56 protein-coding genes (1 of these 56 running past the window's edge) are annotated in these 55961 nt (G+C 63.7%); 38 read left to right on the forward strand and 18 right to left on the reverse strand.

Annotated features, from left to right (window positions below; genetic code table 11):
* Positions 1–574 precede the first annotated feature (574 nt).
* The 4 genes from G486_RS0106050 to queF all read left to right on the forward strand — a co-directional run bounded on the left by G486_RS0106050 (position 575) and on the right by queF (position 6448).
* Positions 575–3622, forward strand: a complete 3048-nt coding sequence (locus G486_RS0106050) for an Rne/Rng family ribonuclease (RefSeq protein ID WP_027014732.1) — start codon at positions 575–577, stop codon at positions 3620–3622.
* Between the two features lie 132 nt (positions 3623–3754).
* On the forward strand, positions 3755–4540 hold the full coding sequence (gene yaaA / locus G486_RS0106055; RefSeq protein ID WP_027014733.1) for a peroxide stress protein YaaA: 786 nt from the start codon (positions 3755–3757) through the stop codon (positions 4538–4540).
* 73 nt (positions 4541–4613) lie between these two features.
* Positions 4614–5471 (forward strand): 2OG-Fe(II) oxygenase, encoded by an 858-nt coding sequence (locus tag G486_RS0106060; RefSeq protein WP_027014734.1) that lies wholly within the window; start codon positions 4614–4616, stop codon positions 5469–5471.
* Between the two features lie 131 nt (positions 5472–5602).
* Entirely contained in the window at positions 5603–6448 is an 846-nt protein-coding gene (gene queF, locus G486_RS0106065) for an NADPH-dependent 7-cyano-7-deazaguanine reductase QueF (RefSeq protein WP_027014735.1), read from the forward strand.
* A gap of 103 nt (positions 6449–6551) precedes the next feature.
* On the opposite strand, the gene G486_RS0106070 is transcribed toward queF, so the two are convergent.
* The 3 genes from G486_RS0106070 to G486_RS0106080 form a co-directional block, all read right to left on the reverse strand.
* On the reverse strand, positions 6552–8111 hold the full coding sequence (locus tag G486_RS0106070) for a methyl-accepting chemotaxis protein (RefSeq protein ID WP_027014736.1): 1560 nt from the start codon (positions 8109–8111) through the stop codon (positions 6552–6554).
* 373 nt (positions 8112–8484) lie between these two features.
* On the reverse strand, positions 8485–9738 hold the full coding sequence (gene dinB, locus G486_RS0106075) for a DNA polymerase IV (RefSeq protein WP_027014737.1): 1254 nt from the start codon (positions 9736–9738) through the stop codon (positions 8485–8487).
* A gap of 188 nt (positions 9739–9926) precedes the next feature.
* Positions 9927–10859, reverse strand: a complete 933-nt coding sequence (locus tag G486_RS0106080) for an EamA family transporter (RefSeq protein WP_027014738.1) — start codon at positions 10857–10859, stop codon at positions 9927–9929.
* 356 nt (positions 10860–11215) lie between these two features.
* Here G486_RS0106080 and G486_RS0106085 point away from each other — a divergent pair, with 356 nt between their 5' ends.
* From G486_RS0106085 to soxZ, 6 genes are all read left to right on the forward strand, one after another.
* Positions 11216–11557, forward strand: a complete 342-nt coding sequence (locus G486_RS0106085; RefSeq protein ID WP_027014739.1) for a c-type cytochrome — start codon at positions 11216–11218, stop codon at positions 11555–11557.
* Positions 11557–12843 (forward strand): NAD(P)/FAD-dependent oxidoreductase, encoded by a 1287-nt coding sequence (locus tag G486_RS0106090; protein WP_027014740.1) that lies wholly within the window; start codon positions 11557–11559, stop codon positions 12841–12843. Before G486_RS0106085 ends, G486_RS0106090 begins: the two co-directional genes overlap by 1 nt.
* A complete protein-coding gene (locus G486_RS21645; protein WP_051303196.1) occupies positions 12840–13910 on the forward strand; it encodes a YeeE/YedE thiosulfate transporter family protein in 1071 nt (356 codons plus the stop codon). The genes G486_RS0106090 and G486_RS21645 overlap by 4 nt, the downstream gene beginning before the upstream one ends.
* On the forward strand, positions 13907–15244 hold the full coding sequence (locus G486_RS0106100; protein ID WP_027014741.1) for an FAD-dependent oxidoreductase: 1338 nt from the start codon (positions 13907–13909) through the stop codon (positions 15242–15244). Before G486_RS21645 ends, G486_RS0106100 begins: the two co-directional genes overlap by 4 nt.
* 112 nt (positions 15245–15356) lie before the next feature.
* Positions 15357–15842: a thiosulfate oxidation carrier protein SoxY gene (locus G486_RS0106105; RefSeq protein WP_034386757.1), complete on the forward strand. Its 486-nt coding sequence runs from the start codon at positions 15357–15359 to the stop codon at positions 15840–15842.
* Positions 15843–15858: 16 nt separating this feature from the next.
* Positions 15859–16188, forward strand: coding sequence for a thiosulfate oxidation carrier complex protein SoxZ (gene soxZ / locus G486_RS0106110; protein WP_027014743.1), 330 nt, complete (start codon positions 15859–15861; stop codon positions 16186–16188).
* A 30-nt stretch (positions 16189–16218) separates the two neighbouring features.
* Here the strand turns inward: soxZ and G486_RS21650 are convergent, their stop codons facing one another.
* Together G486_RS21650 and bamE are read right to left on the reverse strand one after the other, a co-directional pair.
* Positions 16219–16857 carry a YitT family protein gene (locus G486_RS21650; protein WP_034386759.1) on the reverse strand — a complete coding sequence of 213 codons (639 nt, stop codon included), beginning with the start codon at positions 16855–16857 and terminating at the stop codon, positions 16219–16221.
* Between the two features lie 143 nt (positions 16858–17000).
* The gene (bamE, locus tag G486_RS0106120; RefSeq protein WP_027014744.1) at positions 17001–17498 is read right to left on the reverse strand and encodes an outer membrane protein assembly factor BamE domain-containing protein; all 498 of its coding nucleotides are present in this window, start codon (positions 17496–17498) and stop codon (positions 17001–17003) included.
* 49 nt (positions 17499–17547) lie between these two features.
* Here bamE and G486_RS0106125 point away from each other — a divergent pair, with 49 nt between their 5' ends.
* From G486_RS0106125 to G486_RS0106145, 5 genes are all read left to right on the forward strand, one after another.
* A complete protein-coding gene (locus tag G486_RS0106125) occupies positions 17548–17751 on the forward strand; it encodes a DUF3460 family protein (protein WP_027014745.1) in 204 nt (67 codons plus the stop codon).
* A gap of 73 nt (positions 17752–17824) precedes the next feature.
* Entirely contained in the window at positions 17825–18676 is an 852-nt protein-coding gene (locus G486_RS0106130) for a segregation and condensation protein A (protein ID WP_027014746.1), read from the forward strand.
* A 51-nt stretch (positions 18677–18727) separates the two neighbouring features.
* Entirely contained in the window at positions 18728–20344 is a 1617-nt protein-coding gene (gene nadB / locus G486_RS0106135; protein ID WP_027014747.1) for an L-aspartate oxidase, read from the forward strand.
* Positions 20341–20988 carry a 7-carboxy-7-deazaguanine synthase gene (gene queE, locus G486_RS0106140; protein ID WP_027014748.1) on the forward strand — a complete coding sequence of 216 codons (648 nt, stop codon included), beginning with the start codon at positions 20341–20343 and terminating at the stop codon, positions 20986–20988. The genes nadB and queE overlap by 4 nt, the downstream gene beginning before the upstream one ends.
* 20 nt (positions 20989–21008) lie before the next feature.
* The gene (locus G486_RS0106145) at positions 21009–21395 is read left to right on the forward strand and encodes a 6-carboxytetrahydropterin synthase (protein WP_027014749.1); all 387 of its coding nucleotides are present in this window, start codon (positions 21009–21011) and stop codon (positions 21393–21395) included.
* 250 nt (positions 21396–21645) lie between these two features.
* On the opposite strand, the gene G486_RS0106150 is transcribed toward G486_RS0106145, so the two are convergent.
* Positions 21646–22674, reverse strand: coding sequence for a porin (locus tag G486_RS0106150; RefSeq protein ID WP_027014750.1), 1029 nt, complete (start codon positions 22672–22674; stop codon positions 21646–21648).
* Positions 22675–22984: 310 nt separating this feature from the next.
* Between G486_RS0106150 and panD the strand changes: the two genes are divergently transcribed.
* The 10 genes from panD to G486_RS0106185 all read left to right on the forward strand — a co-directional run bounded on the left by panD (position 22985) and on the right by G486_RS0106185 (position 30133).
* Positions 22985–23365 carry an aspartate 1-decarboxylase gene (gene panD / locus G486_RS0106155; RefSeq protein WP_027014751.1) on the forward strand — a complete coding sequence of 127 codons (381 nt, stop codon included), beginning with the start codon at positions 22985–22987 and terminating at the stop codon, positions 23363–23365.
* A 49-nt stretch (positions 23366–23414) separates the two neighbouring features.
* Positions 23415–23774: a 5-carboxymethyl-2-hydroxymuconate Delta-isomerase gene (locus G486_RS0106160; RefSeq protein WP_027014752.1), complete on the forward strand. Its 360-nt coding sequence runs from the start codon at positions 23415–23417 to the stop codon at positions 23772–23774.
* A 610-nt stretch (positions 23775–24384) separates the two neighbouring features.
* Positions 24385–24867, forward strand: a complete 483-nt coding sequence (locus tag G486_RS0106165; RefSeq protein ID WP_027014753.1) for an Hcp family type VI secretion system effector — start codon at positions 24385–24387, stop codon at positions 24865–24867.
* 10 nt (positions 24868–24877) lie between these two features.
* Positions 24878–25498: a peptidoglycan recognition protein family protein gene (locus G486_RS23375; RefSeq protein ID WP_084455077.1), complete on the forward strand. Its 621-nt coding sequence runs from the start codon at positions 24878–24880 to the stop codon at positions 25496–25498.
* Complete coding sequence (locus G486_RS23940; protein ID WP_156919914.1) at positions 25492–25923, forward strand: hypothetical protein; 432 nt, start codon at positions 25492–25494, stop codon at positions 25921–25923. The genes G486_RS23375 and G486_RS23940 overlap by 7 nt, the downstream gene beginning before the upstream one ends.
* Before the next feature lie 113 nt (positions 25924–26036).
* Positions 26037–26465: a hypothetical protein gene (locus G486_RS23945; protein ID WP_156919916.1), complete on the forward strand. Its 429-nt coding sequence runs from the start codon at positions 26037–26039 to the stop codon at positions 26463–26465.
* 123 nt (positions 26466–26588) lie between these two features.
* Positions 26589–27020, forward strand: coding sequence for a hypothetical protein (locus G486_RS23950; RefSeq protein ID WP_156919918.1), 432 nt, complete (start codon positions 26589–26591; stop codon positions 27018–27020).
* Positions 27021–27192: 172 nt separating this feature from the next.
* The gene (locus tag G486_RS21655) at positions 27193–28431 is read left to right on the forward strand and encodes a CynX/NimT family MFS transporter (protein ID WP_245587255.1); all 1239 of its coding nucleotides are present in this window, start codon (positions 27193–27195) and stop codon (positions 28429–28431) included.
* 113 nt (positions 28432–28544) lie between these two features.
* The gene (locus tag G486_RS0106180) at positions 28545–29198 is read left to right on the forward strand and encodes a tRNA-uridine aminocarboxypropyltransferase (protein ID WP_027014755.1); all 654 of its coding nucleotides are present in this window, start codon (positions 28545–28547) and stop codon (positions 29196–29198) included.
* Positions 29199–29776: 578 nt separating this feature from the next.
* Positions 29777–30133, forward strand: a complete 357-nt coding sequence (locus G486_RS0106185) for a PRC-barrel domain-containing protein (protein WP_027014756.1) — start codon at positions 29777–29779, stop codon at positions 30131–30133.
* A gap of 178 nt (positions 30134–30311) precedes the next feature.
* Here G486_RS0106185 and G486_RS0106190 read toward each other — a convergent pair whose 3' ends face one another.
* A complete protein-coding gene (locus tag G486_RS0106190; RefSeq protein ID WP_027014757.1) occupies positions 30312–31736 on the reverse strand; it encodes an MFS transporter in 1425 nt (474 codons plus the stop codon).
* Positions 31737–31828: 92 nt separating this feature from the next.
* On the opposite strand from G486_RS0106190, the gene G486_RS0106195 reads away from it, so the two are divergent.
* The gene (locus tag G486_RS0106195) at positions 31829–32470 is read left to right on the forward strand and encodes a helix-turn-helix transcriptional regulator (RefSeq protein ID WP_342667331.1); all 642 of its coding nucleotides are present in this window, start codon (positions 31829–31831) and stop codon (positions 32468–32470) included.
* A gap of 6 nt (positions 32471–32476) precedes the next feature.
* Here G486_RS0106195 and G486_RS24490 read toward each other — a convergent pair whose 3' ends face one another.
* From G486_RS24490 to nadA, 6 genes are all read right to left on the reverse strand, one after another.
* Positions 32477–33109 carry an aminotransferase class IV gene (locus G486_RS24490; RefSeq protein ID WP_034386763.1) on the reverse strand — a complete coding sequence of 211 codons (633 nt, stop codon included), beginning with the start codon at positions 33107–33109 and terminating at the stop codon, positions 32477–32479.
* A 6-nt stretch (positions 33110–33115) separates the two neighbouring features.
* Positions 33116–34270: a chorismate-binding protein gene (locus G486_RS24495; protein WP_027014760.1), complete on the reverse strand. Its 1155-nt coding sequence runs from the start codon at positions 34268–34270 to the stop codon at positions 33116–33118.
* 100 nt (positions 34271–34370) lie between these two features.
* Positions 34371–34676, reverse strand: a complete 306-nt coding sequence (locus tag G486_RS0106210) for a DUF4148 domain-containing protein (protein WP_027014761.1) — start codon at positions 34674–34676, stop codon at positions 34371–34373.
* Between the two features lie 156 nt (positions 34677–34832).
* On the reverse strand, positions 34833–35558 hold the full coding sequence (locus G486_RS0106215) for a Crp/Fnr family transcriptional regulator (RefSeq protein WP_051303225.1): 726 nt from the start codon (positions 35556–35558) through the stop codon (positions 34833–34835).
* A gap of 142 nt (positions 35559–35700) precedes the next feature.
* Positions 35701–37524, reverse strand: coding sequence for an SWIM zinc finger family protein (locus tag G486_RS0106220; protein WP_027014763.1), 1824 nt, complete (start codon positions 37522–37524; stop codon positions 35701–35703).
* 69 nt (positions 37525–37593) lie between these two features.
* Positions 37594–38745, reverse strand: a complete 1152-nt coding sequence (gene nadA / locus G486_RS0106225; protein WP_407059789.1) for a quinolinate synthase NadA — start codon at positions 38743–38745, stop codon at positions 37594–37596.
* 154 nt (positions 38746–38899) lie between these two features.
* On the opposite strand from nadA, the gene panB reads away from it, so the two are divergent.
* The 7 genes from panB to G486_RS21665 all read left to right on the forward strand — a co-directional run bounded on the left by panB (position 38900) and on the right by G486_RS21665 (position 46968).
* Complete coding sequence (gene panB / locus G486_RS0106230; RefSeq protein ID WP_027014765.1) at positions 38900–39784, forward strand: 3-methyl-2-oxobutanoate hydroxymethyltransferase; 885 nt, start codon at positions 38900–38902, stop codon at positions 39782–39784.
* An 18-nt stretch (positions 39785–39802) separates the two neighbouring features.
* Positions 39803–40654, forward strand: a complete 852-nt coding sequence (panC, locus tag G486_RS0106235; protein ID WP_027014766.1) for a pantoate--beta-alanine ligase — start codon at positions 39803–39805, stop codon at positions 40652–40654.
* Between the two features lie 617 nt (positions 40655–41271).
* Positions 41272–41775: a fimbrial protein gene (locus tag G486_RS0106245; RefSeq protein WP_051303198.1), complete on the forward strand. Its 504-nt coding sequence runs from the start codon at positions 41272–41274 to the stop codon at positions 41773–41775.
* A gap of 70 nt (positions 41776–41845) precedes the next feature.
* Positions 41846–42568: a fimbrial biogenesis chaperone gene (locus G486_RS0106250; protein ID WP_084455080.1), complete on the forward strand. Its 723-nt coding sequence runs from the start codon at positions 41846–41848 to the stop codon at positions 42566–42568.
* A gap of 146 nt (positions 42569–42714) precedes the next feature.
* A complete protein-coding gene (locus tag G486_RS0106255) occupies positions 42715–45156 on the forward strand; it encodes a fimbria/pilus outer membrane usher protein (protein WP_051303200.1) in 2442 nt (813 codons plus the stop codon).
* A complete protein-coding gene (locus G486_RS21660; RefSeq protein ID WP_051303202.1) occupies positions 45147–45947 on the forward strand; it encodes a fimbrial biogenesis chaperone in 801 nt (266 codons plus the stop codon). The genes G486_RS0106255 and G486_RS21660 overlap by 10 nt, the downstream gene beginning before the upstream one ends.
* Before the next feature lies 1 nt (position 45948).
* Entirely contained in the window at positions 45949–46968 is a 1020-nt protein-coding gene (locus G486_RS21665) for a fimbrial protein (RefSeq protein WP_051303204.1), read from the forward strand.
* An 89-nt stretch (positions 46969–47057) separates the two neighbouring features.
* On the opposite strand, the gene G486_RS0106270 is transcribed toward G486_RS21665, so the two are convergent.
* Positions 47058–47969 carry a LysR family transcriptional regulator gene (locus G486_RS0106270; RefSeq protein WP_027014770.1) on the reverse strand — a complete coding sequence of 304 codons (912 nt, stop codon included), beginning with the start codon at positions 47967–47969 and terminating at the stop codon, positions 47058–47060.
* A gap of 104 nt (positions 47970–48073) precedes the next feature.
* Here G486_RS0106270 and lysA point away from each other — a divergent pair, with 104 nt between their 5' ends.
* The 3 genes from lysA to G486_RS0106285 all read left to right on the forward strand — a co-directional run bounded on the left by lysA (position 48074) and on the right by G486_RS0106285 (position 51519).
* Complete coding sequence (lysA, locus tag G486_RS0106275) at positions 48074–49327, forward strand: diaminopimelate decarboxylase (RefSeq protein ID WP_027014771.1); 1254 nt, start codon at positions 48074–48076, stop codon at positions 49325–49327.
* A 264-nt stretch (positions 49328–49591) separates the two neighbouring features.
* Entirely contained in the window at positions 49592–50422 is an 831-nt protein-coding gene (locus G486_RS0106280; RefSeq protein WP_034386765.1) for an ABC transporter substrate-binding protein, read from the forward strand.
* Between the two features lie 77 nt (positions 50423–50499).
* Entirely contained in the window at positions 50500–51519 is a 1020-nt protein-coding gene (locus tag G486_RS0106285; protein WP_027014773.1) for an isopenicillin N synthase family dioxygenase, read from the forward strand.
* A gap of 116 nt (positions 51520–51635) precedes the next feature.
* Here the strand turns inward: G486_RS0106285 and G486_RS0106290 are convergent, their stop codons facing one another.
* From G486_RS0106290 to G486_RS0106310, 4 genes are all read right to left on the reverse strand, one after another.
* Positions 51636–52646: an NAD(P)H-dependent glycerol-3-phosphate dehydrogenase gene (locus tag G486_RS0106290; protein ID WP_027014774.1), complete on the reverse strand. Its 1011-nt coding sequence runs from the start codon at positions 52644–52646 to the stop codon at positions 51636–51638.
* Between the two features lie 231 nt (positions 52647–52877).
* Positions 52878–53336 carry a protein-export chaperone SecB gene (gene secB, locus G486_RS0106295; protein WP_027014775.1) on the reverse strand — a complete coding sequence of 153 codons (459 nt, stop codon included), beginning with the start codon at positions 53334–53336 and terminating at the stop codon, positions 52878–52880.
* A gap of 130 nt (positions 53337–53466) precedes the next feature.
* The gene (grxC, locus tag G486_RS0106305; RefSeq protein ID WP_027014776.1) at positions 53467–53724 is read right to left on the reverse strand and encodes a glutaredoxin 3; all 258 of its coding nucleotides are present in this window, start codon (positions 53722–53724) and stop codon (positions 53467–53469) included.
* A gap of 85 nt (positions 53725–53809) precedes the next feature.
* Positions 53810–54217, reverse strand: a complete 408-nt coding sequence (locus G486_RS0106310; RefSeq protein WP_027014777.1) for a rhodanese-like domain-containing protein — start codon at positions 54215–54217, stop codon at positions 53810–53812.
* A gap of 194 nt (positions 54218–54411) precedes the next feature.
* Here G486_RS0106310 and gpmA point away from each other — a divergent pair, with 194 nt between their 5' ends.
* The gene (gene gpmA, locus G486_RS0106315) at positions 54412–55155 is read left to right on the forward strand and encodes a 2,3-diphosphoglycerate-dependent phosphoglycerate mutase (protein WP_027014778.1); all 744 of its coding nucleotides are present in this window, start codon (positions 54412–54414) and stop codon (positions 55153–55155) included.
* A gap of 122 nt (positions 55156–55277) precedes the next feature.
* Positions 55278–55961 carry the start of a S41 family peptidase gene (locus tag G486_RS0106320; protein ID WP_027014779.1) on the forward strand. 753 nt of this gene lie beyond the right edge of the window, so 684 of the gene's 1437 nt are visible here — the first part of the coding sequence; it begins with the start codon at positions 55278–55280; its stop codon lies off the right edge, out of view.

A 55961-nucleotide genomic window follows, 5' to 3' on the forward strand; every position in this document is an offset into this window, starting at 1 on the left:
TGGTTGATTCGCATGGAGTTTAGTCCAAACAGCCATTTCCCCCGCACAGGCAGGTCGATGCCACCCGGCGCCATACAAGTAATACAGCAGGAGAGAAGACCTGCAAGGTCTGTGTTGTACCGGGTTGTGGCTGACAAATTGAAACACTGAATTACGGAATCTCAAGCTGGCAGAGGACGTGAGGCCCGGTGCCTCTGGCTGCCAGCGGATCAAAGCGAACATGTGGATTTTTTGGACATGGATGATCGGGCTGTGGCACGGGAAAACTCCCGCTGCCCTGTCTGGCGTTGCTCCAAAACATCTCTTTTCCCCTGCGCAAAACAAGGAAAAACCCCTTGATCGCGCCTCTATCCTCGCTCTCGTCCCCTTGCCCTGGCCACCTTTGCTGACTTGATTTTTCATCAAGCCAGTCAGCACTGCGCTCAGGCCCCGGCGATTCCTTTTTGTTTCGATGCGTTAGTCCGGCGTCATGGCTCCATGAGAGCCTGTCTTTGGTCACGGAATCAAAGGCGTGCCGGTCTGGCTGCAAATCTGCAGGCCGACACGCCGTCAAAACGAATAAAGGATACGCATCATGAAACGGATGCTCATCAACGCCACCCAGTCCGAAGAGCGGCGTCTTGCCATTGTTGACGGCCAGAAGCTGCTCGACTACGAAATCGAAATCGAAGGCCGCGAACAACGCAAGGGCAATATCTACAAGGCCGTGGTCACCAGCGTGGAGAAATCGCTGGAAGCCTGTTTTGTCGACTATGGCGAGGACCGCAGCGGTTTCCTGCCCTTCAAGGAAATCTCGCGCCAGTACTTTTCCGAAGGCGTCTCGCCCAGCCAGGCGCGCATCAACGACGTCATCCATGTGGGCCAGGAGCTCATCGTCCAGGTCGAGAAGGAAGAACGCGGCAGCAAGGGCGCGGCCCTGACCACCTTCATCTCGCTGGCCGGCCGCTATGTGGTGCTCATGCCCAACAACCCGCGCGGCGGCGGTGTGTCCCGGCGCATCGAGGGCGAGGACCGGGCCGAGCTCAAGGAGGCCATGGACCAGCTCGAGTATCCCAAGGGCATGTCCATCATCGCTCGCACGGCCGGCATCGGCCGCACGGCGCCCGAGCTCCAGTGGGACCTCGACTATCTGCTCAAGCTGTGGAGCGCCATCGACGGCGCAGCCAAGTCCGGCAAGGGCGCCTTCCTGATCTATCAGGAATCGAGCCTGGTGATTCGCGCCATCCGCGACTACTTCAACAACGACATCGGCGACATCCTCATCGACTCGGACGACATCTATGAACAGGCCCAGCAGTTCATGCAGCATGTCATGCCCGAGCAGGTCTCGCGGGTCAAGCGCTACCGCGACGATGCGCCGCTGTTCTCGCGCTTCCAGATCGAGAACCAGATCGAGTCGGCCTACTCGCGCACCGTGAACCTGCCCTCGGGCGGCGCCATCGTGATCGACCACACCGAGGCCCTGGTCTCCATCGACGTGAACTCGGCGCGCGCCATCAAGGGCAGCGACATCGAGGAAACCGCCACCCGCACCAACCTCGAGGCCGCAGACGAAGTCGCGCGCCAGATGCGCTTGCGCGACCTGGGCGGTCTGATCGTCATCGACTTCATCGACATGGAGGAGAGCAAGAACCGCCGCGAGGTCGAGCACCGCCTGCGCGATGCGCTGAGCCGCGACCGCGCACGCGTGCAGTTCGGCACCATCAGCAAGTTCGGCCTCATGGAGATGAGCCGCCAGCGCCTGAAGCCCGCGCTGTCCGAAGGCGCGCACATCAACTGCCCGCGCTGCGGCGGCTCCGGCCACATCCGCGACACGGAAAGCTCGGCCCTGCAGATCCTGCGCATCATCCAGGAAGAGTCCATGAAGGACAACACGGCCGCCGTGCACTGCCAGGTGCCCGTGGAAGTGGCCAGCTTCCTGCTCAACGAAAAGCGCAGCGAGATCACCAAGATCGAGCTCAAGCAGCGCGTGAGCGTGATCATGGTGCCCAACAAGTCCATGGACACGCCGCACTACAAGCTCGAACGTCTCAAGGTCGACGATGTGCGCCTGGAATCCATGGAGTCCAGCTACAAGCTCGCCGAAGAGGTCGACGACGTGACCACCGTCACGCGCCGCTCGCAAGAGCCCACGAACAAGCAGACCCCCATCATCAAGGGCGTGCTGCCCGACAGCCCAGCCCCCGTGGCCGAGCCCCGGCCCGAGGCCAAGCCGCGCCCTGCTGCTGCCCAGCCCGCCCGCCCCGTGCCGCCGCAAGCACCCGCTCCCGTGCGCGAGCAAGGCTTTTTTGCCTGGCTCAAGAGCTTCTTCGGTTTCGGCCCGGCGCCTGCCCCGGCAGCGCCCGTGCCCGCGCCTGCGGCCGCCGAACCGGCAGCACGTCGCGAAGCGCGCAACGACGGCCGTGGCCGCCGCGGCAACGCAGAGCGCGGCGAGCGCAGCCATGAGCGCAATGGCGAGAGCCGCAACCGCCGCAGCAACGGCCGTGACGGCGAGCGCAATGGCCGCGACACCGAACGGGGCGAGCGCAACCACCGCGACACCGAACGTGCCGAGCGCGGCAACCGTGACGGCGAGCGCGGCAACCGCGAAGGCCGTGGCCGCGAGCGTGGCGAACGCAGCCGCGATACCGAAAACCGCCAGCCCATGGAAGCGGCGGCACAGAACGCCAGCCCCGAGCTGAACCAGGCCACGGAAGCCCGTGGCGAGCGCACACCGCGCGGCGAGCGTGCGGAGCGTGGCGAAGGCCGGCGCGAGCGTGGCGAACGCCAAGAACGCCAAGAACGCGGCGAGCGCACCGAGCGCCAGCCCCGTCCGCAGGCAGACGCTGCCGCTTCGGCCGACAACCTGCAGCCCACGGCTCAGGCGACGGGTCAGGAAGAGCAGAACCAGGCCACCCCGGCCCCTGGCGAAGAACTGGCACCGCGCCAGCGCCGCTCGCGCGACCGCTATGGCCGTGACCGCCGCGAACGCAAGAACCAGGAAGCCCAGCAGTCGGGCGAGGAGCAGACCGTCCAGCCCGCCGAGCAGCCGTCTGCAGAGCAGGATGCCCAGCAGCCTGCACGCCGCAGCTACTTCGATGCAGGAGCCCAGCCCCAGGACGCTCCCACGGCCGCCGAGCCCAGCCCGGTCGAGGCTGTCGCACCCCAGGCCGCCGAGCCCGTGGCCGTGGCTGTGGCTTCACCAGAAGAGCCCGCAGCCCAAGCCCCGGTTGCTGTGGCTGCACCGGTTGCGCCTGAACCCGTAGCCGAGGCCGCACCCGTGATCGCCCAAGCCGAGCCGGCACCCGTGGCCGCGCCGCAGGAGCCGCAGCCCGAAGCCACGCCAGCCCTGCGCAAGGTGCAGACCTACACGCTGCCCATCTCCGAGCTGCAGTCCCTGGCCTCGGCCTCGGGCCTGCAATGGGTGGGATCGGACCCGGACAAGGTGGCTGCGGTCCAGGCCGCGATTGCTGCCGAGCCCCGGCCCGTGCACGTGCCACGTGAGCGCGCCCCGATGATCGTGCTCGACGACGGCCCGCTGGTCCTGGTCGAGACGCGCAAGGACTTGAGCGAGCTGCAACTGCCGTTCGAGCAGGCGGCTGCGATCGCGTCGGCGCCCGCGCCGTCCAGCCCGCAGGCCTGATCCACGGCATGCGCAACAGGGGCCCGACGGCCCCTGTTTGCGTTTTGGCCCTTGCTCACGCAGGCCTTGCCGGCCCTACCTATACTGCCAGCGAGCCGTTTTTTCACCTTTGCCCAGGAGTCTTTCGACCTCATGCTGCTGCTACTGTCCCCCGCCAAATCGCTGGACTACGAAACGCCGCTGCCGCCCGCTCTCGCACACACGCTGCCGGTCTTCAGCCAGCAGCCGCTGGAGCTGATCGATGTTCTGCGCCGCCAGTCGCCCCAGCAGCTGGCCGGGCTCATGAGCATCAGCGACAAGCTGGCCGCGCTCAACGTGGCGCGCTATGAGGCCTTCGAGCCCGAGTTCACCGAAGCCAACTCGCGCCAGGCCCTGCTGGCCTTCAACGGCGATGTCTACGAAGGGCTGGACGCACACAGCCTCCAGGCCAAGGAGCTGGACTGGGCCCAGAAGCACCTCCTGATCCTCAGCGGCCTGTACGGCGTGCTGCGCCCCCTGGACCGCATGCAGCCCTACCGGCTGGAGATGGGCACGCGCCTGCAGACGGCGCACGGCAGCAACCTCTATCAGTTCTGGGGCAGCCAGATTGCCGAGCACCTGAACCAGCGCCTGCAGGAGCTGCCCCAGAGCCAGCGCCTGATCGTCAACCTCGCATCCCAGGAATACTTCAAGTCCGTGGACCTCAAGTGCCTGCAGGCACCGGTGCTGGACTGCGTTTTCGAGGATTTCAAGAACGGCGCCTACAAGATCATCAGCTTTCATGCCAAGCGTGCGCGCGGCCTCATGGCACGCTTTGCCATACAGCAGCGTGCGCGCAGCGCGGCCGATCTGCAGGCCTTCGACCTCGAAGGCTATGCGCTGGCTGCGGCCTCGTCCACACCGCAGCGCCTGGTGTTCAGGCGCAAGCTGTCCGACTGATGGTCTGACAGCGCCCCCGGGCGCTCCATCAGGCCCTTGAAGAACCAAAGCGGCGGCCGCCGCCCTGCATGCCATGAGCTCTCAAGAAACCCAGCCCTCTTCAGACCAGCCTCTTGCCACCGGCCTCACGCCCGAGCTCATGCAATGGGTGAGCGAGCAAAGCGCTGCCGGCAACACGCCAGCCCAGATGCTCAGCGCCATGCTGGCCGTGGGCTGGAGCGAAGAGCTGGCGCGCAAGGCCTTGAACCTGCCGCCACCGCCTGCAAACCCGCCTGCAGCCATGCCCGAGCCCGACCTGGCTGCACAGCCCTGCACGCTGGACCTCGGTGACCGCCAGGTCCACCTCCTGGCCAGCATCGACCATCCGCGCGTGCTCGTCCTCGGCAACCTGCTGTCGCACGACGAATGCCAGGCCATCATCGATGCCGCCCAGCCCCGGCTGGCGCGCTCGCTGACCGTGGCCACGCAAAGCGGCGGCGAGGAAGTCAACGCCAGCCGCACCAGCCAGGGCATGTTCTTTCAGCGCGGCGAGAACGAGGTCGTGCGCCGGCTCGAGCAGCGCATTGCGCGCCTGCTGCGCTGGCCCGTGGAAAACGGCGAAGGCCTGCAGGTGCTGTGCTACGGCCCGGGCGCCGAGTACAAGCCGCATCACGACTACTTCACCCCCGGCGAGCCCGGCACGCCCAGCCTGCTCGCACGCGGCGGCCAGCGCGTGGCCACGGTGGTCATCTACCTCAACGAGCCCGAGGGCGGCGGCGGCACGACCTTTCCCGAGATCGGCCTGCAAGTCGTGCCGCGCCGCGGCAATGCGGTGTTCTTCAGCTACGAACGGCCCGATCCGGCCACGCGCACCCTGCATGGCGGCGCCCCCGTGCAGGCCGGCGAGAAGTGGATTGCCACCAAGTGGCTGCGCGAGCGCGAGTTCGACTGAGCCCCGCCGCAGCGACCCAGAAGCCAACTATTTTGATAGCTGCTTGCGCTTGATACATATGGATTTCAGATTGATTTCCACCTGAAACCCATATGTACCAAGCGCTGGCAGCTCCTTGTTTGATTGTGCACATGAACACTCCAGAACAATCCCAGCTGGGCAAGAGCTCGGCCTATGTCGACACCTATGATGCAGGCCTGCTGTTTCCCCTGCCGCGCGCGGCCAAACGCGCCGAGATCGGCGTGGGCAGCACGGCACCGTTCTTCGGCGCCGACCTGTGGACCGGCTATGAGCTGTCCTGGCTCAACCTGCGCGGCAAGCCGCAGGTGGCCCTGGCCCAGTTCACGATTCCCTGCGAAACGCCCCAGCTCATCGAGAGCAAGTCCTTCAAGCTCTACCTCAACAGCTTCAACAACACGCGCCTGGCCGATGCTGGCGAAGTCAAGGCGCGCCTGCGCGCCGACCTCAGCGAAGCCCTGTGGCGCGGCCAGGCGCCGGGTGCGAGCATGGGGCTGAACCTCGTGCTGCAGGAACAGTTCGATGCCCAGGCCGTGCACGAACTCGACGGCCAGCTGCTCGACCGGCTGGATGTGGAGTGCACGCACTACACGCCCGCGCCCGAGCTGCTGCGCGCCGACCACGATGCCCCGCCCGTGAGCGAGACCCTGGTCAGCCATCTGCTCAAAAGCAACTGCCTGGTCACGGGCCAGCCCGACTGGGGCAGCGTGCAGATACGCTACAGCGGCGCGCAGATCGATCAGGCCGGCCTGCTGCAATACATCGTGAGCTTTCGCAACCACAACGAATTCCACGAGCAATGCGTGGAGCGCATCTTCATGGACCTCTGGACGCGCTGCCGCCCGCTCAAGCTCGCGGTCTACGCGCGCTACACACGCCGCGGCGGCCTGGACATCAACCCCTTCCGGACCAGCCACCCCGGCGCCCTGCCGCCCAACGTACGCAGCGCGCGCCAATAGGCGCGCGCCCGGTCAGACGAGGGCATCGTTCCCCGCCAAAGAGACAGAAGAAAGCCGCGCAGCGGCTCAGAACGTGTTTACGTTCACAGGGGGCTTCCTCCCCCTAGCCCATGGAGAACACCTCGAGCGACCGCTCCAGCGTGCGTGCGTTCTGGCTCAGGGAGTTCGCGGCCGCCGCCGACTGCTCGACCAGGGCCGTGTTCTGCTGGGTCATGGCATCGAGCTGGGCCACGGCCGCATTCACCTCGGCAATGCCCTGGGACTGCTCGCGCGTGGCCTCGCTGATCTCGTGCACCAGGGAGCTCACGCGGTCCACGGCCTGAACCAGCCCCTGCATGGTCTGGCCTGCGCCCAGCATGCGCTCATGGCCCTGGTTCACGCCCTGCACCGAGCCCGCGATCAGCACCCCGATCTCCTTGGCCGCCGCCGCGCTGCGCTGGGCCAGGGCGCGCACCTCGGCAGCCACCACCGCAAAGCCACGGCCCTGCTCACCCGCACGCGCGGCTTCCACGGCCGCATTGAGCGCCAGCAGGTTGGTCTGAAACGCGAGCCGCTCGATCACGCCCACGATCTCCTCCATGCGCCGCGACGAGGCCTTGATCTGCTCCATGGCCCGGCCCACCTCGTCCATGGACTGGCCGCCCTGGCTTGCGGCTTCGCGGCTGTGGTCGCTTTCCCTGGCCATGCGCTGGGCCGTATCTGCAGTCTGGGCCACCATGCCTGCGATCTGCTCCATCGAGGCCATGGTCTGCTCCAGGCTGCTGGCCTGGCTCTCGGTACGGCCCGCCAGATCCTGCCCGCTCTTGGCGATCTCGCGCGCCGTCGCGGAAAAGCCGCTGACCTGGCTGCGCGCATCGCCAACCACGGCGCGCAGATTGATCTGGATCTGCCTGAGCCTTTGCATCAGCGCCCCTTCCCGGCCCTCACGCCCCTGCGCTGGCGGCGAATTCAGCTGACAGCTTGCGATCTCCGCTGCAAAGCGGCTGGCCTGCTCCAGCTCGCCGAGGCAGCGGCGGTGAAAGCGCCACAGCACCAGGGCCGAGCCCAACACCAAAGCGCCCAGGCGCCAGCCCAGGCCCACGCCCGCAGGCAGCTCGACGGCATCCGGCACCAGGGTCAGCAGCGCCACCAGGCCCAGCAGGCAGGCCATGCGCAGCACCAGACTCATATCCCCGAGCTTTTGCAGCGCGCCCCTGAGCCCGCCATGCCTGAGCCGACCTGCGCTCAGGCTCAGCCCCGGGCGCCCGGCATCGGCCTCGGCACGCATGCGCGCATACAGGGCCTCGGCGGCATCGACCTCGGCAACCGCAGGCTTGGAGCGCACGGACAGATAACCGCGCGGCTTGCCCCCGCTCACAATGGGCGTGACGTTGGCCCGCACCCAGTAGTGATCGCCGTTCTTGCGCCGGTTCTTGACCAGGGCCGTCCACGGATGACCACGCGCAATCGTGCGCCACATGTCCTTGAAGGCCAAGGCCGGCATATCGGGGTGACGGATCAGGTTGTGCGGCTGACCTATGAGCTCGTCATAGGTGAAGCCGCTGACCTCGACGAAGGCCGGATTGCAATGTGTGATCTCGCCTCGGGTGTTGGTGACCGATACCAGCAACTCATGCTCTGGATAGTCATAGCTGCGCTGACTGATGGGCAGGTTGGCGCGCATGAAGACTCCTTGGATATGGGCTTTTTGCTCCAACGCCATATTTAACATCGCAGCTTCTTTGGCAAGCCGCACAAAAGCAGCCGTCCAGGCCGCCTGTTCAGGTCTTAGAGCGTGTTCAAGATCTCCTCGCGGCGCGCCAGTGTCTTTGCGGGATGGGCTACGAGGCGCGACACCGCAGCAATAGCCGTGCTATTGCGAGGATTCGCAACACTGTAGACCGCCCGCAAAGGCACTGGCCCGAAGGGTTGGGGCGAAATCGGGCGATTTCTTCGCGCTGTGGCTTGCTTGCACCCCGGTGCAAGCTGCGGCCCATCGACTCGAACTCATCCCGATTGCGCTCCAACGCGCCTGCGTAGAGATCTTGAACACGCTCTTAGAACAAGGGCGCCGTATAAGGGTCGCCCTCCACGGCCGCCGGCGCCGTGCGCAGCAGCCGCTCGCGCGCCACGGGGTCGTGGGCTGCAGCCTCCCAGTCGGCCTTGCGCACCAGCGTGCCTACACGCACGCCCAGCAGCCGCAGGCGCAGATCCAGGGGCACGCGCTTGAGGCACTGGCCTGCGGCGCGGCGTATGGCGCGCGCATCGTCCATGGGCAGGTGCAGGGTCTGGTCGCGCGTGGCGGTCTTGAAATCCTCGTAGCGCAGCTTGATGCCCACGGTGCGGCCCATATAGCCCTTGCGCTGCAGATCGCCGGCCACCTGCTCGCACAGCTGCGTGAAGATGGCGCCGAGTTCGGCGCGGTCGCGCACCGCATGCAGGTCGCGCTCGAAGGTGGTCTCGCGGCTCATGGACACGGGCTCGCTGTGCGTGACCACGGGCCGCTCGTCGCGCCCCCAGGCCGCGCCATGCAGCCAGGCGCCATAGGACTTGCCGAACCAGTGCACAAGCTGGGGCAGGCTTTGCCGCGCCAGCTCGCCAATCGTCGCAATGCCCAGGGCCTGGAGCCTGGCATCGGCCTTGGGCCCTATGCCGTTGATCTTGCGGCAGGCCAGAGGCCAGATCAGGGTCTGCAAATCGTCGGCCTCGACGATGGAGACGCCGTTGGGCTTGTTGAACTCGCTGGCCATCTTGGCCAGCAGCTTGTTGGGCGCCACGCCGATGGAGCAGGTCAGGCCCGTGGCCTCGAGAATGGCCTGCTGCAGGCGCAGCGCCAGCACGCGCCCACCTTCCTGCTGGCCGCCCTCGACCTCGGTGAAGTCGATATACACCTCGTCCACGCCCCTGTCCTCCATTTGCGGGGCCATGTCCAGGATGACCTGCTTGAAGGCGCGCGAATAGCGCCGGTATTCGGCAAAGTCCACGGGCAGCAAAATGGCCTGCGGACACAGCCTGGCAGCCTTCATGAGGCCCATGGCCGAGCCCACGCCGAACTGGCGCGCCGCATAGGTGGCCGTGGTGATCACACCCCGGCCCGTGTAGTCGCTGAGGCGGTCGAACTCGTGCAGCGCGATCTCGTGCAGGCGGCCCGCATAGCGCTGCTCCAGCGGCTCGCCCTGGCGGCGCCCGCGCGCGCCGATGACCACGGGCAGGCCCTTGAGCTGGGGATAGCGCAGCAGCTCCACCGAGGCGTAGAACGCATCCATGTCCAGATGCGCAATGCGCCGCCGGGCCGCGCCAGCAGGCGCCAGCGCCGTATCGCCGGCAAAAGAGTCAGTGAGGGAGCGAAGGCAGGACTGGGACACAGCGCTATTGTTGCCCGCCCCCCGGTTTTTGGGTGCTATCGAAAACAAAAGCACTCAACACCCGCCATTCAAGGCTTTCAGCATTGAAAAGCCTTGAAATCCAGACACAGCAAGCGCTAGCAGCTATGAAAACATCAGGCCTGCACGCAGATCAGCACCAGGCCCAGCAGCATCAGGCTCATGCCCAGCCTCTCGGCGCGGCTGAAGCTCTCGCTGAGCAGACGCCTCGACACCAGGTAGCTGAACACCACCTCCACCATGCCCAGGGTGCGCACGGGCGCAGCGCCCTGCATCGCATAGGCCGTGAACCAGGCCAGCGAAGCCGCCGCCCCCATGCCACCGGCCAGCAGCGAAATGCGCCAGGCCCGGAAAATGGGCGCCAGGCCCTGGCGGTGCGCAATCCAGCCCCCCAGGCCCAGGCTTTGCATGGCCTGGGCGATGAGCACGCCCCAGGCGCCCGACAGCCAGGGCGAGGTCTCGCCCAGCCGCGCGAGCTCGACCGCGCCGCCGCGAAAGCCCACGGTCGCAATCGCAAAGCAGGCGCCGCAGATCAGGCCGTACAGCGCCGAGCGGCTGGCCCAGGCCGAGAGCGACAGCATCTGTCCGCGCGGCGGCAGCGACAGCACCACCACGCCCAGCGTGGCCACGACCATGGCCACCCAGCCCAGGGTCGTGGGCAGCTCGTGCAGAAACACCCCGGCGAACAGCGCCACCTGCAGCACCTCGGTCTTGGACAAGGTCACGGCCACGGCAAAGTTGCGCTGCTTCATGGCCAGCAGCAAGGCCGCCGTGGCGCCGACCTGAAAGAACGCGCCCATGCCAATCCAGCCCAGATAGACCCAGGAGAGCCGGGGCAGCGCAGGCGCCTCATCGCGCAGCGCATACAGCGCCAGCAGATAGACCGCCGCAAACGGCAGGCCGTAGAGAAAGCGCACCAGCGTGGCCGCCAGCGTGCCGACCTCGGCCGTGAGCGAGCGCTGGGCCGTATTGCGAATCGTCTGGGCAGCGGCCGCAAAAAGCACGACGGGAACCCATAACCAGCTGGAATCAAGAAAGGCAGAAAGCATGCGAAGAACACCAAGCGGCAGGCCTGAAACCGGCCTGCTCCTGCATCCGAGCATAGTCCTGGCCAGCAGCGCCACGCCCACGCTCTTGGCGAGGGCTCACACGCCAGACCCAGGCGGCTGGTGCCCGTGCCTGCAGCACAGTACCTGACAGCCCCGATGGCTTTCTTGCGGGAGCGGTCAGCACCTCTTAGAATTCGTTACAAAAACAACTCCGCTTGTGCCGCGTGACGGCTGAGAGGAAGCACCTGCCCGTGCTCCACCCCACTTCGGGAGCTCGCGTCAACGACCAGGCCATGTTGATTGGATTCGTTGACCCGTCAAGGATGCGCTTCGCGCAGCCTCAGGAGCCTTCTCACATGCCTCAGCGCTCAACCGCCTCGCCGGTCTTCTGGCTGGCCTTGCTGTTATCCCCATTCGCCGCACACGCCGATGATGCCCCTGCGGGCCCCAGGCTGCGTCCCCTGGACATGGCCGTGCTCGCCGGAACCTGCGTCAACTGCCATGGGCCCGACGGCCGCTCGACCGCAGCCATTCCCAGCCTGCGCGATCAGTCGGCCAAACATTTGCTGGAGCGCATGCAAGCCTTCAAGTCCGGCCGGGCACCCGATGCCACGGTGATGACGCGCTTGATGAAGGGCTATGACGATGCGCAGATCCGCGCCCTGGCCCAATGGTTTGCAGGCAAGGAGGGCAAGTGATGCAGATCACCCGACGCAATATCCTGGGCGGGGCCGTGGCGGCTGGCGCTTCTCTTGCCGCACCCGCCCTGGTGCATGCCAAGGCCGGAGCTGCTCATGTGGTCGTGGTCGGCGGCGGCTTTGGCGGAGCCACGGCCGCGCGCTATCTGCGCCTGCACGCCCCCCAGCTGCGCGTGACCCTGGTCGAGCCTTCGAGAACCTTCTACACCTGCCCGTTTTCCAACCTCTACCTGGCCGGCCTGCGCAGCTGGGACAGCATAGGCCATGGCTACGATGGCCTGCGCGCAGCAGGCGTGGAAGTGGTCCATGCGCGTGCCGACGAGGTGGATGCGGCTGCGCGCAGCGTCAAGCTCTCCAGTGGTCAGGTGCTGCACTGGGACCGGCTGGTGCTCTCGCCCGGCGTGGACATGCGCTGGGGCGCGCTGCAAGGCTATGACGAGGCGGCGGCCGACAAGGCGCCCCACGCCTGGAAGGCCGGCACCCAGACCCTGCTGCTGCGCAGCCAGCTGGAGGCCATGAAGGATGGCGGCCTGCTCGTGATGGCCATCCCCGACAACCCGTTTCGCTGCCCGCCCGGCCCCTACGAGCGCGCGGCCATGGTGGCCCACTACTTCAAGCAGCACAAGCCGCGCAGCAAAATCCTGCTGCTGGACGCCAAGGACAGCTTCTCCAAGCAGGCCCTGTTTCAGCAGGGCTGGAAGGCCATGTATGGCGACATGATCGAATGGGTCAAGCAGTCCGATGACGGCCAGGTCCTGCGCGTGGATGCCGGCAGCCTCGAGGTGGAGACGGCCTTCGGCACGCGCCACAAGGCCGATGTGCTCAACGTCATACCGCCGCAAAAGGCAGGCTTCATCGCCGAACGCGCAGGCGTGACGAATGCCAGCGGCTGGGTTCCGATCCAGGCCGAGAGCTTCGAGTCCTCTCAGGTGGCGGGCGTGTATGTGCTCGGCGATGCCACGATTGCCGCGCCCATGCCCAAGTCCGGCTTTGCCGCCAACACCCAGGGCAAGGTCGCGGCCGCCGCGATTGCCGCCGACCTGCTGGGCCAGGAGCGCCCCGAGGCCTCCTATGCCAACACCTGCTACAGCCTCATAGGCCCGGGCTACGGCATCTCGGTGGCCGGCGTCTACCGCGCCCGGGACGGCAAGCTCATCGAGGCGCCGGACTCCGGCGGCGTCAGCCCTCTGGATGGCGATGCGCGGTTTCGTGCCGCCGAGGCACTGTATGGCGAGGCCTGGTATGCGGCCATCAGCGCCGACATGTTCGGAGCGCCCAGGCGATGAGTCTGTTGTGGGCCGGATTTCTTCTGGGCGGCATTTTTGGCGTGGCCGCAAGGCTGGGCCGCTTTTGCCTGCTGCGCGGCCTGCGCCAATGGGCAGGCCGCGCCCACGAACAAGAGGCTGGCGGTGCCCCCGCGCTGCAGGCCTTTGCCCTGGCCCTGGCCGTGGCCTTGCTGGCCTCTCAAGCCCTGGCCTTCTTCGGCCTTTTCGATCTGGGCCAGGCCCAGATCGTGCGCGCCCGCTTTTCCTGGCCGGCAGCGCTGCTGGGCGGCCTGCTGTTCGGCGCGGGCATGGCGCTCGCGCGCAGTTGCGGCGCGCGCTCTCTGGTGCTGCTGGCCGGCGGCAACCTGCGTGCCTTCGTCACCCTGCTGTGTCTGGGCCTCGCCGCCCAGGCCACATTGACCGGCGTGCTCGCCCCCCTGCGCCTGTGGCTGCAAGGCTTTGGCCAGATCACGCTGGCGCAGGCCACGCTGGACCAGAAGCTGCAAGCCGGCGGGCTCACCCCAGGTCTCTCTCTTTTACTCACCGCAGCTCTGCCGGCCTTTGCCCTGCTGATTTATGCACTGCGCCACCCGGCCCTGCGCCGCAGCCCCGTGCAGTGGCTGAGCGCCATGCTCATTGGCGCACTGGTCGCAGCCGGCTGGTGGACCACGGCCCATGTGGGCGTGGACCCGTTCGAGCCCGTGGCACTGACTTCGCTGAGCTTCATCGGCCCCGTGGCCGAGGGCTTGCTTTACCTGCAGCTCGCCGTGGGCCGCGAGGCCAGCCTGGGTCCGGCCATGGCTGCCGGCACCCTCGCGGGCGCCCTGCTCGCAGCCCTGGCCACACGCAGCCTGCGCTGGGAGGGCTTTGACAGCCCCCAGCGCCTGGCCTCATCCATTCTGGGCGGCCTGCTCATGGGTCTGGGCGGCGTGCTGGCCGTGGGCTGCTCCATAGGACAAGGGCTGTCCGGCCTTTCCACCCTGGCTATCGCCAGTCTGCCCGCTTGCCTGGGCATCGTTTTGGGAGCGCTCGCCGTGATCCGGCTGCAAGCCCATGCAACAACACACAAGGAGGATCTCCCGTCATGAAACGCCGCAATTTTCTGATCAGCCCCCCGGCCCTGGCCCTGGGCGCAGCCGCCACCGCACCGTCCCTGGCGCTCGCAGCGCCCGCCGTGATCACGCGCGAATCGCGCATACTGCCGCGCGAGGGCAAAGGCCCGCGCATCGTGATCTGCGGCGGCGGCTGGGGCGGCCTCACGGCGGCACGCTACCTGCGCGAGCTGATCCCGAACGCCGACGTGGTGCTGCTGGAGCGCAATGCGACCTTCTGGTCCGGCCCCATGAGCAACAAGTGGCTGATCGACATCGTGAACACCGACTTCATCAACCGCGACATGCTGCGCCCGGCCAACCGCTATGGCTATAAGCTGCTGCAGACCGAGGTCATAGGCTTCGAGCGCGACCAGAAGCTGGTGCGCACGGCCCATGGCCTCATCGAGTACGACTTTCTGATCCTCTCGGGCGGCATACGCAATGCCTATGACGCCTGGTTCGGCAACGATCTGCGGGCCATCGAGTACACGCGCACGCATTTCCCCAATGCCTACATCCCGAATCAGGAGATGCTGTCGCTCAAGCAAAAGGTCAAGGACTTCAAGGGCGGCACCCTGGTGATGACGCTGCCGCCGCCGCCCCACCGCTGCCCGCCCTCGCCCTACGAACGCGCCTGCCTGATTGCCTGGCACATCAAGAAGAACAAGATTCCCGGCAAGATCCTGATCCTCGACCCCAAGCCCAAGATCGCGCCCATTGGCGCGGGCTACAAGCAGGCCTTCGAGGAGCTGTACCCGGACATCATCACCCACGTGCCGAATGCCCGCGTGCAGGAAGTCGATCCCTTCAACAAGCGCATCAAGACCGCAGCCGGAGAGTTCAAGTTCGACGATGCCATCCTCATGCCGCCCCACCAGGCGGCGGACATGGTCTGGCATGCCGGTCTGATCGGCAAGGATGCGGCCGGCAAGCCCACGGGCTGGGCCGACATGCACCCGCGCCTGTTCCACGCCAACAGCGATGACCGCGTCTATTTCGTGGGCGACCTCATGGGCCATATCTCGGACCAGTTCGGCCACTACCCCAAGAGCGCGCACGTGGCCAACTACATCGCCAAGATCGTGTCCAAGAACATCGCCCAGCGCGTCGCGGGCCAGGAGGTCACGCCGCTGCTGCCCGACAACCTGTGCTACATGATGGTCAACGGCGATCCGCAGGAAGAGATCTCGGTCAAGTTCGAGTACGAGGTCGATCCCACAGGCAAGGTCATACAGACGCAGATCGACATGGATGTGCGCACCTCGGACCTGGTCAAGGAAGACTTCGACTGGATCAATACCCGGTTCAAGGACTTCCTCGGGGTGTGAGGTAGCTCCCCTGAGAACGTGAACACGCTCTCAGGGGGAGCACGTCCTGGCCACGAGGCGGCTCTTGCCCACCGTCTCCGGCCTTTGTGAAAGCAAAACAATGAATGAGTTTATGAACCACACCACACGCAGAAGCCTGGTGCTGGGCGCGGCGGCCACGGGCGCCGCCCTGGCCTGGCCCACGGCGGCCAGGGCCCAGGCCAAGGCGCCGCTGGTCGGACCGCTGGCACCGAATCCGGCCGAGTTCAGCAAGCAGATGGCGGCCTTCACCAAGGGCGCCACGCCGCTGGCCGAAGGCCTGCTGCTCGATGTCTCCATGCTGGCCGACAACCCCAGCGCCGTGCCCGTCAAGGTCAAGGTGACCCTGCCCATGAGCGAGCAGGAATGGTGTGAGGAGATCATCGTGCTTGCCGACCTCAACCCCTCTCCGCTGGCCTGTCGCCTGCAGTTCACGGCCGCCGCCGGAACGGCCGAGGCAGCCGTGCGCGTGCGCCTGTCCCAGACCCAGACCATCCACGCCCTGGCCCGCATGAAAAGCGGCAAGATCCTGGCCGCCAAGCAGGCCGTGACCGTGGCCGCCAGCGGCTGCGGAATGTGAGCGACAAGGAAGAGCTATGAGCAAACCACCCCGCGTCTGGATCAGCAATGCCACGCCCAAGAAGGGCGAGATGCTGCGCGTGCGCGCCCAGATGGAGCACATCATGGAAAGCGGTCTGCGCACCGACCCCGCAACCGGCAAGATCCGCCCGCGCAACATCGTCACGCACTTCGAGGCCCGACTGGGCCAGAACCTGCTGTTCAGTTGGGAGCCCGGGATCTCGGTCTCGCAAAACCCCTATATCGAATTCACCTTCCTGGCGCGCGAAAGCGGCGAGCTCCAGATGCTGTGGAAGGACGATGCAGGGCAGACCGTGAGCGCCAGCAAGAGCATTGCCCTGGCCTGATGCCAGGGCCGGCCCGGCCGCCACAGGAACTTACTGCCCCACGTAGCGCCCGGGCCTGTGGCTCACGGCCAGAAACACGCCCATGATCACGGCCGCAAGTATCGACCAGGCCACGCGCTCCAGCGGCACCACCCACAGCGCGAGCAGCACCACGCAGCAGTCGATGATGAGCTGCACCTTGCCCGCGCGCATGCCGTAGCGCTCCTGCAGATAAAGCGAGGCGATGTTCGCCCCGCCCAGGCTGGAGCGATGGCGCGCGAGAAACAGCACGCCCGCCCCCATGAGCAGGCCGCCTGCAATGGCCGCGAAGGCCGGATGCAGATAGTCGATGTGGATGAAGCGCGGGCCCAGACCCGTGATCAGCGACAGGCCGCCAACGCAGGCAAAGGTCTTGAGCGTGAAGGCCCGCCCCATGCGCGTCCAGGCAAACCAGTAAAACGGCAGGTTGATGCAAAAGAAGATCAGGCCGAAGGACCAGCCCGTGGCGTAGTGCAGCACAAAGGCCAGCCCTGCCGTGCTGCCCGTGAGCAGGCCCGCCTGGGCGAACATCATCATGGCCATGCCCACAAAAAGCGTTCCCGTGAACAAGGCCTGCAGGTCTTCGAACAGACCATGGCGTAGCGAGGCGGCGGGCGCGGCTGCCGCAGCGAAAACAGAGGATGTGGACATGTCGGGGATGGTGACTGCTTGGACTCTCGGCCGCCCCGGATCAGGTCGGCCGCTCCACCATTGCGGATAGCACTGGTGAAAACCCGAATTCTAAAGAATTTCCCTGGGGCATGCCACCATGATTGACCGGTCTGGGATGGGCTTCAAGGCCCGTCCGGCAGCTTCTCCCGGCTGCCCGTGCGCAGCACGCGGCCGCTGAAGTCGAAGGTCACGGTGAACTCCATATTGCGCGTCGGAGGATCGACATAGTTCCAGTCCCAGTCGGTTTCCTGCTTGAGCTGGTAGCTCATGACCTTGGCCGGCTTGCCCAGCATGCGCCGCACCTGCTCCTCGTTCATGCCGGGCTGGATTTTTTCGAAGTTGTGCGGGGCCAGCACCTGGCGCAGCGCGCTCATCTTGCCGTCAGCCCCGATGGTGATCATGTAGTTGCGGGCGCCCGCGGGCTGGCGGTTGTACTCCAGGGTGTGCGAGCCGTCGGGCTCGGGCCAGACGCGCTCGGGCTCGCCAAAGCGCGCGCGCACATCGGCTTCGGTGGACAGGCCTTCCTCCAGCTCCTTGATCTTTTGCTGGTCGCAAGCAGCCACGGCCAGCAGGCCGAAAACGGCGGCGGCAGCGGCCACCAGTCGGGTAACAAGGCTCATGAACGTGTGTCCCGGTAAAATCGCGGATTCCGTGAAAGGTTTCCAGTCTATGTCATTCTTTCGTCGCCCCGACTACCGCTCCGATACCACCAACTTCATCAACGACTTGAAGAAGGCCAACCCCGAGCTCGACAGCCAGCAGCAGGCCGGTCGGGCCCTGCTGTGGGACAAGAACGTGAATGCCGAGGTCTGGGAAGACCTGCGTGCGGGCCGCGTCGAGCAAAAGCCCTACGTCTACCAGACCAAGGCCTGACACCGTTTCATGCAAAAACAGGCTGAAGCGCTTATCCATCAAGCGCAACCAGCTATTTTTTGTATAGCAAACCATGAGTGACGAAACGGCCTTGCCGGCTTCGCCCTCACCTGCGGGGGAGGACGACATACCAGGCGTCATCGACCAGGTGGCCCTGGCTCGCCTCTATGGCGAGCCCTTGTTCGCCCTGCCCCAGGATCTCTACATCCCTCCGGATGCGCTCGAGGTCTTTCTGGAAGCCTTCGAAGGGCCTCTGGACCTGCTGCTGTATCTGATACGCAAGCAGAACTTCAACATCCTCGACATTCCCATGGTGGATGTCACGCGCCAGTACATGGTCTATGTGGAGGAGGTGCGCAAGCGCAACCTCGAGCTGGCCGCCGAGTATCTGCTCATGGCGGCCATGCTCATCGAGATCAAGTCGCGCATGCTGCTGCCGCCCAAGAAGCAGGAGGACGGCGAGGAGGCCGAGGACCCGCGTGCCGAGCTCGTGCGCCGCCTGCTCGAATACGAGCAGATGAAGCTGGCCGCCATGCAGCTGGGGCAGCTGCCCCAGTACGGACGTGACTTTCTCAAGGCCCAGGTCTACATAGAACAAAGCCTGCAGCCGCGCTTTCCCGATGTGGAGATCTCCGAGCTGCAAGAGGCCTGGCGCGATATTCTGAAACGCGCCAAGCTGGTGCAAAGCCACAAGATCACGCGCGAGGAGCTGTCGGTGCGCGAGTACATGAGCCAGATCCTCAAGCAGCTGCAAGGCCAGCGCTTCGTGGAGTTCGAGCGCATCTTCTCGCCCGAGAAAGGCTCCACGGTTCTGGTCGTGACCTTCATCGCCATGCTGGAGCTGGCCAAGGAAACCCTCATAGAGATCACCCAGGCCGAGGCCTTCGCGCCCATCTACGTCAGACTCGCCTATACCCCCGTGTAGCCGCATTCACCGCAGCCCGCCGCCTGCGAGCCCACCTTCCTCACCCAACCCATGGTTCATGCTTCACGGGATTTCGACGTTCTCATCGTCGGCAGCGGCCTGGCCGGCCTCACGGCCGCGCTGCAACTCGCGCCCACGCACCGCGTAGGCCTGCTCACCAAGCGTGCCCTGACCGATGGCGCCAGCGCCTGGGCCCAGGGCGGCATCGCCGCCGTACTCGACCAGGACGACAGCTTCGCGGCCCATGTGGACGACACCCTGGTCGCGGGCGCCGGGCTGTGCGATCTCGCCGCCACACGCTTCGTGGTGGAAAACGCGCCCGCCGCCATCGCCTGGCTGCGCGCGCTGGGCGTGCCGTTCTCCGAAGAGCAGGGCCAGTTGCACCTCACGCGCGAAGGCGGCCACAGCGCCAGGCGCATCGTCCACGCGGCCGATGCCACAGGCGCAGCAGTTCAGGCCACCTTGCTGGAGCATCTGCGCGCCACGCCCAACATCACGGTGCTAGAACAGCACACGCTGGTGGACCTGATCACCTCGCGCAAGCTGGGTCTTGCAGGCCCTGACCGCTGCCTGGGCCTGTATGCGCTCGACGCAGAACGTGACCAGGTCGTGGCCCTGAGTGCAGCGCACACGCTTTTGGCCACCGGCGGTGCAGGCAAGGTCTATCTCTACACCACGAATCCCGACACGGCCACGGGCGACGGCATTGCCGCCGCGTGGCGCGCGGGCTGCCGCGTGGCCAATCTGGAATTCATACAGTTCCACCCCACCTGCCTCTACCACCCCGAGGCCAAATCGTTTCTGATCAGCGAAGCCGTACGCGGCGAAGGCGGGCGCCTGCTGCTGCCGCCTTGCGCAGGCGGGACACGCTTCATGCCCGGGCACGATGCGCGCGCCGAACTGGCGCCGCGCGACATCGTGGCCCGGGCCATCGATTTCGAGATGAAAAGGCATGGCCTGGACTGCGTACACCTCGACATCTCCCACCAGAGCCCGGCCTTCTTGCACGCGCACTTTCCCAACATCCTCGCGCGCTGCGCAGGGCTTGGCATCGATATCACCAGGCAGCCCATACCGGTCGTGCCCGCAGCCCACTACAGCTGCGGCGGCGTGCTCACGGATCTTGCAGGCCGCAGCGATCTCGCCGGTCTTTACGCCATAGGCGAGACCGCCTGCACGGGCCTGCACGGCGCCAACCGCCTGGCCAGCAACTCCCTGCTGGAATGCATGGTGTTTGCGCGCGCTGCCGCCCAGGCGATTGCCCAGGCCGGCCACGCCAGCCAGGGGCGCCTGGTCCTGCCCGCCTGGGACGACAGCCGCGTCACCGACCCCGACGAATGCGTGGTCATCTCCCACAACTGGGACGAGCTGCGCCGCTTCATGTGGGACTATGTGGGCATTGTGCGCACCGACAAACGGCTGGAGCGCGCGGCCCACAGGATTGCACTGCTGCAGGGCGAGATCGCCGAGTTCTATGCGAACTTTCACGTCTCGCGCGATCTGCTGGAGCTGCGCAACCTGGTGCAGGTCGCGGACCTCATCGTGCGTTCGGCCCAGCTGCGGCGCGAAAGCCGGGGCCTGCACTTCAGCCGCGACTGGCCCCGGACATCCGCTCCTGCAGCGCCCACCATCGTCGTGCCGCCTACCGCAAAGGCCTTCAAGCCATGAGCTATAGCGTCAGGGAAATCTTCTACACCCTGCAGGGCGAAGGCGGACAGGCCGGCATGGCCGCCGTGTTCTGCCGCTTTGCGGGCTGCAACCTCTGGAGCGGCCGCGAGCAAGACCGCAGCGGTGCCGTCTGCCAGTTCTGCGATACCGACTTCGTGGGCACGGACGGCAGCCTTGGCGGCAAGTATGCGCATGCCGCGCTGCTGGCCGCGCAGATCGAAGCCCAATGGCCGGCCGGCGATGCGCCCGAAGCCGGCCACCGCCTGGTCGTGCTCACGGGCGGCGAGCCCTTGCTGCAGGTCGACGAGGACTTGATCGCGGCCCTGCACGCGCGGCGCTTTCGGATTGCCGTCGAGACCAACGGCAGCCTGGCCGCCCCGCCGGGCCTGGACTGGATCTGCGTAAGCCCCAAGGCCGGCGCGCCCTGGGTGCAGCAAGAAGGCCAGGAGCTCAAGCTGGTCTGGCCCCAGCCCGGCTTCGAGCTGGATGCCATGGCCAGCACCGGCCGCTTTGCCCAGCGCTTTCTGCAGCCCATGGATGGACCCGCGCAGGCCCACAACATCCAGGCCTGCATAGACGCCTGCATGGCCGATCCGCGCTGGCGCCTGAGCCTGCAAACCCACAAGATCAGCGGCATTCGCTGAGCCACCGCTTTTTTGTCTCCATGCTGTTCACCATCTCCCAGCGTTTTTTCTTTGATGCGGCCCACACGCTGCGCCGCGAAATCGAGGCCGAAGGCAGCCGCCGCATTCACGGCCACACCTACCACGCCGAAGTCTTTCTGAGCGGCAGCCGCGATGCGGCCACGGGCATGGTGCTGGACCTCGGCTTTTTGCGCCAGGCCCTTGCCGAGGTGCGCGAGCGCCTGGACCATCACATGCTCGACGAGGTGCCCGACCTGGGCACACCCACGCTGGAGAACCTGTGCCTGTTCATCGCACACGCCCTGCCCGAGCCGCTGCGCGAGCAGCTCACGCGCGTACGTGTCTGGCGTGAAGCCCTGGGCGATGCCTGCGAACTCGACTGCCGCAGCCCCGGCGCCCGCACATAAAAAATGCCCCGTAGAGACTACGGGGCAAAGCAGCGGCTGATCCAGGTTCATGGCTTCCCCACCAGAGAGCTAAAACCTTGCAGCCAAAAACATTTGATGCGGCATTCTGAGACTCTCCCCCCTGGGAGAGCAGGGCCCGGGAGGCAGACGCAGCCCCGAGGCATCAGGCAAGGGCCGCCCCGCAGCGAAGATGCCGCCCCCCTCCCGCTTGCGAGAGAGGGGAAGCCGCGCAGCAGCTCAGGGGTCGCTGTTAGAAGCTATGACGCAGCCCGATCTCGTAGCCCGTCATGTTCTTGCCCTTGTTGGGCGTGGGGCTCAGCGACGAGCCCAGCTTGCGCGAGGCATTGTCGTCATTGCTCATATGGGCCACGGCCGCATAGATCTCCGTGCGCTTGGAGAGCTTGTAGCCATAGCCCAGAGCCAGGCGCTGGGAATCGGCCTCGTCGGCCTTCTTGTCCTTGTACATGCTGTAGGCCGCGCGCAGCTCGCCCGCGCCCAGGGGCACCTTGACACCCACGCTGTACAGATCCACGCGCTTGTTGTTGCCGCGATCCGAGGCGATCAGCAGCATGGGCGTGAAGGCGCCGAACTTGTAGGAAGCGCCCAGGTTGTAGGTCTTGTAGTCCACACCCGTGGAGACCGTGCCGCCGCGCACGATTTCATAGGCAGCCGCCACATCCAGAGGACCATTGGCATAGCCCAGGCGCAAACCGGTGGCGCTGGCCAGGCTGTTGCTGCCCTCCTTCTCGCCAAAGCTGTGGCTCAGTTGCCCATACACACCGCCCATCTTGGGCAGCAGGTAGCTGACGCCATTGGAGAAGCGCTTGGGGTTGGAGCCCTCGGCCGTACCTGCAGCCGATCCGCTGACCAGGTTGTGGCCGTTGATGGCGCCCATGCCGGTGTCGCCAAAGGCATGGAAATTCTCGAGATTCTGGTAGGCCGGAGTCTTGTCGCGGCCCAGGCGCACTTCACCGAAGTTGCCCATCAGGCTCACGGTGGAGCGGCGATCGAACTTGAAGCCGCCCGAGGTACCGTCATCTATGCTCAGGCCGCCTTCAAGCCAGAAACCTGCCTTGAGCCCGCTGCCCAGATCCTCCACACCGCGAAAGCCCAGACGGCTGCTTGCGTTGCCGCCCGAAGCCAGGCCGGTCACGCTTTTGTCCGAGGTGGAGATACGGGCCACGGAAGCATCGGCCACGCCAAAAATGGTCACCGAGCTTTGGGCCGAAGCGGCAGCCGCGAGCGTCATGGCGGCAAGGGCAAGAAGAGTTCGTTTCATGCTAGTCAACAAAGGTTGTATTCATTGAGAGCCCTGGCAACCCGGCTGTGGGCCATGTCCAGGGACTGCTGCGATTACACGTAATTCACATGACAAATAAGTGAAATCACGGGATTGACAGAAAAACAACTACCCATGCAATCCATGGCCTTGCATGCCACTTTTGCGGTTTTGTTCCAGGCCCCAGCAGGCCATGGGGCTGCTGCATATAGACTTGCGCACCAGGCACAAGAGCGTGCTTACGCCCTGAGAGCGTGTTCACGTTCTAAAAGGCTCAAGCCCCTGCATAACGAATCCACAGAGACACACCATGTTCCGTACCCTGCTCAAGTCCAAGATCCACCGCGTCAAGACCACACATTGCGAACTGCACTACGAAGGCTCCTGCGCCATCGATGAAGACCTGCTCGACGCAGCCAACATCTGCGAAAACGAACAAGTCCATATCTGGAACGTAGACAACGGCGAGCGCTTCGTCACCTATGCGATCAAGGGCGAACGCGGCAGCGGCATGATCTCGGTCAACGGCTCAGCCGCGCGCCGTGCGGCCGTGGGCGATTTGCTCATCATTGCGGCCTTTGCTCAGGTGCATGAAAAAGACGTTCCCGCCCATCAGCCCCAGTTGGTATTCGTGAACGAGGCCAACCGCCAGGTGGAGTTGCGCCACCATGTCCCGACCCAGAAGGTGTAAGAACGCGGACTAAGAGCACCTTCACCCGACTTTCCCCCTGGAGACCTTCATGCCCCATCTTTATGTGGAGTACACCGACAACCTCGCCGGCCTGCCGGGCCGCGAACTGCTGACCGCCCTCAATGCCGTGGTCTGCGCCCATCCCAGCATTCAGGATGAGGCCGACGTCAAGGCCCGCCTGCTGCGTATCAGCGATTTCGAGATCGGCACCAGCCCCGCGAACCGCGGCTTTGTGCATGTGCAATTGCGCCTGCTCGCAGGCCGCAGCGATGCCGCCAAGAAAGAGCTCTCCGACGCCATGGCCGAGGTGCTGCACCGGCTCACGCCCCAGCCCGCCGGGATCATGGTCCAGCTCAGCGTGGAGATTGCAGACATGGACAAGCCCTGCTACTACAAGGGTCGGCTGTAGCAGCACCCCGGGCTCGCCCCGCTGCGCGCGCCCTGTCTTTTCGCCTCTGGGACAGTGGCGCGCCAGCCGTCATCTTTGAACCTGCGCCGGCCATGGGCATCCGAGCCATGGCGCGACGCCTTTTCATCAGCGTGAGCAAGAGACAAGAAAATCTGCCGCTTTTTCTCTTGACCGCTCCGACAACGCTCTTCAGATACAGGCTCCGCCGTCATGGAGATTGCGCTCCCCAGGAGCACTGGTATACGCCCAGAATGGCCCGGGCTGTGACATCTATCTAAATCCAGAGCCAGGCATCACGCTTCCTCCATTGGACTTTCTCCAATTCCCATGGCTTCCACACTTGGCCTTCTGCCACCCGGTCAATAAACATAAATCTAGATTTCCATTTTTCTGGAAAGACCATCTGATATATCGAAAGCCTAAGCAAAGCAGGCGTGAACACAGACATTCACACCTGATTGCAGCATTCCTCCTGAATTTCAAAGACTCCGGGTTGCAAGCCTTTGAATTCATTGAATTAAAAATTGTTCACTTGGAATATTGAACGCCTCCCTATAGTGTGAGTGCCTTGCTTATGCGCAGCGATTCCATCACTTTCCAAGGGAGATACATGGCACAAGACATATTCTTAAAGCTGACCGGTATTTCCGGAGAGGCGCAGGATGCAAACCATCAAGGTGAGATTGAAGTCATCAGCTGGGCATGGGAGATAAGTCAAGAATCATCCATGCACACTGGCAGTGGTGGCGGTGCCGGCAAGGCGACAGTCAGCGATCTTTTCTTCGACCATTACCTAGATCGAGCCAGCCCCAATCTGCTGAAATACTGTTTAACCGGCAAACATATAGAAACAGCAACCCTCATCGTGCGAAAAGCAGGTGGAAGCCCTCTCGAATACCTGAAGATCACAATGGGCGATGTCATCGTGACCGGGGTCATGCCAGTTTCAGTCAACACGATGCGACTGCCGCGAGAAACCGTCAGTCTGTCCTTTGCACGTGTGAAGCAGGAATACACCATCCAGAACGCCCAGGGCGGCTGCGGTGGCACGGTATCGGCAGTGTTCGATATCAAGAAAAACTGCGAAATTTAGTGAGGCGCTCATGCTGTACATCACCAAAGACGGTCTTGTTGATGCCACAAAAATCATTATCAAGATTTTTCCACGAATCGAACGTGGAACAATGAATGCAGTCAATGGAATTGTGGTTCACCAAACTGGTGCTCCCATGGCATCGAGTACTTTCCATTCCTATTCGGACCTAAAAATAACACCAAATGGCGCACATTTTTTAATTGACAAGAATGGCACCATATATCAGACAGCATCGCTTTATAGAGTCACCAATCATGTTGGATTGATGCAGTCTCGCTGTTTGAACACCAAAAAGTGCACGCCAACTGAACTAAAGCATGCGCAGATTTTGATGACTAAAAAGCCCTTCATAGCAGCAGTGGAGGCTTTGCATAAAAGTGAAGAACAAAAAATTTGGCCCGACCGGTATCCTTCCAATGCCGACTCCATAGGCATAGAGTGCGTTGGCGAAGCTCCAGGGGATCCGAAAAAAGAAGTCTATGTCCCATTAACCGATGCACAACAAGATTCTCTAAAATGGTTAATCAAAGAACTTGTAGAAACATTGGGTGTTTCCATGCAAGAAGTCTATAGACATCCAGAAATTGGAAGAAAAAATGCAACCGAAGCGAGAACGGCACAATGGTAAGTTATAAAAATATTTTATTCACCCTCATTGCAGTTCTTTGTTTTTCCTCTCCGTCCCAGGCAACAGCAAGGAAAATCAATAATATAATCATTATTGAATCTGGATTAAATGCCAATCCAGAAATAGAGTATTTAAACAAGGGATGCGCCCTTTTCAAACCGACTATTAAGCAAATTAAAAACTATCTTTCAAAAGCTTACCCTGCTCCTAAACAATTTGGTTTGCATGAGCGATGGAGCTCATGTTATGCAAGTGGAACTGCCGAATTCGAGAATTTTGGAACGATTAAATGGACAGTCGGATCTGGGGGAGAGGGTGCAATCAAGTGGAACAACGATGAATACTCCTATGTTTTTTACAAACATAATCGCTGGTTTGACCCCACAGCTTGCACCTATGGACTAGGTGATAAAGGTGAGTGCTGACAGCGGTCAATTTTAATTTTTTTAGGAAATTTCTTGAAATCACATGGAGAACAAGAGACTTTTAAAAAGGCAAATATTTCCGTATGAAAACTCAACCAAAATAATAGAAAAAAATGGCATCACATAGAAAACTCCTATTAGCATCTACTGCGGCAGCATGCTTATTTACGACATTCCAGGCAACAGCCAGACAAATAAAAAGCATAAAGATTTTAGAATACGGAATAAATGCCAACCCAGAAATAAAGGAGTTAAACAAGGAATGCCTTCTTTTCAAGCCGAGCATCAAGCAGGTTAAAAACTATCTTTTAAAAGCTTACTCTGCACCTCGACGACTAAGCCATGAGCGATGGAGCTCATGTTACACAAGTGGGACTGCTGAATTCGAAGATTTTGGAAAAATCAACTGGACGATAGGATCGGGAGGAACGGGCGCCATCGAGTGGAGTGAAGATGAGTATGTTTATATTTTTTACAAATACAATCGCTGGCTTGACCCTACGGCTTGCACCTATGGCCTGGGCGATAAAGGTGAGTGCTAAAAGCAATATTTCCCAGAAAAACCCTATCCAGCATGGTATGAATACCATTCACAAAAGCATTAGGAACTTTCAGAAATCAACGCGTAAAAAAATAAACGACCACTCCCCAACGGATAAATGAACATGTTATTCATTAAAGAAATTATATTTTTCTTGATTTCAGCGCTCTGCTTTATTGCCCCGTCCCAGGCAAGCTCCAAACAAGTCAATAATATAGTGATTCTTGAATCCGGAAGAAACTCCAGCCCTGAAATAGAGGATTTGAACAAGAGGTGCGCTCTTTTCAAACCTACAGTCAAGCAGATTGAGAATTTTTTTCTTAAAGCTGATCTTGTGCCTCGCCGATTCGGCGAGCATGAACGGTGGAGCTCATGTTATGCAAGTGGAACCGCCTATTTCAACCATTTTGGAATCGCCGAGTGGACGATCAGATCAGGAGGAACTGGCTCAATCGAATGGTCTGAGGATGAAAACGCCTATTTTTTTCACAAAAGCAATGGCTGGTTTGATCCCACAGCTTGCACCTATGGACTGGGTGGTAAAGGCGAGTGCTGACAACTCTCTTTTTCAGGTCTTGCAGGCAATGCTCAGCCGGCATGCGCAGGCATTACGCTGATGCACTGGCCGCCATGTGGTGATCTGCCGCGCGCCAGTCCGGCCTGAGGGTCCGGCACGCTTTTCCCCCGGGCCTGCAAGGCGCTGCGGCATGCAATACAGTGCTGCGACCATGACAGCACTGCCTTCGTCCACCTCCCCCAACGCCCCAGCAATCGCGGCCCCGGCCAGCCAATGGCTGCTGGCTCTGAGTCTGCTGCTCATCGCCCTCAACCTGCGTCCGGTCTTCGGCAGTCTGTCCGTGGTGCTGCCCGAGGTCATGCGCGATACCGGCCTGTCCTCCAGCGGCGCCAGTTGGCTGACCACCTTGCCGATTCTGTGCCTGGGCCTGTTTTGCGTGCCCACGCCAGCGCTGGCGCGCCGCTTCGGCATGGAGCGCGTGCTGCTGGCCGCGCTGACGCTGATCGCCACGGGCACACTGCTGCGTGCTGCAGGCAGCCTGCCCATGCTGTTTGCCTCGGCCGTGCTCGCGGGTGCCGGCATCGCCATGAGCAATGTGCTGCTGCCCACGCTGATCAAGCGCAGCTTTGCCAGGCAGACTGCGCTCATGATGGGTCTCTACACCCTGGCCCTGTGCGCCGGCGCCTCGGCGGCGACCGCTCTCACCGTGCCCATGGAAATGCACTGGTTCGACGGCGCCTGGCCTTATGCGCTGGCCTTCTGGGCTTTGCCCGCGGTTGTGGCCTGGCTGGTCTGGGTGCCCCAGGCCGCGCGCCCCCCGGCCCAGCCCCAGGATGCAGGCAGCCCCAGGGCAGGTTTGCTGCGCAATGCCCTGGCCTGGCAGGTCACGCTGTTCATGGGCCTGCAATCGGCGCTGGCGTACATGGTCATGGGCTGGCTCGCCCCCATACTGCGCGAACGCGGCATCGACAGTGCCACGGCCGGCTATCTGGTGGCCATCTCGATTCTCATGCAGCTCGTGGCCAGCCTGTTCACCCCGCCGCTGGCCGCACGCCTGCGCGGGCAGAGCGGCCTGGCCCTGGGTCTTCTGAGCATGACCCTGGCCTCCTTTCTGGGTCTGCTGTGGGGGCCTGTCAGCGACCTGCTGTGGCTCTGGGCCGTGGTGCTCGGCCTGGGCCAGGGCGGCACATTTGCGCTGGCGCTCAGCATCATCGTGATGCGCAGCGGCAACGCCCAGATCACGGCCCAGCTTTCGGCCATGGCCCAGGGCTGGGGCTATACGCTGGCAGCGTTCGGCCCTCTGCTCGTAGGCATGCTGCGCGGCATCACGGGCAGCTACCTACCCACGGCCTGGCTGGTGATTGCGCTGAGCCTGGGTGCAGCCGTTGCGGGTTGGGGTGCGGGCCGCAATCTGCTGATCCAGCCCGATGCCGACCGGGACAAGACATGATCCATGCCTTTTAGCGCTAATTGAATTCATAGCTGCAAGCGCCTGCCACTCATGGATTTCAAGCACTTTTATGCCTGAGATCTAGGTATGGCAAGCGCTAACAGCTCCTTTTTATGAATGCACTGCAGCCGACCACACGCCAGCGCTGCCCGCATTGCGCACGTGCCCTGAAGACCTGCATCTGCGCTCTGGCCGTGCCCATTGCGCACTGCCTGGAGGTGCTGATACTCATGCACCCGCTGGAGGTGCACGAAGCCAAGGGCACGGGCCATTTGCTGCACGCCTGCCTGCCGCACAGCCGCCTGCTGATCGGCGAGCGCTTTGAGGCCGGCCTGCTGCACCAGGCCCTGCACGCCCCCTGGGAGCCTGGCGCACGGCCGCGCCACAGCCTGTTGCTGTATCCCGAGACCGATGTCCAGAACACCAGCCTGGGCCTGATCCAGCCCCCGGCCCTGCCCGCACCCTGGCCGTGCCAGCCCGAAGTGCTGCGCCTGGTCGTGCTCGACGGTACCTGGCGCAAAAGCCGCAAGATGCTGTTCATCAACCCTGGACTGCAATCCCTGCCGCGCCTGGCCCTGAGCGAGACACCGGCTTCGGCCTATGCGATACGCAAGGCCCATGCGCCAGGCCAGCTCTCCAGCTTCGAAGCCACGGCCCTGGCCCTGGCCCGATTGCAGGCCTGGCCGCCCGACGCAGCCCCCGTACGCCAGCTGGCCCAGGTGTTTGCAGCTTTCATCCAGAGCCAGCAGCGCCAGCGCAGCGCATAACCCCGGCCCGCCCACCCACGCATGATGCAGTGCCATGGCCCAGTGCCATGGCGCAGTACGTAAGAACGTGTTTACGATCTCCTCGGTACCGCGCCAGTGTCTGTGCGGGATGGGATGCAAGGCGCGACACCGCAGCAATAGCCGTGCTATTGCGAGGATTCGCAACGCTGCAGACCGCCCGCAAAGCCACTGGCCCGAAGGGTTGGAGCGAAATCGGGCTATTTTCTAGCGCTAAAGCTTGCTTGCACCCCGGTGCAAGCTGCGCCCCATCGCTTTGAACTCATCCCGATTGCGCTCCAACGCGGCAGCGTAGAGATCGTAAACACGTTCTAAGGCCATGGAGGACTGCGCATGCCCATTTGGCCCACCCCACTCCAAGGCATCTCCTACATGCCCCGGGTCCCGTCGACTACGGCCTCCAGCCGCTCATACGCATAACGTAGGAACCGAAGCGCATCGCTTCCACATCAAGCACTGACGCCAGCAGAACAGGTAGTCAAGACTATCCATCCGTTTCTGGCTTGACTGTCCACGGCAGCCATCTCGGTGCTTTCATTCCTCATCAACTGGAGAAAGTAATGACCACACCCAATACCGTATCTAGCATCATTTCCTCGGAACAGATCAACGGCACCCATGTGTACAACCCCAGCGGCGAGAAGCTGGGCACGGTGGAGAGTCTGAAGATCGACCGCCTGTCGGGTCAGGTCCGCTACGCCGTCATGGAGTTTGGCGGCTTCCTGGGCATAGGCACGGACCGCTATCCCCTGCCCTGGAGCACGCTCAAGTACAGCCCCGACCTGGGCGGCTACGTGGTCTCGCTCAGCAGGGATCAGCTGGAGAAGGCTCCGCGCTACGACCAGGGTGCCGCCCCCAGCTACAACGATGAGTACGGCCGCCGCGTCAACGACTACTACGGCGTGCCGTACATGTAAGCACGCTCTCAGTCCATTTCCAAATCAATCGATTACGCCAAGCTCTGGCCGCGCACTTGCAGGCATGCAGCCCGCACAGCTGAAAAGAGTCGTTTGATTTGGCTTTGGGAGCCAACCGTCGGGCAGCTCGTCCTGAGCTGCCCGACGGTTGCTCATGCTGCGGGCAAGCCCGCTGCGACTATCTGAGCGCCCGGTGAATCAGCCAGGCCGCATAGGCAGGCGCCAGGGCAAACAGCCCGAACAGCCAGACCGCCGCGCTTTGCGCACCGGCCACGCCGCCGGGCTGAGTCAGCCCCGCCATGTTAGCCACCAGGCCGGCCAGCGCCGCGCCCACGGCCATGCCATAGAGCTGCACCGTGGTGATCGCAGCCGAGGCCATGTCCTCCTGCCCCCTGGGCGCCACCGTGAGCACCCGCGTGAGCAGATGCGGCCAGCCCATGCCCACGCCCGCGCCCACACCGCCCAGCGCCAGGGCCAGCAGACCGAGCAGCCAGGCGGGCGACCAGGCCGCAGCATTCAGAGGGACCAGCACCCCCAGCGCCACCAGGCTGACCGCGCACAGCACGGGGCCTGCGCGCTGCAGCCTCAGTGTCATGACACCGCTGCGGCCCGAGGACAGCAGCGAGCCCGCGCTCCAGCCCGCAGCCATGGCCGCCGTCAGATAGCCCGCAGCCAGCGGCGACAGCCCATGCAGGGTCTGCAGAAAATACGGCACGAAGATCTCGGTGGTCGTGCCCAGCAGCAGCAAGGCCACGCAGGCATAGATGCCGCCCAGGGCCGTGCCCGTATCGGTTGCGCCATCGGGCAGCAGGCACACGCCGCGCCCGCCCTGGTTGCGCCGGTCCACCGCAATCGCCGCTGCGCCCAGACCCAGCCCCAGGGCCACGCCCAGGCCCTGCCACAGCAGCCGGGCGGACAGACTTCCCCCGGCCACGGCCAGAACCGAGGCCGCCAGCAAGGCGATCTGCAGCAAGGCCACCTGGGGCGTGTCTTGCTGACGCTCCGTCTTGCCGCGCAGCTGCCAGATGACCAGAAAGGCCTGCCAGGCCGCGACCGGCAGCAACGCCCAGAACGCCCAGCGCCAATGCCCGGCCTGGGCAAACAGGCCGCCCACGGCCGGCCCGCACAGCGTGGCCACGCCCCACATGCCCGAGACCAGAGCCACGGCACGCGGCCACAGGCGGGGAGCAAAGACCACGCGGATCAGCGCATAGCTGAGTGCGGCCAGCATGCCGCCGCCCAGGCCTTGCACGCTGCGGCCGGCCAGCAGCCAGGCCATGAAGGGCGCGCTCGCGCAGGCCGCCGAGCCCAGCACGAACAAGGCCAGGGCCAGCAGATAGGCGCCGCGCGGCCCGAGTGCCGCCAGAACGCGCACGGACAGCGCCGCGCCGATGATGGAGGCGACGACGAACAGCGTGGTACTCCAGGCATACCAGTCAAGGCCGCCGATGTCGGCCACCACCGAAGGCAGGACCGTGGTCACGATATGTACATTGATGGCGTGCAAGGCCACGCCCCCCGTCAAGGCCAGGGCCAGCCAGCCGTTGCGGCCGCTGAACAGCTGGCCCCAGGAAGCCGTGGTGTCGGAAGAAGAGGAAGTCATGGGGAATCGATAGCCAGAAAAGGCACCAAGGCCTATTATCCAAGTAGTTTCTTGTATATTATGAACACATCATGAATTACACAAGAGAAAACTTGGAGAATTCAGACACCCCCACTGCCGACCGTCTGCTGCAGCGCCTCAAGACCCAGGGCCCCACCACTACGGCCGAGATGGCTCAGGCCCTGGGCCTGACTGTCGAGGCCACACGCCAGCAGATACAAAAGCTCGTGGCCCAGGGCTGGCTGGCCGGCGAGCTTCAGGCCTCGGCCACGGCAGGCCGGCCGCGCCAGCGCTGGTTTCTCACATCTGCCGGCCACCAGCGCTTTCCCGATGCCCATGCCCAGCTCAGCGTGCAGCTGATCCAGCAGGTGCGCCAGGTGTTTGGCGAGCCGGGGCTGGAGCAGCTCATCGCCCGGCGCGAAGCCGAGATGCTGGACAGCTACCGCCAGCGCTGCCATGCCAGATCCCTGGGCCGGCGCCTGGAGCAACTGGCTGCTGTGCGCACCGAGGAAGGCTATATGGCGCGGCTGGAAGCCGATGGCAGAAGCTGGCTGCTCATAGAGGACCACTGCCCGATCTGCGCTGCGGCCCAGGCCTGCCAGAATTTTTGCCGCTCGGAGTTGCAGATCTTCCAGGCCATTGCAGGCCCCGGGGCCCGGGTGCAGCGCGAGCAGCATTTGCTTGCCGACGGCTCGCGCTGCGTCTATCGCATCGAGCCCATGACCCAGGCATGAGCGGACTCACCCCGACGCTGGCTCCAGACTGGCCGACAGCCAGCCGCGCAGGCTGTTGATGAAAGCCCAGGCCTGTACACGCCGCACATCCTGCAGCAGCACGACCTGCTCCTGCAGCCGCCCCTGCTCCAGCGCCAGGGCCCGCCCCACGCCGGGCAGCAGGCCGCAGGCCAGCGGCGGCGTGACCCAGCGGCCATCGAGATGCATGGCGAGGTTGCCACGCGTGGCTTCGGTGATCTCGCCATCCTCGTTGTAGAGCACGCTGTCGAAAATACCGGCCTGCGTGGGAGCAAACACTTCGTAATGTCCGCGCCGCGAGGTCTTGAACGCCACCCAGGGCCCGCGCGCCACGGCATTCTCCATGGGCCTGGCCGCCAACTCCAGGCGCACCGGCGCCGGCGTGGGCGGCAAGACCACAGCCTGGGTGTGCACCAGGCCTGCGCCATCCAGCGCCAGGCGCACGCGCCAGTCGCCATGCGCATGGGCCTGGCCCAGCGCCTGCAGCGCCCGTGCCAGGGCCTCCCCGGGCCAGGGCCGGGAAAAGTGCAGGGCCGCAGCCTGCATGCGCGCCAGATGGCGGTCGAGGTTGAGGAAAGCGCCGCTGCGCAACGCCAGGGTTTCGATAATTTCAAAGTCCATGGGCACTCATACCTTGGAGAGAAAGGCGCGCTTGTGCTGCCACTCCAGCCACTCCGCATCGGCACCGGACCCCGAGGTGATGCCGCTGCCGATGCCGCAGCGCACGACAGCGCCCTCGACCTGGGCCGTGCGTATGGGCACATTGAAGGTGGCATGCAGGCGGCCGGGCTCCGCGCCGGGCCGCACCAGGCCCAGGGCGCCGCAGTACACGCCGCGCGGCCCGGATTCGAGCTCGCGTATGAGCTTCATGGCCTGCAGCTTGGGAGCACCCGTGATCGAGCCACAGGGAAACAAGGCCTGAAAGACATCGGCCAGGCGGGTGCCGGCGCGCGTCCTCGCCTCCACATCGGAAGTCATCTGCCATACCGCAGGCAAGGCTTCGGCATGGAACAGGCGGGGCACCTTCACGCTATGGGGCTCGGCAATGCGCGAAACATCGTTGCGCAACAGGTCCACGATCATCACGTTCTCGGCCCTCTCCTTGGGAGAGGCCAGCATGGCCTGCAGGCTCGCCTGGTCCTGCGCAGGCGTTGCGCCGCGCGCGGCCGTGCCCTTCATGGGCCGCGTGAGCAACCGGTGCCCATCCCAGTCGAAGAACAGCTCGGGCGAGGCCGACAGCATCTGCTCCTCGCCACTGTCCACGCAGGCCAGATAGCCCGAGGGCTGGGCCGCGCGCATGGCCGCGAACAAGGCCAGGTTCTGCTGCGGCGACGGTGCATGCAGCAGGCCCTGGAACTGGGCGGTGTAGTTGATCTGGTAGCAGTCTCCGGCCGCGATCGCTTCCTGGATGCGTGCAATCGCCGCATCGAACGCCGGACGCTCCAGCCCCGGCTGCCATTGAACCAGAGGATGCGCGCAAACCGGCAGCGTCGCAGGCCAGTCGCCTGGCCCCTCGAACAGCGCAAACCAGGCCAGCGGCTTGCCGGGCGCAGTCGCATGCACGGCCTGGGCATAGACGGGATCGAAGGCTGCAGCCGCTTCGTAGCGCAGCCAGCCCAGACACCACAGGCCGGATTCGGCAGCCTGCTGCACCTCATGCAGCAGCGGCACCACCTGGCTCAGCCCATGCGCGGCGAGCACGCGCAGCGGGCGGGCAAAGGCATGGCGCATCCTGGGTGCCAGGGCATGGCGCGGATCGGGAAAATCGACGAGAAAATTCACAAAAATAGCTTGCAGCGCTTCAACAACATGCGCAGCAAGCTATTTTATAGATAGCAAAAAAGGCCGACCCAATGTCCGCGAGCAGGCCTGTGTCTTTTGCTTACTCTCCGGCCACAGGGCCTTGCGACTGCAGCTTGGCCACGGCTTCACGATAGGCCGGGCCCTGGCGCAGTTGCTGGTAGCGCTCCAGACTTTGCTGGTAGGCAGGCGAGTCCACGATCTCGGGCACGGCCGAGGCCGAAGGCAGATAGGTCATGCCGGCGCGATGCCACATCTCCAGATCGGCCTGCACTTCGGCACGGCTCAAACCAGCCTTGCTGACGGTGGAGATTTCGGCCTGCTGGGCCATGGCCGAGCCAGCAACACCCAGGGCAACAACGGCGAGCACGGAATAAAGAGTACGCATATCCAGTCCTTTCAAGCGGTGAATGCAGGAAGCTGCATCCGACATGGCTCTACTGTGCGCCATGGGCCCGCCCGCGGTCTGTGCGTTTTCTCACGCCCTACGACAAATATACAGAAACATCAATCCTGGTTTTACGCTCTTGCCAAATCATCGACTTCAGCGCGCATCCTCAAGCAAGACGCGCAGGCCTTCGACATGGCAGATGCGCAGCTGACGCCCTTCGCGGCGCAGCAGGCCCAGGCGCATGAGGCGCGACATCTCTCGCGCCACCTCTTCGCGGCTGGTGCCCAGCAGCAAGGCCAGATCGCTTTGCCTGGGCGCAGGCGACAGCAGGGCCTGCCCCTCGCTGACGCCTGCGCGCTCCGCCAGCAGCAGCAGGCGCGCATGCAGTCGGCTGCGCACGCTCAGGGTTCCAAGATCCACCACGCGCTGCGCCAGCGTGGTCGCCAGATTGCTGAGGCGGTTGATGAAGGAGCGCAGCACCGAGGGCTCGTTCATGAGCAGCTTTTCCACGTCCTCATGCGAGAGCGAGGCCACGAGGCTGGACTCGCTGGCCTCGACGACCAGGGACATGTTCAAGGCCTCGCACTCCGCAGGCAGGCCGCCGAAGAAGCGTCCCGGCTCGATCTCGCCCAACATCAGCCCCCTGCCGCTGGCGGTGTACGAGATCACGCGCAGGCCGCCGCTGATCAGCATGTACAGGCGCTGATCCTGCCACGGGCCCTGCACGGTCTGCAAAGCATTGAGCTGCTGCCAGTTGCACTGCTCGGCCAGCTCGGCCAGGCGCTGATCGGACAGGGATTGCAGTATGACAACCTGTCTCAGCCCTTGCCAGGCAACCGGTTGATCGTGCAAGCCCGCGGTGTGGGCGTAAGAGTTCACAGAATCATCGTCCAGGACTTGGCGCAATAACGGGGCGGCAATGGGCACAGAGCCGGTCTCGGCACATGGTAGCAAGTCTCGCCAGCCCGCGCTCTGCGGCGCAAACCGCCCTGGAACCGGCCATGGAGCCTGCTTGCGCTCCCTACGCTGGCGCGCTGGGCAGCCCAGCAATGAAATTGCGCTTGCTCTTGTACTGCGTGCGCAGGCTCTGCAGCCAGGCCTGGCCCTGGTCTTGCGGCAGGCGTTTCAGGACCTCGGCCACCAGCTCCAAAGGCCTGGCATAAGGGGAGCTCGCCATGTCCATGACTGTGCCCAACACCTGTTGCAGCAGGCTTGCGGCCTCCCCCTCTTGCGGCTTTGGCAGCTTGTAGGCCAGGGCCTCCAGGGCCTGGACAGAGCACACGTTCCGGCCCGGCTGAACCAGGGCCAGGGCCGCCTGCAGCTCCCCATCGGCCATGAGCCACTGCACACGCGTTCTCACATTCGGCAGCACAGCCTGTCTGCCTGAAGCCCGCTTGCGCTCGACCTTGACCTCGGCCTGTTCGCACTGCTCGGCCCAGGCAAACAGCTCGGCTCTGTAGGCGGCGCGATCGCGCCCCGCGCGCTCGGCAGCAGCCAGCGTGGCACGGTAGGCCTGTACATCCGGGAATTCCTGCAGGCGCTTGCGGTGGATGGCCAGCGCCTCGTCATCCCACCCGTCGCGCTCATAGCAGCGCAGCAAGGCATCCTCGCAGAATCGGCTGCGCGGCTGCCTCTGCACGCCGGCCTGCGCCCACTGCAGGGCCTCACGATGCCAGCCCTGGTTTTCGCAGAGCTGGATCAGTTCGATATGGTCATTCTCGGTCTCGGCGCTCGAGGCCATGGCCTGCAGCAGGGCACGCGGATCGTCCTCGGCAGCAATGCTTCTCAGATAACGGCTGCGCAGGATTTCGCGCTGGCTGTCATAACCCGTGTCATGGCGGCTTCTGGCGTCGTTCTTTCTGGGATGGCTGCTTTGCCAGGCTTGCCAGTCTGCGCGCGCACGCTCGGCATAGCGGGCCCGGACGGCCGGGCCGGCAGCAGCCAGCAATGTGGACTCGGACCACGAACCCCAGGGGTCGGCCTCCATGAGCTTGAACCAGCGGTCCAGCCAAGCGGCAGGCGGTGGGCTGGCACGCAAAGCTTCCAGGAGCAGGGCTTGCACTTCGTCCACCAGGGCGCCCAGATCGCCGTCGGAGTCATCGGCGTTCTCGGCCACCTTGTATACGCACAGCAGAACATGCTCGCACAGCTCGCGCCCCATGGCTGCATCGCGCTCCAGCCAGGGCCGCACCAGGTCCAGCGCTGCGGCTGCGCGCCGCGCATAGGCACTGGACTGCTTCCAGTCCAGGTACTGACGCCTGTCGCGCAGCAATTCGGTCAATGTGCTGCGCAAGGCCTTGGCATCGTTGCCGACATTGCCGCTTGCGGCCCAGGCCTTGAGTTCGGCCATGCAGTCACGATCCTGCTCGGCCCAGGCCCACAAGCGCTGGGCCAGGGCCTCGGCGCTTTGCCCGAACACAAAGCGCTGCAAGGCCTGGCCACGCTCGGCCTGGGTGCGCGCACGCTTGGCTGCGGCGGCGATCTTGCGTGCGGCCTGATCGTCATGCGCGGGCACCTCGCCGCCCAGCAGGCCGCGCCAGGCCAGGCATACGGCCACCATGTGCTTGCAGAAGTTGCCACCCCGGGCATGCGGGCAGTCGCACTCGGCATCGAGCTCATGCGCGTCATCGATGAGCACGCGCACCTGATAGGCCTGGGTGCCGTGTACCACGGCCTGCATGACGGCCTGCTCTGCAGTTGCGGACTTGCCGGTCTTGATCGACTCGATGACGCCGCTGGCCGCATAGTCCTGGCCGCGCTCGAACACGGCGACGCCGCTGAGCTTGCACAAAGCCTTGTCGGACAGAAGCTCCAGCCAGGCGCTGGGGTCGGAAGTTGAAGTCATGGAATTTTGATCAAAAACGCCTCAAACCCTTATGCAGAGCGCGCAGGCAGCTATCAAAATGAATAGCCCTCAGGCAGCGCCCAGGTGCGGCACCAGGGCCGAGGCCGCAGTTTGGCCCCGGGCCTTGAGCGCAGCCGTGAAGTCCAGCATGCGGTCTATGGGCCTGCGCGCCTGTGGAATCAGGGACTCGGGCACATGGATCTGGTTGGCCCCGGTCTCGAGCACACGCGCCACATCGGCCAGCGCATTCATGGCCATCCACGGGCAATGCGCGCAGCTCTTGCAGGTGGCGCTGCTGCCGGCCGTGGGCGCCTCGATGAAGCGCTTGTGCGGCAGCAGCTGGCGCAGCTTGTGCAGCATGCCGCTGTCGGTGGCGACGATGAATTCATCGGCCGGCATCTCGCTTGCGGCCTTGAGGATGGCCGAGGTCGAGCCCACAGCGTCGGCCAGGGCCACGACATCGGCCGGGCTCTCGGGATGCACCAGCACCCTGGCCCGGGGATGCTCTTTCTTGAGCGCTTCCAGCTCGAAGGCCTTGAACTCGTCATGGACGATGCAGGCGCCGTTCCACAGCAGCATGTCGGCCCCGGTCTGCTGCTGTATGTAGCCGCCCAGGTGGCGGTCGGGCGCCCAGAGAATCTTGTGGCCTGCGGCCTTGAGTGCGCCCACCACTTCCAGCGCGCAACTCGATGTGACCAGCCAATCGGCACGCGCCTTGACCTCGGCGCTGGTGTTCGCATAGACGACCACGGTGCGGTCCGGGTGCTGATCGCAAAACGCCGAAAACTCGGCTGCCGGGCAGCCCAGGTCCAGCGAGCAGGTGGCCTCGAGGTCGGGCATGAGCACGGTCTTCTCGGGCGACAGGATCTTGGCCGTCTCGCCCATGAAGCGCACGCCCGAGACCACCAAAGTCCGGGCCTGGTGATCTCGGCCAAAACGCGCCATCTCCAGCGAATCGCTGACGATGCCACCGGTCTCCTCGGCCAGATCCTGCAGATCGGGATGCACGTAGAAGTGCGAGACCATGACCGCATTGCGCGCGCGCAGCAGCCCGCGAATGCGCTGCTTGAGCTCTGCACGCTCGGCCTGGGAAGGCTCGGGCGGCACGCGTGCCCAGGCATGGCGCGTGGAGCAGGTGCCGGGAGCGCCCGCATCCAGCGGCAATTCATATTCCACGGCCTTGCGCGGCTGCATCTGGGGTGGGAGCAATGCCTGGTTCATGAGCCAGCCTTCAAGTTGAATCGGACATCGGCTCCAGGCCGTGCAGCCATGGCTGTAAAAGTCATTCCAATCTCACTGCGGTTTTTCATGGGGCCCACAGCATAGCCGTATCGCATAGACTTGCGCCCGTTTGTGTTCATCTGTGAAAGCCGCCATGACCTCTCCAGCACAGCCCGTATCCGGAACACCTTACGGAACCATTCCTCCGGCTTCGCCCCTCCCCGGGCGCCGTCCCGTCAGCCTGCCCCGGCTTGCGCAAATGCGTGCCGCCGGCGAGAAGATCACCATGCTCACGGCCTATGACGCAACCTTTGCGGCCGTGGCCGATGCAGCCGGCGTGGAATGCATCCTGGTCGGCGACTCGCTGGGCATGGTCTGCGAAGGCCTGCACAGCACGGTGGGCGTAAGCCTTGAAACCATGTGTCACCACACGGCCAGCGTGGCCCGGGGCCTGCACCGCGTACAGGGCACGGCCTGGCTGATTGCCGACCTGCCTTATGGCACCTACCACGAATCCCGCGAGCAAGCCATGCGCAGCGCCTGTGCGCTCATGCAGGCCGGCGCCCACATGGTCAAGCTCGAAGGCGGCGGCTGGACCGCCTCCACGGTGCAATTCCTCGTCGAGCGCGGCGTTCCCGTCTGCGCCCACCTGGGCCTGACGCCGCAAACCGTGCATGCCCTGGGTGGCTACCGCGTACAAGGCAAGGACGATCTGGCTGCAGCCACGCTGCGCCGCCAGGCGCTGGAGCTGCAGGAGGCCGGCGCCTCCATGCTGGTGCTGGAAATGGTGCCTGCCCTGCTGGCCGGCGAGCTCACGCAAAAACTGCAGCACTGCCACACGATTGGCATTGGCGCAGGCAACGGCACGGCTGGTCAGGTGCTGGTCTTGCACGACATGCTGGGCATGAACCTGGGCAAGATGGCGCGCTTCGTGCACAACTTCATGGAGGAGGCCGGCAGCATCAAGGGTGCCATGCAGGCCTATGTGCAAGCCGTCAAGGATGGGCGCTTTCCCGACAACAGCAAGCACGCCTGGTAAGCGGACCGAGCCCCTCTCATGCAAATCGTTCACACCCTTGCCGAGCTGCGCTCGGCGCTTACGGGGCGCGGCCGCCCGGCCTTCGTGCCCACCATGGGCAATCTGCACCCAGGCCACCTGTCCCTGGTGGAGCGCGCCCGGGAGCTGGGCGAGATCTGCGTGGCCAGCATCTTCGTCAACCGCCTGCAGTTTCTGCCACACGAGGACTTCGACAGCTACCCGCGTACCTGGGAGGCCGACTGCCAGAAGCTGCGCGACGCCGGCTGCCACATCCTGTTCGCACCGCGCGAGCAAGATCTCTACCCCGAGCCCCAGACCTACCGGATCCAGCCCGACCCCGCCCTGGCCGACATCCTCGAAGGCGAATTCAGGCCCGGCTTTTTCACGGGCGTATGCACCGTGGTCATGAAGCTGTTCTCGGCCGTGTTCGCCACCACGGGCGGCGGTGTCGCGGTCTTCGGCAAGAAGGACTACCAGCAGCTTATGGTCGTACGCCGCATGGTCCAGCAGTTCGCGCTGCCCGTGGAGGTGGTCGCGGTCGACACCGCACGCGCCGAGGATGGCCTGGCCCTGAGCTCGCGCAACGGCTATCTGAGTGAAGCGCAGCGCCAGCAGGCCATGGCCTTGTCCCTGGTCCTGCAGGAGCTGGCCCGGGCCGCGCGCTCAGGGAGCGTCCCCCTGGCCGAACTCGAAGCCCGGGCCATGCACGAGCTCGCGGCCAAGGGCTGGGAACCCGACTATCTGAGCGTGCGCCAGCGCCATGACCTATGCCCGCCCGCTGACGCCCAGGCGCTGACCGAAGCACCGCTGGTCGCACTCGGCGCCGCCCGGCTGGGATCGACCCGGTTGATCGACAACCTGGAGTTCTGAGAACGTGTTCACAGCATCTGCAGTCCGCGAAGCTGCAGCCCCGCCATGGCCTGCACGCCAGCGGCCACCCAGCGCATAACCACCTTGATAGGCGCCTCGCAGGCAGCGCCTGCCGGCGCGCCTTTCATGCCTCAGAGCGAGTTCACGATCTCAGGCCCGCGCAGCCAGTCCTGAAGCACATCCCCGCAGCCCATGGAGCATGGGTAATCTCCCAGATATTCATACTCTTCAAAGAATGAATATCTTCTGGGCCGGATCTGTTTGCGCGCGATTGTTGATGATATTCATCCCCTCATCAATATGAATTCAGCAAGCCCGGAAATAAATCAAATAGCCGTCATATACAAATGAATTTAGGAAATTTCCTAAGCACAGGAAATGATTCATCTGCTACTCAAGATCTCGACCAGTTAGGACTATTCTGATTTTCAGCAGGAACTGTATCTTTCTCATTTTTTCTAATTACAATTTTTTCACTCCAAGCTGAAATCTATGATGCTTTTGGAGTTCCGGTTCGAGTCAAATATATGAGGTTTCAAATGAAAAAAGTCTATACCGCTATTAGCGCCATCGCCTGCTGCTTCGCCGCAATCGGCTCTGCCAATGCAGCAGAAAGCATGAAGGGCACGATTCAGTTCAAGGGTGCCATCAGCGCTGAAAGCTGCTATATCCAGTCGTCGATTGGCGATACCAACTCGGTCCTGGTTTCCATGGGCACGATCAACACGGCCCAGGTGGGTACGGTTGCCGCCCCCATCTTCACCACGGGTGCCGGCCTGTCGCAAGGCGACTTCAACGTCGTCTGCAAGAACGACGCCAAGGTTTCCATGACCCTGAACGCCAGCCAGGCCGAAGTGGACGCTACCGGCCACGTCATGCGTGTGAACAACGGCGTGCCCAACGAAGGCTATGCACAGAACGTGGGCATTGCGCTGTACCCCTCCAGCAGCTCGTCGAATGCCTACGACCTCACCAGCACCAAGCTGCTGGACAACGTGAGCGTCGATGCCGGTGCCCAGGTCAACGTGAAATTCAGCGCAGCCTATGTGCAAAACGGCGCCGGCCAGCCCAGCGCCGGCCAGGCCAACGCCACCTTGCCTTTCGTGCTGGAAATCCAATAAGCCCAGCAGCTGCTGAAGTGAATGTCACCATGCGGCTGCATGGTGGCTTCTCCAAAAGAGGGAAATACGCATGCGAGGCATGTTTTTAAAGATCGGCTTGGCATGCCTGGTATTTACTGCACCGGTAGCCCAGGCCACCATGGTGCTCAATACTTCCCGCGTCATCATTCAAAACGGCAAGAACGAGTCCTCATTCGGCATCAGGAATCTTGATCCGAGAAACCAGTTTCTTGCCCAGTCCTGGCTGACACCGGCTTTTGCCGACGATACGGTCGAGCACTTTTCGCTCACGCCCCAGCTGGTCCAGGTCAATGGTGGTGCGGAACAGCTGGTCCGTATTCTCTACGAGGGAGTAGGACTTCCTCAGGACAGGGAATCCATGCTCTGGCTCAATGTCCAGGAGATTCCCAAGATAGGCGAAGAAACCACGGCCATGAGATTTTCTGTACTGCAGAGAATCAAGGTTTTCTACAGGCCCAAGGAAATACAGGGAAGTTCGCTGGCCGCCAATTCAGGCATTGAATGGAAGCTTGACCAAGGGAAACTCCATGTGAGCAATCCCAGCATGTTCCACGTCACGGTTATCGATCTGAGCCTTTCAGGTAAAAGCCTGATGGATGCACTGGTGCTACCCCCAGACTCCATGAAGGATATTTCCCTGAGCAATGAACAGCAGGCCGCACTGCGCAACAACCAAGCGATCAAATACTCCACGGTCAATGATTATGGAGCCCATGACCGCTATCAAACGACACTGATTGAAGGCAATCCTCAAAAAGGTGTCAACCAATAAATCTGAACCGGCTTGAGATTTCATCTCAAGCTTGGTCAAATGCATTTCCGGGGATTCAGGTGTATATCTGCAAATATGCGCTCAATCATTTTGAGCGCCTGCCGACTCTATTAGGTTTTCTGCTGCTGAGTTCTCCCTGGATTGCATTGGCCAATAATGCCGTCGATTCACCGGAGCTCGTCAGGGAGCAATCCGGTGGCTACGACACCAGCCTGATCCGGGGCGCAGGACACTCGGACCTGAGCCGCATAGGCAAGGGGCAGGCCAGCGTGCTTCCCGGCACCTATGACCTGGACACGATCGTCAATGGCGACGGCGTGGGGCGCCTCAAGGTCGAGCTCAAGAGTGCACCCCCATCCTCGGAGTTGCAGCCCTGCATCACGCTGGACATGCTGCAGCGTATAGGTCTGGCCCGCCGCTATCTCGATGCCCTGGTGGAGCAAGGCGCTGCAGAGTGCGTCAACCTGCAGTTGCTGGATGCCCAGGCCGTGGCCGCGCTGGAGCTTGAACAACTGCGCCTGACCCTGTCCATTCCCCAGATGTATCTCGAACAGGCACGCCGTGGTTACGTGGATTCGAGCTACTGGGACCGCGGCGTGAACGCAGGCTTCGTCAACTACCAGGCCAATGCCCGCCATGACCTGCGCCACGGCGAAGGCCAGAGCAGCTTCTTCCTTGGCCTGAGCAACGGCCTGAACCTGGGCGGCTGGCGGCTGCGCAACGAATCCAGCCTGATGCGCAACCAGCACCAGAGCACCAAGTTCAGCAGCAACCGCAGCTTTGTGCAGCGCGATGTCATGGCCTTGAAAAGCCAGGCGTCGGCGGGCGAGCTGTATTCGAATGGCCAAGTGTTCGACAGCGTGCGCTTTCAGGGCGTGCAGCTGAGCTCCGACGAGGGCATGCTGGCCGACAGCGAGCGCGGCTATGCGCCTGTCGTGCGCGGCGTGGCCGAGACCAATGCCACCGTCGAGGTACGCCAGAACGGCTACATGCTGTCCAGCACCCAGGTGCCGCCGGGCCCGTTCCTGCTCAAGGACATCTATCCCAGCGGCTCCAACGGCGACCTGGAGGTCACCATCATCGAGGCCAATGGAAGCCGCCGGGTCTATCTGCAGCCGTTCTCCGCCCTGCCCCTGATGGTGCGCAAAGGCTATTTGCGCTATAGCACGGAGATCGGTCGCTACAAATCCAACAACAAGGAGCTGGACACTCCGGTGTTCGCCTCCATGTCCGGCACCTACGGCCTGACCGAGGACCTGTCGGTGACCAGTGGTGCGCAGGTGGCCGAGAACTTCCAGGCGCTGAACCTCGGCCTGGGCGGCAATACGCCCATCGGGGCGATCTCCGTGGACATCACCCAGTCCTTCAGCCGTCAGCAGGGCCGCACGCTCACGGGTCAGAGCATACGCGGGCTGTTCGCCAAGACCCTCACGCACACGAACACCACCGTCACGCTGGCCGCCTACCGCTATTCGACCTCCGGCTACCGCACCCTGGACGGCCATGTGCGCGACCTCTACAACCTGCACCACGCCTATACCGTGGCGAGCATGCATTCGCGCGCCCGCTTCGACCTCAACATCACCCAGTCCCTGGGACAGAACGAGCGCTACGGCAACTTCTACCTCAACGCCCAGCGCGAGTCGTTCTGGAATGGCGAGACCTCGAGCTCCGTGACCGCCGGCTACGGCAATACATGGCGCAATATCTCCTACAACCTGAGTCTGTCCCATACCCGCAATCTCTACGGCCTCAACAGACGCAAGGACAACATTCTCATGCTGACCCTGTCCGTGCCTCTGGGCAAGAACGGCGGCGCGCCCAGAATGTCGGCCAGCTACGACCATACGGAAGATGGCGGCGCCATGTCGGCCTCGGTCTACGGACAGATGCCGGAGCATGAAAACGTCAACCTGTCCGCGCAGATGACGCGCACCCGCAATCACCGTGTCTCGGGCTCGGCCGGCCTCGGAGCCGAGCTTCCCGCCGTGGCCCTGGGAGCCTCTCTGGGCGCCGGAGACCACTATCTGTCGACCAGCCTGAATGCACGGGGCGCGATCGTCGCACATGCCGGCGGGCTCAACTTCTCGCGCGATGTGGGTGATGGCTTCGCCCTGGTCCAGGTCGATGGCGTGCAAGGCGTGGGCCTGGGCAACGGCCTGGCGCGCACGGCTGCCAATGGCTATGCGGTCTACCCGACCACGCAGCCCTATCGCTTCAACACCATACGCCTGGACTCCGGCTCGCTGGGTGCCGACGTGGAGCTGGATTCGCTGACCAGAACCGTGGTGCCGCACCGTGGCGCCATCGTCAAGGCCGAGTTCAAGGGCTTTACCGGACGACGTGTGCAACTGCGCCTGAGCGATGCCCAGGGCCAGCGGCTGCCGCTGGGAGCCGAGGTGCTCGATGCCGCAGGCAAGAGCCTGGGCCTGGTCGACCACCACGGGCAGGCACTGGTGCTGGTCGCCGAGGACAAGGGCGAGCTGCAGATCACATGGGGCGAAGGCCAGCAGTGCCAGGCCTCCTATGCCCTGCCCGAGCGCGACCCCAAGCGCTACTACGACAAGCTGGATCTCACATGTCGCTGAAGACCTCTCCTGCCGCCCTGCACCAGGTGCTGCTCGCAGGCCGCCGGCTCTTGCATTACATGGCCTGGTCGGCTCTCGCGGCCACGGCCGTACAGGCCGGACCGCTGAGCTTTGATGAAAACCGCTACTTTCTCAGCGAAGGCGCAGCACGGCGCACCATGCTGATCCACAACGGCGGCGACTCCCAGGCCCTGGTGCAGATCTCAGTGGACCGCCCCGGTACTACCGCGCAAAGCGATGCGGACCTGCCCCTGGCGGTCTCCCGCCCCTTGCTACCCATACCAGCCAACGAAACCGCCGCCGTGGAGGTGTTTTATCAAGGCTTGGGTCTGCCCGGCGACAGGGAAAGCTTTTTTCTGCTGAGTGTGCTGGATGTACCGCCCAAGGCCCCGGACACCGCCCAGGGCGAGACCGGCATGCACATCGCGGCCAGGCACCGCTTCAAGCTGTTCTACCGCCCGCGTCTTGAAGTCCCGCCCGAGGCCGTGCGCGATGCGCTGCTCTGGCAACTGCCAGCCGATGCCTCGCCCGGCATGGTGGAGATCCACAACCCCAGCCCCTACTACGCAACCCTGGTCGAGATCGCGGCCCTGGATGCTTCAGGCCAGCCCTGCGGTCAGAACATTTCCCACCTGATGGTCGAGCCTTTCGGCACGCTCAGGCAGAGCATCCAGGGTTGCACCGCCACCACCGCTTCCATGAGCTACCGCTATGTGAGCGACAGCGGCCGGGAAATCCTCTACGAAGTGAGCCTGCATGCGGGCCAACCCGGCCTGATCCGTAAAGTTTGAGATGAGTACCATGAACCTGTTCCTGAAGCTGATGAGCATCCTGCTCGTGCTGCTGGCCCACAGCACCAGCCACGCCCTTGCATGTACCACGACCACAGGAGCGGTCACCCAGACCGACTCGATTCAAACCACTGTCGCCGTGCCCCTGGACCTGCCCAGGAACAGCGTGCTGTGGCGCTCGCAGACCCAGGTGCTGAACGTCGTTTGCTGGCAAGACCAGGTGGGGCCGCAAGAGAGCGTCTACTTCTACCTCAACCCCTACAACAACATGGGGGCGAATGTGGAGCTCGGGGTCAACCTGAACAGCTTCGACTATCGCTGCTCGGCCCTGTCCATGTGCCGCGTGATGATTCCCAACTCGACGTTTCCGGGCTGTGCCTCGGACACCGGCTGCTATAGCCAGCGCAAATACTTCACGCTCGTCTACAACTACTTCATCTCGAAAAAGGTGGGGCCGCTGCCGCCGGGCACACCGCCCGAAGGGCCTCTGGCCAATGTCCCCAACCCCATGATTGCGTTCCAGCTCGATGGCGTGGGCGGCATGAATGCCACGCCTGCGCGGAACTTCCGCATGTATCTGAGCGGCGTCAACAACATACGCTATGTGAACTGCTCGGTGGCCATGGGCATCTTCCCGAACTTCATCAATTTCAACACCGGCTTTGTGCACATGGCCGAAGTCGGGAAAACCATCGATGAGCGCAGCTTCTCGGTGAGTGCGACCAAGCAGTGCACAAGCGCAGCCTATGGTCTGGATATCATCTTCGAGCCCGCAGACAACTCGACGACCTCGACCTCCAAGGAGATGCTGATTCCGCGTGACAACAATGGGGTTGCTGTGAAGATCTTCGACAAGAGGCTCAATCGGCCGATTATCTTCGGCAAGCCTTTCGAGTTCATGCCCATGAACCAGCAAACCCAGGTCACTCGCGAGTTCAATGCGCAACTGGTCTGGAACGCGAGCAAACCCAAGGCTGGCGAGTTCAACGCGGCCGCAACCGTGGACTTCTACTATAAATAACCGGTTCACGAGCCCTCTCGATCCCCGAATGTGCGGTGCGGCGCCCGCCGCAAAGAAGAGCTGCAGGCCGGCGCTGAGTGCAGCAGGGCTCAGAGCGTGTTCACCGCTTCCTCCTGCATGGCCTGCACCAGCCAGCCCACCTCCTGCACGGCCGGCCGGTGCAAAGGCAGCAGCATATGCACCTGGAAGGGAATGGAGAAAGCCAGCGGCCTGAGCACCAGCCCCTGGCCCATGCAGGCCCTGGCCGTGAGCGGGTTGACGATGGCCAGGCCCAGGCCTTTTGCCACCATGGCGCACACGGCAACCGCGCTGTGCGTCTCCAGCATCAGCTCGCGCGTCACACCGGCCTGTTCAAACACGGCATCGATCTGTGCACGATAAGGGTCGTCGTGGGCCAGGCTCACAAAGGGCAGGTTCGCGAAGTCAGCTGCGGCCAGCACCGGTTTGCAGGCCAGGACATGGCCAGCTGGCAAGACGGCGACCTCGTCCATCGCAGGCAGGGAAACGGCCCGCGTACCCGGCGGCGCATCGGCCTGCTCGGCCAGCCCCAGGTCAAAGCGCTGGGCCGCCATCCACTCCTTGAGCAGCGGCCCCTCCTGCGTTGCCACGCTCACAGCCACAGGCCCATGCTCCCGGTGCAGCCGGGCCAGAGCGCCGGGCAGCAAGGCATGGCTGAGCGCAGGCAGGCTGAGCACGCTGATGCTTGCCTGGTGCGGCAGGCCCAGGGCCAGCGCATGCTCGACCACGCGATCCAGCCCCTGCCAGCTGCGCTGCACTTCGGCCCAGAGCGACAAAGCTCTTGCCGTGGGCCGCAAGCGCCCCTGGGCGCGTTCGAACAGGTCATAGCCCAGCAATTGCTCCAGCCGCCCGAGCTCGCGGCTGATCGTGGGCTGGGAGCTGAACAGCATCTGCGCCGCCCCCGTGGCGCTGCCACTGAGCATGAGGGCTCGAAACACCTCCAGATGCCGGTGATGGATACGCGAGGCCATGGTTTGGATCATGGCTTTAGCATATCCATTCTGAATGACCCATAAAAAAACAAGCATTGGATCAAATACCTCAAGCCGGGCACCATGGGTGCCAGATTCGATTCCTGTCAGACACCATGTCCCATTCCTTTTTCCCCGCCCAGCTCTGGAAGCTCGCCGACACCTACGGCACACCGCTGTGGGTCTATGACGCGGCCACGATTCGTGCGCGCATTGCCGAGCTCAAGGCCTTCGACACGATCCGCTTCGCCCAGAAAGCCTGCTCCAACATCCACATCCTCGGGCTCATGCGCGAGCAGGGCGTGAAGGTGGATGCGGTCTCGCGCGGCGAGATCCTGCGCGCCCTCGCGGCCGGCTACAGCGCCGGCCATGCAGCCGGCCAGCCCAGCGACATCGTCTTCACCGCCGATGTGATGGACGAGGCCACGCTGGCCTGCGTGGCCGAGCACCAGGTCCCGGTGAATGCCGGCTCCATCGACATGCTGCATCAGCTGGCAGCGGTCTCGCCGGGTCACGCGGTCTGGCTGCGCATCAACCCCGGCTTTGGCCACGGCCACAGCAACAAGACGAATACCGGCGGCGAGCACAGCAAGCACGGCATCTGGCACAGCGAGCTCGAGCAGGCGCTGGCCGCCATCAAGAGCGGAGGTCTGGTGCTGGCCGGCCTGCACATGCACATAGGCTCGGGCGTGGACTATGGTCATCTGCAGGAGGTCTGCGGCGCCATGGTGAAGCTCGTGGAGCGCACACTGGCCGCCGGCCACGACCTGCATGCGATCTCGGCCGGCGGCGGCCTGTCCATCCCCTACCGCGCGGGCGAGGCGCGCATCGACACGGCCCACTACCACGGCCTGTGGGATGCGGCGCGCAGGCAGGCCGAAGGGCTGCTGGGCCACAGCCTGGGCCTGGAGATCGAGCCCGGACGCTTTCTGGTGGCCGAATCGGGCGTGCTCCTGGGCCAGGTGCGCGCCACCAAGAACGCGGGCAGCAATCACTTTGTCCTTGTAGATACGGGGTTCAATGAGCTCATGCGCCCGTCCATGTACGGCAGCTACCACGGCATGGAAATTTTGCGCCGCGACGGCGGGCAACAGCCCGCACGCGACAGCGTGGTTGCCGGCCCCCTGTGCGAATCGGGCGATGTGTTCACCCAGGGCGATGGCGGCGTGGTACTGCCGCGCGCGCTCTCGGGCGCCTCGGTGGGTGATCTGCTCGTGATCCACGATGCGGGCGCCTATGGCAGCTCCATGTCCAGCAACTACAACACGCGCCCGCTGGCCGCCGAGGTACTCGTCGATGGCGCAGACACACGCCTCATACGCCGGCGCCAGAGCGTGGAGGACTTGCTGGCGCTGGAGCTGGGGCTGTAGTCCGCCACAGCCGCCCCTGACCCGTTCAGCCCAGAGCGCCCTGCCCGCATGCACAGCGGGCAGGGCGCTTTTTTCATGCCGCCGACCTATGGCGCCAGTGCGCCAGCAGCTTGGCCATGCGGCACATGGACTCGCGGCCGTTACAAAAACGATATTTGGTTATTAAAAAACAATATTTAAGACAAAAATATTATGGATATAAGCTAGCCGCTCTGCCAGCCAGCCCTCTGACCGGCCTGACCGCCATTCGAAAAGGACATTTGTATGCGAGCTCATTGGACCCATCTTCTTCTGGCCACGGCTCTGGCCACGGCCGGTGCAGCCAGCCAGGCCGACCAGTTGCAGGACATCAGGCAGCGTGGCGAGCTGATCGTGGGCGTGCTGGGCACGGACGAGCCCGCCAGCTTCATCGATCCCAAGACACGCCAGATCGTGGGCTACGAGGTGGATCTGGCCAAGGCCGTGGCCAGCAAGATCGGCGTCAAGCCCGTGCTCAAACAGATCGCCGTGGCCGCGCGCATCCCCGAGTTGCAGCAAGGCCATGTGGATCTGATTGCGGCCGGCCTCACGCACAACAAGCAGCGCGAATCCCAGGTCGACTTCTCGCTCACCACCTTTGTGACCGGCCAGAAGGCCGTGGTCGCCAAGAGCAGCGGCATAAGCGAAATCGGCCAGCTGGCCGGCAAAAAGGTGCTGACCATTCGTGGCGGCACCCAGGAGCCGAACATCAAGAAGGCCATTCCCGGCGCCGAGGTCGTGACCTTCGACACCAGCCAGCAGGCCTTTCTGGCCCTGCGCCAGGGCAAGGGCGTGGGCTATGTGGACGACGAGGCCGCGCTGTTGCGCAGCTATGCCAAGCTGGGCGCGCAAAAGGCCCAGTTCCAGGTGCTGCCCCAGAACCTGAGCACCGAAGCCCTTGCCCTGGGCATCAAAAAGGGCGAGAAGGACCTCAAGGCCGTGGTCGATGACACGCTGCGCGAGCTGGAGCAATCAGGCGAGGCCGAAAAGATCTTCTTCAAGTGGTATGGCCCCGGCACCGCTTCGGGCTTTGAAAAGCGCAGCTTCAAGTTCGAATCCGATCAAGTCGCCGAATAAGAGCGGCCGCAGCGCCCCCAAGACATTCCACCCGGTGTGCGCCCCTTGGGGGCGCGCGCATTTCCTGCACGACCGCCATGAGCCAGCTCCACGCCAACGCATTGCCCATCATCGACATCCAGCCCCTGATCCAGGCCTCAGCCAGCAGCCGCGCACGCCAGCAGGTAGCCGAGGCCATCGGCCAGGCCTGCCGCGAGCACGGTTTTTTCTACATCACGGGCCATGGCGTGCCCGAGGAGCTGGTGCAGCGGCTCGATGCGCTGTCCCACCAGTTCTTTGCCCTGCCCGAGGCCGAGAAGCTGCGCTGGCGCATGGAGCTGGGCGGGCGCGCCTGGCGCGGCTACTTCCCGCTGGGCGGAGAGCTGACCTCGGGCCGTCCCGACTGGAAGGAAGGCCTGTACCTGGGCACGGAGCTCGGGCCCGAGCACCCGCTGGTGGCCAGCGGCACGCCCGTGCACGGTGCCAATCTGTTTCCCGAGGTGCCAGGCCTGCGCGAAACCATTCTGGCCTATATGGCTGCGGTCACCGAAGTCGGCCACCGCGTGATGCAAGGCATTGCGCTCAGCCTGGGGCTGCCCGCCGACTACTTTGCCGCGCGCTATACGGCCGATCCGCTGATCCTGTTTCGCCTCTTCAACTATCCCAGCCAGCAGGTTCCCGAGGGCCTGGACGTGGCCTGGGGCGTGGGCGAGCACACCGACTACGGCCTGCTGACCGTGCTGCGCCAGGATGAGGTCGGCGGCCTGGAAGTGCGCACGCCTGCGGGCTGGGTGGATGCACCGCCCGTGGCCCGCAGCTTTGTGTGCAACATCGGCGACATGCTGGACCGCATGACCGGCGGGCTCTACAAATCCACGCCGCACCGCGTCAAGCGCAACACCTCTGGCCGCAACCGACTGTCGTTTCCGCTGTTCTTCGACCCGCACTTCGAGGCCCGCGTGCAGCGCATTCCCGACCTGGCAGGCGCACCGGCCCACGATGACAGCGCCGAGCGCTGGGACCAGGCCAACGTCCATGCCTTCAGCGGTCGCTATGGCGACTATCTGCTGGGCAAGGTGTCCAAGGTTTTCCCCCAGCTCGTCCAGAGCGTGCTGTAAGAATCAGAAAAAACAATAGCTGCCAGCGATTGCTACATCTATGTTTCAGATATGAATACATCTGAAATCCAGGAGGAGAAGGCGCTAGCAGCTATCAAATTGACTAGTCTTCTGGCTCACTCGCCGCGCGGATCGCGTGCCATGAGGCGCTGCACGGCCTGGTCCACGGCCAGGCGGCCATCGAGCAGATCGACCACGGTCTCGGTGATGGGCATCTCCACCTTTGCCAGACGTGCACGTGCCAGCACCGTACGCGCGCTGTAGACGCCTTCGGCCACATGGCCCAGCGAGGCCACGGCCTGCTCCAGCGTCCGGCCTTCGGCCAGCAGCAGGCCGACCTTGCGGTTGCGCGACAAATCACCCGTGGCCGTGAGCACCAGATCGCCAAGGCCCGACAGGCCCATGAAGGTCCGCGCCTGCGCGCCCAGCGCCAGCCCCAGGCGCGTCATCTCGGCCAGCCCGCGCGTGATCAGGGCTGCGCGCGCATTCAGGCCCAGTTGCAGCCCGTCGCACAGGCCGGTGGCAATGGCCAGCACGTTCTTCACGGCACCGCCGACCTCCACGCCCACAATGTCGGTATTCGCATAGACACGCATCGCGCCGCCATGAAAGGCCGAGACCAGCAGCTCGCCGACCTCGGCATGGCGGCTGGCCGCGACCAGGGCCGTGGGCTGCTGGCGCGCGACCTCGGCCGCAAAACTGGGGCCGCTGAGCACGCCGCAGTGCAGACCGGGCGCCACCTGGCGGCAGACCTCGTGGGCCAGCAGGCCATGGGCCGAGGCCGGAGCATCTGCGGCCACGGCCTCGAAGCCCTTGCACAGCCAGGCCACGGGCACGCGGACTTCGCGCAACAGCGCCAGCCATTCGCGCAGCGCGGCCATGGGCACGCCCAGCACGATGAGATCGGCCCACAGCGCATGGGTCAGGGCCTCGCCGTCCACAGCCTGCAGTGCGGGCGGGAACCCCAGCCCCGGCAGATAGCGTGCGTTCTCGCGCTGCGCCTGCATGGACCGGGCCTGGGCCGCATCGCGCGCCCACAGCCGCACCTCATGGCCCTGGGCCGGGGTGGAGGCGTTCATGGCCAGGGCCGTGCCCCAGGCCCCGGCTCCAAAGACGGTAATTTTCATGGCGTGCAGTGCTGAGCTTGCGCCGCGCCGGACCCATTCCAGTTCCAGATCCATTGCGCACCGCAAGTGCAGGCGACAAAGTCATTGTTTGATCGGGTCTGAAACTCAGAGGCCGGGCCCCGGCGAACGGCAAAAAATGGTCTGGATCAAAAAAAGGCCACCAGGGCCTTTTTTTGTTGTATCACATGCAGCCCCGGCCCGAGGCAAGAGCTGCAGCCTCTGGCACGAGGCTTATTGAGGCAGGGAGCCGTTGCCTTCGCCCTGAGCTGCCGCCTGCTGCTGCTCGTACATGGCCTGGAAGTTGATCTCGGCCAGGTGCACGGGCGGAAAGCCGGCACGCGTGATCACGTCGGCCACATTGCTGCGCAGATAGGGGTAGATGATCTGCGGGCAGGCGATGCCGATCACGGGACCCATCTGGTCTTCGGGCACATTGCGGATCTCGAAGATGGCGGCCTGCTTGGCCTCCACCAGAAACACGGTCTTGTCCTGGATCTTGGTCTGCACGGTGGCCGTCACCGCAACTTCAAACACGCCTTCGGCCACGGGCGTGGCCTCGACACCCAGTTGGATGTCCACATTGGGCTGCTCCTGCTCCAGCAGGATGGCGGGCGAGTTGGGTTGCTCCAGCGACAAGTCCTTGAGGTAGACGCGCTGGATCTGGAAGACGGGGGAATCCTGTTCGGCCATGAAATCAGTCTTTCTGAAGAGTGGCCCCGGTCACCATGACCAGAGCGCCTGGAAGTTCACCAACAAAACACCCGCTGCGAAGGTACTCCGCCGCGGGCTTCAAGGCCTGCATTATGCAATGCCATCCATGTCAGCCCTGGAGCAGCGGCAGCAAGCCGCCCTTGGCGTCCAACGCCATCAGATCGTCGCACCCGCCCACATGGGTGTCGCCCACAAAAATCTGGGGAACGGTGCGCCGGCCCGTGATCTGCATCATCTGATCGCGCGCCTGCAAGTCGCTGTCGATGCGGATTTCCTCGATTTGCTCCACGCCCCTGGAATTGAGGATCTGCTTGGCGCGTACGCAGTACGGACAAAAAGCGGTGGTGTACATCTTCACGGCTTGCATGACGGTCTTTCCTGATGAATGGTTGGGCTCGGCCTGCGTTCACGGAGCGCAGACAGGCGGCTACCCGGAGATAGCTGGGGCAGGCTCATGCCTTTTCAACCGGCAGCCCGGCATCGCGCCAGGCCTTGAGTCCCCCGGCCAGGGCCTGGGCCTTTTCATAGCCGAGCTTTCTGGCCAGGGCCTCGGCGCGCACCGCACGTCCACCCTTGGCACAAACCAGCACCAGGGGCAGGGCCTTGTTCTTGACCATCGAGGGCAGCTTCTCTTCGAACTGGCCCAGGGGCAGGTTCTTGGCGCCGTTCACGTGAACGGCAGCGAACTCCTCGGGCTCGCAGACATCGAGCACGACCGCCTTCTGGCGATTGATGAGCTGCACGGCTCCCGCAGCCGACAGCGAGCCGCCACCAGCGCCCCTGAGCACGGGCAGCAGCAGCATGACGCCAGAGGCCAGTGCGACCAAAAACAGATACCAGTTATCGATGATGAAGTTCACGTCATTCCTTGGGATGGCAAATCGGCCAATTCTAAGAGCCAGCGCATGATCCCCTGCCCAGACCATGCCATGGCGGAGGCGATCCGGGCATTTGGCCGGCCATGCGCACAGCACACGGGCCGGATACTCGGCTTCACGTTCTAAAATGCCCGTTTCGCCTTCGCGCGCCCAGCTTTGCAGACTAGAAAGAACCCATGTACAAGCTCGTTTTGATCCGCCACGGAGAATCCACCTGGAATCTTGAAAACCGTTTTACCGGCTGGACCGATGTGGACCTGACGCCCACAGGCGTGGAACAGGCCAGGAACGCTGGCCGCTTGCTCAAGGCCGAGGGCTATGACTTCGACCTGGCCTATACCAGCGTGCTCAAGCGTGCCACGCGCACGCTGTGGCATACGCTGGACGAGATGGACCGCACCTGGCTGCCCGTGGAACACAGTTGGCGCCTCAACGAGCGCCACTACGGTGCCCTGCAAGGTCTGAACAAGGCCGACATGGCCAAGCAATACGGCGATGCCCAGGTGCTGGTCTGGCGCCGCAGCTATGACACGCCGCCGCCGGCGCTGGAAGCCAGCGATCCGCGCAGCGAGCGCGGCGACCGCCGCTATGCCGATCTGCAGCCCGAACAGGTGCCGCTGACCGAATGCCTCAAGGACACCGTGGCACGCGTGCTGCCGTTCTGGAACGAAACCGTGGCCCCGTCCATCCAGGCTGGCAAGCGCATCGTGATCGCGGCCCACGGCAACTCCATCCGCGCCCTGATCAAGTACCTGGACAAGATCTCGGATGACGACATCGTCGGCGTGAACGTTCCCAACGGCATCCCTCTGGTGTACGAGCTCGATGCCGAACTCAGGCCCCTGCGCCACTACTACCTGGGCGATGCCGAGGCCGCCGCCAAGGCCGCGGCTGCCGTCGCAGCCCAGGGCAAGGCGTAAGCAGCAGCTCGAACGCCCTCACCGGATGCAAGCGCCCGCTGCGGCACTCCTTGCAAGACAGGGAGTGCGCTTACGGGTCTTTGCAGCCCTCGGTGTATATTGAAGCGCTCAAAAGGGGTGATATGGGTCAAAAAATCAAAATTGCAGGCTGGGTCTCCATCGGCGTGATCGCTGGAGCATTGACCACGGTATCGCTACAAACCGTGGCCCGTGGCGCCATGGCCCCGCTGCCGCTGGAAGAGATACAGCAGTTGTCGGCCGTGTTCGGCCTCATCAAGACCGACTACGTGGAGTCCGTGGACGATAAGAAGCTGATCACCGATGCCATATCGGGCATGGTCTCCAGCCTGGATCCCCACTCCCAGTATTTCGACAAAAAATCCTATAAAGAATTTCGCGAAGGCACTTCGGGCCGCTTCGTGGGTGTAGGCATAGAGATCACCCAGGAAGACGGACTCATCAAGGTCGTCTCGCCCATCGAAGGCTCACCTGCCTTTCGCGCCGGGCTCAAGACCGGCGACCTGATCACCAAGATCGACGATACGGCCGTCAAGGGCCTGTCGCTCAACGATGCCGTGAAACGCATGCGCGGCGAGCCCAACACCAAGGTCCTGCTGACCATCTTGCGCAAGGACGAGAGCCGCAGCTTTCCGGTGACGATTACGCGTGAGGAGATCAAGACGCAGTCGGTCAAGGGCAAGCTCGTCGAGCCCGGCTACGGCTGGATCCGCCTGAGCCAGTTCCAGGAGCGCACGGTGGACGACTTCGTGCGCAAGGTCGAGGAAATCCACAAGCAAGAGCCCAAG

The organism is Comamonas composti DSM 21721 (genome assembly GCF_000429845.1).
Lineage (GTDB): Bacteria > Pseudomonadota > Gammaproteobacteria > Burkholderiales > Burkholderiaceae_C > Comamonas > Comamonas composti.

Excerpts from the sequence above, each read along its gene's own strand:
- G486_RS0106100 (WP_027014741.1), top strand. The coding sequence starts at position 13,907 with ATGAAACGCCGCAATTTTCTGATCAGCCCCCCGGCCCTGGCCCTGGGC.
- G486_RS24490 (WP_034386763.1), bottom strand. The coding sequence starts at position 33,109 with ATGGACTTTGAAATTATCGAAACCCTGGCGTTGCGCAGCGGCGCTTTC.
- G486_RS0106165 (WP_027014753.1), top strand. The coding sequence starts at position 24,385 with ATGGCACAAGACATATTCTTAAAGCTGACCGGTATTTCCGGAGAGGCG.
- G486_RS0106280 (WP_034386765.1), top strand. The coding sequence starts at position 49,592 with ATGCGAGCTCATTGGACCCATCTTCTTCTGGCCACGGCTCTGGCCACG.
- G486_RS0106105 (WP_034386757.1), top strand. The coding sequence starts at position 15,357 with ATGAACCACACCACACGCAGAAGCCTGGTGCTGGGCGCGGCGGCCACG.
- G486_RS0106125 (WP_027014745.1), top strand. The coding sequence starts at position 17,548 with ATGTCATTCTTTCGTCGCCCCGACTACCGCTCCGATACCACCAACTTC.
- panD (WP_027014751.1), top strand. The coding sequence starts at position 22,985 with ATGTTCCGTACCCTGCTCAAGTCCAAGATCCACCGCGTCAAGACCACA.
- G486_RS0106185 (WP_027014756.1), top strand. The coding sequence starts at position 29,777 with ATGACCACACCCAATACCGTATCTAGCATCATTTCCTCGGAACAGATC.
- G486_RS21655 (WP_245587255.1), top strand. The coding sequence starts at position 27,193 with ATGACAGCACTGCCTTCGTCCACCTCCCCCAACGCCCCAGCAATCGCG.
- G486_RS0106085 (WP_027014739.1), top strand. The coding sequence starts at position 11,216 with ATGCCTCAGCGCTCAACCGCCTCGCCGGTCTTCTGGCTGGCCTTGCTG.
- G486_RS0106070 (WP_027014736.1), bottom strand. The coding sequence starts at position 8,111 with ATGCGCGCCAACCTGCCCATCAGTCAGCGCAGCTATGACTATCCAGAG.
- G486_RS0106210 (WP_027014761.1), bottom strand. The coding sequence starts at position 34,676 with ATGCGTACTCTTTATTCCGTGCTCGCCGTTGTTGCCCTGGGTGTTGCT.
- G486_RS23940 (WP_156919914.1), top strand. The coding sequence starts at position 25,492 with ATGGTAAGTTATAAAAATATTTTATTCACCCTCATTGCAGTTCTTTGT.
- lysA (WP_027014771.1), top strand. The coding sequence starts at position 48,074 with ATGTCCCATTCCTTTTTCCCCGCCCAGCTCTGGAAGCTCGCCGACACC.
- bamE (WP_027014744.1), bottom strand. The coding sequence starts at position 17,498 with ATGAGCCTTGTTACCCGACTGGTGGCCGCTGCCGCCGCCGTTTTCGGC.
- G486_RS0106130 (WP_027014746.1), top strand. The coding sequence starts at position 17,825 with ATGAGTGACGAAACGGCCTTGCCGGCTTCGCCCTCACCTGCGGGGGAG.
- nadB (WP_027014747.1), top strand. The coding sequence starts at position 18,728 with ATGGTTCATGCTTCACGGGATTTCGACGTTCTCATCGTCGGCAGCGGC.
- G486_RS21665 (WP_051303204.1), top strand. The coding sequence starts at position 45,949 with ATGAGTACCATGAACCTGTTCCTGAAGCTGATGAGCATCCTGCTCGTG.
- G486_RS0106220 (WP_027014763.1), bottom strand. The coding sequence starts at position 37,524 with ATGACTTCAACTTCCGACCCCAGCGCCTGGCTGGAGCTTCTGTCCGAC.
- grxC (WP_027014776.1), bottom strand. The coding sequence starts at position 53,724 with ATGCAAGCCGTGAAGATGTACACCACCGCTTTTTGTCCGTACTGCGTA.
- G486_RS21660 (WP_051303202.1), top strand. The coding sequence starts at position 45,147 with ATGTCGCTGAAGACCTCTCCTGCCGCCCTGCACCAGGTGCTGCTCGCA.
- queE (WP_027014748.1), top strand. The coding sequence starts at position 20,341 with ATGAGCTATAGCGTCAGGGAAATCTTCTACACCCTGCAGGGCGAAGGC.
- G486_RS0106050 (WP_027014732.1), top strand. The coding sequence starts at position 575 with ATGAAACGGATGCTCATCAACGCCACCCAGTCCGAAGAGCGGCGTCTT.
- G486_RS23950 (WP_156919918.1), top strand. The coding sequence starts at position 26,589 with ATGTTATTCATTAAAGAAATTATATTTTTCTTGATTTCAGCGCTCTGC.
- G486_RS23945 (WP_156919916.1), top strand. The coding sequence starts at position 26,037 with ATGGCATCACATAGAAAACTCCTATTAGCATCTACTGCGGCAGCATGC.
- G486_RS0106250 (WP_084455080.1), top strand. The coding sequence starts at position 41,846 with ATGCGAGGCATGTTTTTAAAGATCGGCTTGGCATGCCTGGTATTTACT.
- yaaA (WP_027014733.1), top strand. The coding sequence starts at position 3,755 with ATGCTGCTGCTACTGTCCCCCGCCAAATCGCTGGACTACGAAACGCCG.
- soxZ (WP_027014743.1), top strand. The coding sequence starts at position 15,859 with ATGAGCAAACCACCCCGCGTCTGGATCAGCAATGCCACGCCCAAGAAG.
- G486_RS0106270 (WP_027014770.1), bottom strand. The coding sequence starts at position 47,969 with ATGATCCAAACCATGGCCTCGCGTATCCATCACCGGCATCTGGAGGTG.
- G486_RS21645 (WP_051303196.1), top strand. The coding sequence starts at position 12,840 with ATGAGTCTGTTGTGGGCCGGATTTCTTCTGGGCGGCATTTTTGGCGTG.
- G486_RS21650 (WP_034386759.1), bottom strand. The coding sequence starts at position 16,857 with ATGTCCACATCCTCTGTTTTCGCTGCGGCAGCCGCGCCCGCCGCCTCG.
- G486_RS0106080 (WP_027014738.1), bottom strand. The coding sequence starts at position 10,859 with ATGCTTTCTGCCTTTCTTGATTCCAGCTGGTTATGGGTTCCCGTCGTG.
- G486_RS0106150 (WP_027014750.1), bottom strand. The coding sequence starts at position 22,674 with ATGAAACGAACTCTTCTTGCCCTTGCCGCCATGACGCTCGCGGCTGCC.
- G486_RS23375 (WP_084455077.1), top strand. The coding sequence starts at position 24,878 with ATGCTGTACATCACCAAAGACGGTCTTGTTGATGCCACAAAAATCATT.
- G486_RS0106190 (WP_027014757.1), bottom strand. The coding sequence starts at position 31,736 with ATGACTTCCTCTTCTTCCGACACCACGGCTTCCTGGGGCCAGCTGTTC.
- queF (WP_027014735.1), top strand. The coding sequence starts at position 5,603 with ATGAACACTCCAGAACAATCCCAGCTGGGCAAGAGCTCGGCCTATGTC.
- panB (WP_027014765.1), top strand. The coding sequence starts at position 38,900 with ATGACCTCTCCAGCACAGCCCGTATCCGGAACACCTTACGGAACCATT.
- G486_RS0106290 (WP_027014774.1), bottom strand. The coding sequence starts at position 52,646 with ATGAAAATTACCGTCTTTGGAGCCGGGGCCTGGGGCACGGCCCTGGCC.
- G486_RS0106145 (WP_027014749.1), top strand. The coding sequence starts at position 21,009 with ATGCTGTTCACCATCTCCCAGCGTTTTTTCTTTGATGCGGCCCACACG.
- G486_RS0106180 (WP_027014755.1), top strand. The coding sequence starts at position 28,545 with ATGAATGCACTGCAGCCGACCACACGCCAGCGCTGCCCGCATTGCGCA.
- gpmA (WP_027014778.1), top strand. The coding sequence starts at position 54,412 with ATGTACAAGCTCGTTTTGATCCGCCACGGAGAATCCACCTGGAATCTT.
- secB (WP_027014775.1), bottom strand. The coding sequence starts at position 53,336 with ATGGCCGAACAGGATTCCCCCGTCTTCCAGATCCAGCGCGTCTACCTC.
- G486_RS0106060 (WP_027014734.1), top strand. The coding sequence starts at position 4,614 with ATGAGCTCTCAAGAAACCCAGCCCTCTTCAGACCAGCCTCTTGCCACC.
- G486_RS0106285 (WP_027014773.1), top strand. The coding sequence starts at position 50,500 with ATGAGCCAGCTCCACGCCAACGCATTGCCCATCATCGACATCCAGCCC.
- panC (WP_027014766.1), top strand. The coding sequence starts at position 39,803 with ATGCAAATCGTTCACACCCTTGCCGAGCTGCGCTCGGCGCTTACGGGG.
- G486_RS0106245 (WP_051303198.1), top strand. The coding sequence starts at position 41,272 with ATGAAGGGCACGATTCAGTTCAAGGGTGCCATCAGCGCTGAAAGCTGC.
- G486_RS0106160 (WP_027014752.1), top strand. The coding sequence starts at position 23,415 with ATGCCCCATCTTTATGTGGAGTACACCGACAACCTCGCCGGCCTGCCG.
- G486_RS0106090 (WP_027014740.1), top strand. The coding sequence starts at position 11,557 with ATGCAGATCACCCGACGCAATATCCTGGGCGGGGCCGTGGCGGCTGGC.
- nadA (WP_407059789.1), bottom strand. The coding sequence starts at position 38,745 with ATGAACCAGGCATTGCTCCCACCCCAGATGCAGCCGCGCAAGGCCGTG.